Source organism: Chryseobacterium sp. CS2K3 (assembly GCF_059515185.1).
This window is the reverse complement of record NZ_JCAKRW010000006.1, coordinates 173,015-230,685: the sequence shown is the minus strand read 5'-3', so window position 1 is coordinate 230,685 and position 57,671 is coordinate 173,015. Positions and strand designations below refer to the sequence as shown.

Here is a 57,671-nt window from a genome sequence, read left to right as displayed (position 1 = left end):
AATTCAGCATTCAAAATTTAAAATTATTCCTCAAGTCTTACGTCAAGTCCAAGTCCTTGTAACTCGTGAAGTAATACGTTGAATGATTCTGGAATACCTGGTTCAGGCATAGACTCACCTTTTGCAATTGCTTCATAAGTTTTTGCTCTACCAATCACGTCATCCGACTTCACAGTCAAGATCTCTCTAAGGATGTTAGATGCACCGAATGCTTCAAGTGCCCAAACCTCCATCTCTCCGAATCTCTGACCACCGAACTGAGCTTTACCTCCTAACGGCTGCTGAGTAATCAATGAGTAAGGACCAATAGAACGTGCGTGCATCTTATCATCTACCATGTGCCCCAGTTTCAGCATGTAAATTACACCCACTGTAGCTGCCTGTGTAAATCTTTCTCCGGTACCACCATCATAAAGGTAAGTGTGACCGAATTTAGGAAGACCTGCTTTCTCAGTATACTCAGTGATCTGATCAAGGCTAGCTCCATCAAAGATTGGCGTAGCGAACTTCATTCCTAGTTTCTGACCAGCCCATCCAAGAACTGTTTCATAGATCTGTCCGATGTTCATACGAGAAGGTACCCCTAGTGGATTCAATACGATATCTACTGGTGTTCCGTCTTCAAGGAATGGCATATCTTCTTCACGAACGATTCTTGATACGATACCTTTGTTACCGTGACGTCCTGCCATTTTATCCCCTACGTTCAGTTTACGTTTCTTAGCGATGTAAACTTTAGCCAACTTCATGATACCTGCTGGAAGCTCATCTCCGATTGAAATTGCGAATTTCTCACGGTTTTTAACTCCCTGAATGTCATTATATTTGATTTTGTAATTGTGAATCAATTGTTTGATCAATTCATTCTTGTCAGCGTCTACTGTCCAGTCTGAACCGCTAACGTTTACATAATCTTCAACTGAAGTTAATAACTTGTGCGTAAACTTCACACCTTTACCGATGATCTCTTCGTCAAGGTCATTTTGTACCCCTTGAGAAGTTTTACCGCTTACCAGTGTATTTAACTTTTCAATTAAAGTGTTTCTCAAGTCATCAAACTTAGCCTTGTAAGTGTTTTCAATCTCTTCAAGTTTAAGTTTTTCTTCAGTTCTTTTCTTTTTGTCTTTAATGTTTCTAGAGAACAATTTCTTGTTGATAACAACTCCTCTTAGTGAAGAGTCAGCTTTTAATGATGCATCTTTTACATCACCAGCTTTATCACCGAAGATTGCTCTAAGAAGTTTTTCTTCAGGAGTCGGGTCAGATTCACCTTTTGGAGTAATTTTACCAATCATGATATCTCCAGGCTTCACTTCAGCACCGATTCTGATCATACCGTTCTCGTCAAGATCTTTAGTAGCTTCTTCAGATACGTTTGGAATATCAGCAGTAAGTTCTTCCATACCTAATTTAGTATCACGAACTTCTAATGAATATTCATCTACGTGGATTGAAGTAAACCAGTCTTCACGTACAACTTTTTCGTTGATTACGATAGCATCCTCGAAGTTGTACCCTTTCCAAGGCATGAACGCTACTACTAAGTTTCTACCAAGAGCTAATTCTCCTTTTTCAGTAGCATAACCGTCGCAAAGTACCTGTCCTTTCTCCACTACATCACCTACTCTTACATTTGGTCTTAGGGTAATTGTTGTACTCTGGTTAGTTTTTCTGAACTTAGTAAGCTTATATGTTTTAGTAGCAGACTCGAATTGTACTAAATCTTCGTCTTCGCTTCTTTCATATTTAATAACGATTCTGTCAGCATCTACGTACTCTACAGTACCTGTACCTTCAGCGTTAATTAAGATTCTAGAGTCTCTTGCAACCTGCTGCTCAAGCCCTGTACCTACAACCGGAGCCTGTGGCTTCAATAGAGGAACTGCCTGACGCATCATGTTAGATCCCATCAATGCACGGTTCGCATCATCATGCTCCAAGAATGGAATTAATGAAGCGGAAATACCAGAGATCTGGTTTGGTGCAACGTCGATTAAGTTAACCTGAGCTGGTTCAACTACCGGGTAGTCACCATCTAGTCTTGCAATAATTCTGTCTGTTAAGAAATCACCATTATCACTCAATTCAACGTTTGCCTGAGCAATTACTTTGTCTTCTTCGTCTTCTGCATTCAGATAAATAGGATCAGCGTTAAGATTAATCTTACCATCTTCTACTTTTCTATATGGAGTTTCAATGAAACCTAAGTTGTTGATTTTTGCATAAATACCTAAAGATGAAATCAAACCGATGTTTGGTCCTTCCGGAGTTTCAATCGGACAAATTCTTCCATAGTGAGTGTGGTGAACGTCACGAACCTCGAAACCTGCTCTTTCTCTTGATAAACCACCAGGTCCTAGTGCAGATAATCTTCTCTTGTGAGTGATCTCTGATAGAGGGTTGGTTTGGTCCATGAACTGAGATAGCTGGTTGGTACCGAAGAACGAGTTAATTACAGATGTTAAAGTCTTAGCATTAACAAGGTCAAGTGGAGTAAAGATTTCGTTATCTCTAACGTTCATTCTCTCTTTGATTGTTCTTGCAATTCTTGAAAGACCTACTCCGAACTGTCCTGCTAATTGCTCACCAACAGTTTTAATTCTTCTGTTTGATAAGTGGTCGATGTCATCCACCTCCGCTTTAGAGTTTACAAGCTCGATTAAGTGTCTTACGATAGCGATAATATCTTCTTTTGTAAGAACTTCAGTGGTAGTTGGGATGTTAAGACCTAACTTTTTGTTTAATCTGTAACGTCCTACTTCACCTAATGAATATCTCTGCTCAGAGAAGAATAATTTTTCAATGATTCCTCTTGCAGTTTCCTCATCTGGCGGATCTGCGTTTCTTAACTGACGATAGATGTACTCTACTGCTTCTTTCTCAGAGTTTGTAGGGTCTTTTTGTAATGTATTCTGGATGATAGAGAATTCATTGCTGTTTTCTTTGTGAATCAGGATAGATTTCACACCAGCATCCAGGATAAGATCTAAATGTTCTTTTTCAAGGATAGTCTCTCTGTCTAAGATGATTTCGTTTCTTTCGATAGAAACTACTTCACCTGTATCTTCGTCTACGAAGTCTTCGAACCAAGTGTTCAATACTCTCGCAGCCAATGTTCTCCCTTCCACTTTTTTAAGTGCCGCTTTAGAAACTTTTACTTCTTCAGCAAGGTCGAAGATCTGAAGGATATCCTTATCAGATTCATAACCGATAGCTCTTAATAAAGTTGTTAATGGTAACTTTTTCTTACGGTCGATATACGCGTACATTACGCTGTTGATATCGGTTGTAAATTCCATCCAAGATCCTTTGAAAGGGATAATTCTTGAATAGTAAAGTTTGGTTCCGTTAGCGTGGTAAGTCTGTCCGAAGAATACACCCGGAGATCTGTGTAACTGAGTTACGATTACACGCTCTGCTCCATTGATAATGAATGAACCAGAAGGAGTCATGTAAGGAACCGGACCTAAATATACATCCTGAACCACTGTTTGGAAATCTTCGTGTTCCGGGTCAGTATAGTACAATTTAAGTCTTGCTTTTAGAGGAACTGAATAAGTAAGTCCTCTTTCCACACACTCATCGATTGAATAACGTGGAGAATCTACCAGATAATCAAGGAATTCTAATACGAATTGGTTTCTTGAATCCGTAATTGGGAAATTCTCTTGGAAAGTCTTGTAAAGAGCTTCTGTCTTTCTGGCTTCAGGAAGTGTATCAAGCTGGAAAAATTCTCTGAAAGACTCAATTTGGATATCCAAAAAGTCTGGAGTGATGATTTTTCCTTTCGCTGATGAGAAATTAATTCTCGGATTTCCTTGAGTTGTTGATTTTGTTTTACTCATAAAACTTTTAAGAAAGGGTTAAAAAATATTTTGATTCATTTAAAAATATCAGAAAAGAACAAGAAACAAGGTAAAAGTAAAAAGGTAAAAGTGTTTTTGGCGCTCACGAAGGACCTTAGAGTCTTTTAACTTTGCACTTGGCTCTTTCTAACTGCAACACTGGTATATCTTTTCACAGCGTAATGCAAAATATTTTTCTTACTTTTGAGACGGTATTATCCATAATATCTATAAACACGAAATCCCTTCCATGCTTTTACACATGAAAGAGTTGATTTTCAGTATTTTATAAATTTATAAACAATTTTTCGCGCCAAAAGAGGTGCAAAGATACAAAAAGTTATCCACAAATACAAATAAATCATCCTCATTTTGAGGGTTTTAAAAAATATAAGGGCTGTTCATTTCTGAGCAGCCCTTATTCATATTAGGTTTTGTTATGGTTTTATTGAACGATAACCTTATAAGATTTCACTGTTGATTTTGTTTCAACCTTAATGATATAGATTCCCGTTGGCAATGAAGAGGTATCAATACCTGTACGTGCTGTAAATTTATCAGTTTTAACCACCTTTCCTTCTGATGAAAATAAAGTATAAACACCTTCTTCTGCTGATGAAACCATAAGGTTTTCACCGGCTTTCACCGGATTCGGATATACCTTAACATCATTAGCCGCTCCGGTAACATCTACAGAACCAGTAATTCTAGCGGAAGCTGTAGCAGTTTTTAGTGAACTTGCGTACGGAGAAAGCGGAGAGTTTGGAGCCCCTCTTTTTACAAGATCAGTATCTACAACAGCCTGAATACCATCTTTATCTTTATCATCAATGGTAGAAATAAAGCCGCCGCCTAATGTATCCAAATTACCTTTTCCTATCAAGTAAAGATCAAGGTCTACACCATTAGACATTACATCCAGGAAGTCAGGCTTATCATCCCCATTTGTGTTTCTGATCGTATATTTCAACACTCCGGAATCAGGATAAGTTTCAAGAATATCAGCAATACCATTTTTCCCTACCGGAATATTGCTGTCAATAATACCATTACGATCTGTATCAATCTGGTTAATTACTGAGGCAGGAATTCCTGATTCGAATAGGTCAAGAATACCGTCATTATCGGAATCCAGATCAAGGTAATTCGGAACAGAGTCACCAAGAACTGAAGTTATTACAATATTTCCTTCAGCATCATCATCCTGGAACTTTCCATTATGATCAAAATCTTCAACACTGTCAGGAATACCATCATTATCCGAATCCATATCACATGCATCCACAATACCGTCTCCATCTGTATCTAATGCCGGAGATTTGTCATTCACCGCTGTACATCCTTCTGCACAATCAGGAATACCATTACCATTATTATCTATACTGTCATCTCCTCCCGGACAACGATCAAAACAGTTCGGAACACCATCATTATCATCATCTTTGCTTGCAAAAGCATTATAGATATAATAATTCTGAGGTATACGAACCGCTGTCCCGCTATTGAATGTAATTTTCATACGGTTAAAAGGTCTTGTTGCTTTACCACCTACGTAAAATTTATTAGAATTCGTTGTAAAGAAGTTCCCGCTAATTAAACTTCCGGAGCTTGTAAAGGTATCTGTTGCCGTATTTCCATTGTATAGTGTAACTGTAATATTTTCCAGAACACTTACACCGAGAAGATTCCCTGCTTTTTCTACGGTAAATCCAGCCATTGTATTTGCAGGCAATATTGAGTTACTGCTTACGGTTGCATACGCTGAAAAAATACTGAAAACAGATGCTGCCGGCACCGTTGCTGTTGCATAATTTGAAGGGTTGTTATCTACAATTGCTTCAGGGTTGATCATTTTAGCCAAAATAAGTCCGAAAATTCCAGGTCCGGATGTCCAGCTTCCACCTGATACTAAATTTCCGGGTACTGAAGACCCACTTGTCTGAATTTTATCATCACATTCACAAGAAACCGGCTCTTCAAATGCATAGAACACTTTCATTGCACCAAAATTAAATCCTATAGTCTGAGTAATCTTAAGCCTTACTTCATTAAATGGTTTAGTGGTTGTAAGTGTTAATTTTTGTTTTCCTGAACCGTAGCCAAGAACTTTAATATTTATCAAGCCTCCTCCGTCAGACAGTTGTCTGGATTCCTGACGTTCACCAAATAAATAAGTCTCAATTGTGATATTTTTCAGGAACTCGGCACTAAATAGTTTTCCCTGATCATCCGGCTCTATTACAAATCCTGTTCTGTTTCCTGCAGGGTATATCTGGTTTTTATCCAAAACTCCTACGGAATAAGATCCTATAATCCCGATAGGAAGAACAATTTTCCCAAAAGAATTTTTATTTCCATCACCTATATTTTCTTTATTTTCAACATAAGAAAGAGGAGCAAGGAAACTACTGTCTCCAGAAATATTACCATCTACCCCGCTTCCCGCAATAATATCATCACAGATACCATTGTTCTCTGTAGGAACTTTAGCCGGATCAAATGCGAATGCATAATACACATTCATTGAACTGAATACAGAAAGAACATTGGTTTGATACAATCTCACTTCATCAAATTCTCTTGTAGTTTTAAAGTGCAGAAAGATTCTATTTTTAGTTCCTCCAAATGCAGGTACTGAAGCCAACGTAGTACTGGTTGTACTTTCCTGGAGAACTCCATTTTTATATGTACTGATTTTTAACGAATTTAAAAGAGCTACTGTGATAAAACTTGTGCCCAAATCAACATTAAATCCAGTGATATAACCTGCAGGATATGATGTATTGTTATTTTTAACAGATATCCCATTTCCACTCACAAGAGAAGCAAAATTTCCCATACTCACCTTATTATCCAGATTGGCATCTACCACTGGATTCATACTTCCGTTGTAACATGCCAAACAAATCCCTGAATTATTTACAGGTTTCGCTTCTACACCCATTCCTCTGATGGGTTCATATCCTTGCTGTGCAAAAACTACTGCTGACAATACCAATGTCATAAGCATTGCAGCTAATTTTTCGAATAATTTTCTGGTCATTTCTTTTTATTTTTAGTTTTGTGTTTATTTTTGATTAGTACATAGGGCTCCATACTTTTCCGTTACACCCTTCATGTACCCGTGTTGAAGAATTGTAGCGAATCGCTCCTTCATCTGCAGACGTACAAGAAGATGAAGGCGGATTAGTGATTCCTTTGATCTGAATGGCTGCCCCTGAAGCCGTATCTGCGGTAGGAATCATATTCACTCCGAGAATAGAATTAGCAGCATTTCCTTTATTAAAGAAGACATGGGCTTTATTAGCATAAACCGTTTGTCCTGCAAGTGCCGTTCCTGTAAACCCTATCGTCATAGCTTCTATTCCTGAAGCATTGCCTGCGGTACCAATCGCAATATTATTAGTGGATGCATTATTTCCTGTTCCAATAACAATTCCGCCACCGTTTATGTTATTATTCCCTACCGTTAAACCGGTAATTCCTGTCACAGTGTTCGAATTCCCTAGTACTAGATTATTGGCACCTGTTGCCGTATTGGAATTCCCGATTACTTTTGCTCCATTACTGGCTTTATTTGATAATCCGATAGCTACCGCCGGGTAATTTCCCTGCGCAGAAACGGTATTATCTTTTCCTAATGCAACATTGGAGGAAGTACTGTTTGCTAAAACGTTATTGGATCCCCATGTAAAAGAAGCAAAAGATCCTGTCGCAGTGTTTGCATTTCCTCCTTGTAATGTGCCGTTGATATCCAATATCGCTTTTACATTTTTTTGAGTAGCCAGAATTAAATTTTGCCCATCACTCGTTCCAAGATAATTTCCTGTAGAAATATCAGAACCTAAAGCAGCTGTAGCAGCAGTTGTTCCAGAGTTTCCTACTGTCCGCCAATTCTCATTTAAATTTCCCCATTTTGTACCATTGAAAAAATAGTATCCTGGTGTTATTACATCTACAGTTTGACCTGTTGGTCCAGATTCAGCTACAGTGACATATACAATGGCTCCTGTCTGGGCTGCTGTATAATTTTTAGCTTTAAGCTGAACTCCCGTAAGTCTTGGCGCAATAACACCATCAAGTTTGTTTGTGTCCAATGGAGAGCCTACCACATCAAGAGTAGCTTTAGGATCACTTGTTCCAATCCCTACCTGAGCATATACAGAAAGCCCAAGAGACAAAAATGCTAATGTGAATAATTTGTTTTTCATTGCTAATTGATATTTGTTGTTTTTTTGTGTGTTTTTTATTTAGGATAATTCTCTTCCTTTTTCATTTGCTTTATAAATGAAAAAGTTCATATTCCAACTTGATAATAATAAAATATAGAGAAGATTTTTATATGAAAATCGGCTGTTAGTAGCTGATTTAATGAGAATCAAGAACTATTCTTTTAATATTTTACAAATTGATCTTATCTGTTCCCAGTTATGGGTAACAGAATTAATTATCTGTTGAGCGTAGGTTTCATCAGTCTTAATAAACCAAGCACGATTACATTTTGGGTTTAATGAAAGATCATTAGCGAAAGATGAATGTATATCAGTGATTTTTGTAAATGAGTATTGCAGTCCTGGAATATAAATGGTAACAGGCACTAATTGAGTACTTAACTTTCCTATAGTCGGTAAGAGTTGTAGTAATACCAGAAAGCTATAGGAAAAAAAATAAATTCTTTCCATTTTTGTTGTGTTTTTTCTTATCACAAATATAGTATTTTTTCAATCAAAACAATATTTTAATAAGAAAAATATGTTAATTTTTATTATTATTAACAACAATTACAAAAATATTATGTTAATTAGTAAATAATAATCATCCATAAATATTTATTTAATGAAAAAATGTAATAATATATCAATACCATTAACTAAAATATCCCATAATAGAGAATTCTAAAAACAATAAAAAGCCTAAAATTTATTTAGACTTCTTATATTTAGATAGTTATAGGATTGTTTACCTTTATTTGTTAATAACTTGACAGGATTTAACTGTTGATTTTTTTACAATTTTAAACATATAAGTCTGTACATACAGGAAATTTATTTTTTCAACTAAGAATAAACTATAACGAGCTTCTTTTACTGATGAAACGATAAGATTTCCAATCCATTCAAATGGTTCGAATATCTTTCAAATAAACCTAAAAGCATCTTATCTGAATCTAAATCGGGGTAATTAGCAACAAAAAAAGCCTGAGTAATTTGCTCAGGCTTCTTATATTTATAATAAAATTGAAATTATTTCAATTCTACTTCAGCACCAGCTTCTTCTAATTGCTTCTTAAGAGCTTCAGCTTCGTCTTTAGATACACCTTGCTTTAATGGAGCAGGAGCACCGTCTACGATATCTTTAGCTTCTTTAAGACCAGCACCAGTTAAATCTTTAACTAATTTAACGATAGCTAATTTAGAAGCACCTGCAGACTTAAGAATTACATCGAATTCAGTCTTTTCTTCAGCAGCTTCACCTGCAGCTCCACCTGCAACTACTACAGCAGCAGCAGCTGGCTCAATTCCGTACTCATCCTTAAGGATAGCAGCTAATTCGTTTACGTCTTTTACAGTTAGGTTTACTAGCGTTTCAGCTAAATTTTTTAAATCTGACATTGTTGTAATGTTTTTGTTGATTATTGATTATTTTTTGAGTGTAAATTATTCAGCACTTGTTTCTTCAGTGCTTTCTGCAGCAGCTTCTGGAGCTTCAGCAGGAGTTTCTTCTACCGCAGGAGCAGCTTCTTCAGCTTTAGCTTCTACAGTTTCAGGTTTGTTTTGAAGAGCAGAAACAACTCTCTGGATTGGAGACTGAAGTAATCCGATGATTTCACCGATCATTTCTTCTCTAGACTTGATGTTAGCCAACATGTCTAGGTTGTTGTCACCAACGTAGAAAGTTTCTTGAACAAAAGCAGACTTTAAAGCTGGCTTTTCTTCTTTCTTTCTGAATCCTTGGATAAGTTTCGCAGGAGCGTTAGCTGTTTCAGCAATCATTAATGCTGAGTTTCCTTTGAAAGATGGGAACATTTCAGAGTAATCTACTCCTTCAATTTGTTCCATTGCTTTTTGTAAAAGTGTATTTTTTACAACTTTAACTTTAATATTTTGCTTGAAAGCCTGTCTTCTGAAATCTGAAGATTTACCAGCGTTCAAACCTTCTAGATCTGCTACGTATACTACTTTTGCATCCTGAAGCAAGTCTTTGATCTCTTGTATCGCTACAACTTTTTGGTCTTTTGTCATTGTCTTAAGGAATTAATATTAGTTAACAGATTTAGTATCAATTGCAATACCTGGGCTCATTGTAGAAGACAAATAGATGCTTTTTACATAAGTACCTTTAGCAGCAGTTGGCTTCATTTTGATCAATGTCTGGATAAGTTCCTGAGCATTTTCTTTGATCTTAGCAGCATCGAAAGATACTTTACCAATACCTGCATGGATGATACCATACTTGTCTACTTTGAAATCGATTTTACCAGCTTTTACTTCAGCAACAGCTTTACCGATTTCCATTGTTACAGTTCCAGATTTAGGGTTTGGCATTAGACCTCTTGGACCTAAAACTCTACCTAATGGACCTAATTTACCCATTACAGCTGGCATAGTAACGATAACGTCAACGTCTGTCCAACCTTCTTTGATTTTTTGTAAATATTCGTCAAGACCTACATAATCAGCACCAGCAGCTTTAGCTTCTGCTTCTTTATCTGGAGTTACTAAAGCCAAAACTTTAACATCTTTACCAGTACCGTGAGGAAGAGATACAACACCTCTTACCATTTGGTTTGCTTTTCTAGGGTCTACTCCTAATCTTACAGCGATATCTACTGAAGCATCAAACTTTGTAGTGTTCACTTCTTTTACAAGAGCTGAACCTTCTTCAAGGTTATAGATTCTTCCTTTTTCTACTTTGCTTAAAGCTTCCTTTTGCTTTTTAGTCAATTTTGCCATTTCTAAATAGTTTTAAGCGTTAAAAGTTGGTTTAGCTCCTGTTACTCTTAATCCCATAGATCTAGCAGTACCTGCAACCATAGAAACTGCAGAGTCCATTGTGAAACAGTTAAGATCCGCCATTTTATCTTCAGCGATTTTCTTTACTTGTTCCCAAGTTACAGAACCTACTTTGTTTCTGTTTGGTTCACCAGAACCTCCCTTGACTTTAGCTGCATCCATTAATTGGATTGCTGCAGGTGGAGTTTTAATAACGAATTCAAAAGATTTGTCTTCGTATACTGTAATTACTACAGGTAAAACTTGCCCTGGCTTATCTTGGGTTCTTCCGTTAAATTGCTTACAAAACTCCATGATGTTCACACCTGCAGAACCTAATGCCGGACCTACTGGTGGAGAAGGGTTAGCTGCGCCACCTTTCACCTGAAGCTTTACCATTTTAAAGACTTTCTTAGCCATTGTTTGTTTTTTAAATTTGAATAATTAATGAGTTTGGAAGCATTTATTATTCAGCAGGTTATCTTACTCACCTATGATAAGCCTACTTTTTGGACTGCAAAAGTATAAAATATTTTTGAAACTACAAACGGATAACGCTGATTTTTAAAAAGTTTTATGTTTTTTTTCTAAAAATCATTTTTTAAATTATTGAATTATAAGCTTCAATATTAAGAAAATCAAATTGAAGACAATCTTATACTTATAATAAAGAAAAAGAAGAACCTCTATCCGTTCTTCTTTCTCAATTGATACAAACTTATTACTATTGATGAATTATTTTTTAATAAATTTTATTCCTTCCTGAATTTCTTTTATTTTTAAAATATAAGCTCCCTTTATAAGATCGGTTACTTCTATTTCTCCACGTACCATAGATCCTGATTTCACCAATTGTCCTGTAACATTATAAATAGTAAAAGTCTGATCTTTCACTCCCTCTATATGAATAGAATTTACAGCTGGATTTGGATATAATCTAATCACAGGCTTTTCAGTTGAAATATCATGAGTTCCCATAGTTCCTTCCGGGAATACTAAATTTTGTGCATATACCGATAAAGTATTGTCTGTAGCTTTTTTTTCCTGAAACACCACCACACTTTGTCCGTTTACAGGTTTTAAAACAGTGGTATATGCCTTAGATGCCTGAAAAGTAGCTACAGGAAGATATTGCTGCGTCCACGCAAAATTTCCATTATCATTCAGTAATACAGCATTAAGAGAAACATTAAGTGCAGTTCCTTCTTTTTTCTGTACCATAAAATATGGGTTTCCATCTACCAGTTGAAGATCACTGTAATGATACATAGAAGTAGCATTCACCGGAAAAACCTGTTTAGCTTGATCTGTTAAAAGCCTTGCTCCTGTAATCTTATCAAATTTTTGTACAAATTCTCCATTTTCACCTTGTGAGGAAGAGCTATAGTTTGCAATAGACCATATATATTTTGATCCGGGCTTAAAAGCAATTTTCATATCCTTTTCGAAATAGGTCTGATTGGTATCAAAGTCCACTCCGGCAAGTCCCCATGGAAGACTACCGTCTGTATTTACTCTCTGAAGATATCCGTCAAATCTCAAATTTTCTCCGGTACTGTATCCGTAATACACCACATTTCCATCTACAGCTCCGGTATACTTTGCGTTGTATGCTGTAGTTTTAGGAGCAATCTGTTTTGCACTGTCCCACATTTTCACTCCATCTTTTAAACCTATTTTCTGAGCAAACAGATAGCTTGTAGTCCCAAAAGATATTTGTTTATGAAAGATAATTTCACATTCTTCATTGGGAAGTTCAAATAAATCTGCCGGAAGAGTATTTTTATTATTATCATCGGAAATAATCTGAGCAGGACTTGCCCATATAGGCTGTCCGGAAGGGTTATACCTTTGTATTCTGGTATATTTTTGGCTAGGCGGGAAATATGCTACAGCTATATCACCCCCTGATAACGGTAAAATAGTTGGTAAATAAGCTTCTCCCAAACTAATCCCATTCGGCCATGCTGAAGTACCTTGTGGTGTAATTTTGAAAACATATCCCGGTGTTCCGGTACCTGTGCCCGTGACACCTATATAGAGATTCTTGGAAGCATCTACTGCTGTCTTTTCAACCACCGTATAAGATCCCATCGGAATCTGATCACTTACTTTGATTCCTGCAGGACCAAATTGTTTATTTCCATTTCTATCCAAAAGCTGGACCCACAACTCAAAGTTTACCGGAGCCGGTACACTTTTCCAATATCCAATATAAGTTTCCCCGTCATTTGTATTAGCTGCAAAGGAAGAACCATTGGGAGAGGCTACCAAGAGATTCTGATCAAGAGCAGAGTTCCATTGTGCTTTTACCATAAAGCCTATTGAAAGACCCATCAAAAGAGTAAGTAATTTTTTCATAGCGGTATTGTTTTAAATTGGGAACAAAGGAATACAATGTCATTTAATCATATTCAAAATCCCACACACAATTACCACTTATCAGTAGAAACATACCACATCATTACCACCTACCAAATTATAACAATCTATAAATAAAACAATTACAATTCATTCAAATATTGAGCAAGATCTTCTTTGGTATTCGTAAGGTTCATTTTTTTTCTAAGGCGTGTCCTTGAGTTCTCGATGGTTTTGGGAGTAACATTTAAAAGATTAGAAATCTCTTTTGTGGATAATTTAAGTTTCAGCATCGCTGCCAGACGTTTATCATAATTGGTAAGCCCCGGATGTTTCCTATCCAAATTTTCATAAAAAGATTCATGGATATTCAGGAAATGATATTCAAAATCTCCCCAGGAATCATGTTTCGTGTTCAGCTTAATTTCATTGATAATTTTTGACACTTCATCAATCTCACTATCTTTGAGCTTAGATTTCAATATATTTATCTGCTCCAAAAGAGATTTAAATATTTCTTCGATCTTGGATTGCTCCATAGATTTATAGACAAGCATTTTCTCTTTCATCTGATTATCTATTTCCAGCTGTTTTTCTCTGTTTTCAATCAGCTTTTTCTCCAGACGAAGCTTTTCTGCTTTATTTCTGAAGTTGATCAACAAAAGAATGCTGATAATTACAATTAACAGAAGGATTATAACCATCACTACATACAGCATATTTCTTCTGTCCTGTTCTATCTTGTCTAATCTTTTCTGGAGTTCGTAATCGTGCTGCACTTTTAATCGTTCTACATTCACTGCTTTTTCTTCTACATTCAACAGCTCGCGAATAGAATCATATTTTGTAAAGGTTTCAGTAGAAAGTTTATAGTCTTTATTTAATTGGTATGCTTTATATAAAGTTCTCAGATAATTTGTATTATCAAAGCTCACAGTGCTTGCAACAACATATTTCCCAATATTTTGGGCATAAGACAAAGCTTTAATTGGGTTTTGGGTTTCGATATAAAAATTGGCAAGGTTATAATTAACCTGATAGTTCGATTTATTGTCATCAATATGATTATCTTTAAGAATATTCGCAGCTTCAACTAAATAGTTTTCAGCTTTTATATTATTTCCTTCGAGAAAATTAAGCTTACCAAAGTTCGAAAACACAAATGCTTTTAAAACGGGATCATTATAGGTTTCAAAAGAAGACAGCCCTTTTTCAAAATAATATCTTGAAGAGTCAAGTTTTGATAATACCAGATAAGCATTTCCTAAATTATTGAATGCTTTGATAGTTTCTTTTTGTTTTTTTTGTTTCTGATAAAAGGTAAGAAGCTTTTTATAATAAGTCACTGCCCGTTTGGTATCATTAAGCTGGGAATAAGTATAAGCGAAAATGGCGTCTATTTTTGCAGTTTTTTCCTCATCCTTATCCAAAAACAGATGATGAGCTTTAGCAGAATAATCCAATGCAAGATCAAAGTAATTGATATCGCTGTAAATTTTAGCGACTTCTATATAAAAATCTCCTAAATCTTTTTCTGATACCTTCTTACCTGCCTGCTGTATATTGAATTCCGCCTTCTTCCAATCTTTGAATTTCAGTTCATTGGCAGTATTTATATATTGTTCATATTCTTTCTTATCCTGTCCGAAGCAGAATACCACAGAAAATAAAAACAGTAATGCAGAAGGTATATGTTTTCCCATTTCAATAAAATTCCATATAAAAGTATAAAATCATTTGACAAAACAGCAAGTAATATTGATATATACCTTACAAATTAATAAAATAGTTCACATAAAAAAACCAGACTATTTTTCAATAGCCCGGCTTTTTCTTTATACTTGTTTTGTGTTTTCTGTTTAAAAACCAGATGGTTTATTAATGGTCTGTGTAGAACCATCATTACCTCCAAGATCCGCATTAATATCGTTAATATTATGCTTTGTGATCAGCCTTTTATATGCCATCAGGTAAAGATCAACCGTAAAGTTGTTAAAAGTTCGTGATGGACCTGTTGAAGTATTGGCGATAATCCTGCTATCTGTAAATTTAGCTTTGATATGCCACGTCCCATTACTTTTGAATGCTACGACATCCGGAGATCCCTGCATATTATCATTGATTCCGTTATCTCCATAATCAAGCATTACATTGGTATTACCATTATTCAGTTTGAAAGAATAGTTATGTAATACAACAAGGAAGTTATTAGCATCAATTTTTGTATCGTAATCAGTAATTCCTTCTCCCGATACTCCAGTTAATGTTAATTTCAAATAATTAAACAATCCACTGCTTTCAAGATTCGGATCATATAATTGTAAGCCATTTTCTGATGTTGCCAAGAAGCTACCTCCCGTCATCGTTGGTTCACCCGGATTTCTAAGGTATAAAGAGTTCGTATATGTTTTACCGTTTACATCAAGTGTCTCTGCAGGTTTATCTGTCTTGATACCTACTTTTCCGACCTGGGCATTTAAAAATAAACCAAGCCCCATTATCAGTGTAATATAAATTTTTCTTCTCATATTTTTATTGAAGCCCTAGCGGCGTATTAGTTGATACTCCCGAAAATGAAGGTGCAGAAACTGAACCATTAAATGTACCCCAATCTTTAACCAATGATTTTTCAAAAACATTTAGAGTAATTGTCCAGGTTCCGTTTTGTGAAGACACAGTACCAGATCCCTTAAAACTTAAATTGATAGCCTGGTAATTTTTTCCATTTTTCACTACTTTGGTTACTTCTGTAGAGTAAGCTCCGTATAATCTTGAAGTAGCAGTAGTAGTTGCAGAAACTGCATTTGAAAAAACAGCACCAGTAATTGATACAACATATTTATCAGCATCCAGCCCTGTATTCAGATTGATCACTTCATCCTGTTTTACATTATTCAAAACAACGGTATACACATTTACCGGAGCTACATTACGAAGCGTAATATCTAATAATTTAACTTTTCCTACCGGTGAGCTATCTTTTGAACGGGTAAGTAATAAATAATTTCCCTTTGCAGTTGTATTTTCAGTATCCACTAAATAAGATTCAACCAAAGTTTCTCCTTCAACATCTAAAGTTCCTTTGGGATTAGGGGTATTAATTCCAACCTGAGCTTTTAATCCTAAAGAAGCTGCAGCCACAAAGAATAATGCGATAATTTTTTTCATTATATATTATGTTTTTTATTGAATTAAAGGAGCTGCAGCAGCACCTGTCGTAGAAGCTTTCATATCTTGAGTAGAATTAACTTCTTTGGCATATGATCTATCGTAGACCAATAAATTAAGAGTCCATTCTCCGGTAGGCAATGTTGATGTTGGAGAGAAGCCTTCATAATCGGCTTTCAGTTTCCATGTTCCTCCTGAAGCATACGCAAATATCTGAGGTACCGGAGTCAACCAGTTAGCTGTATTAGTTCTTACAGGCTGTGTAAATCCAAATGAAGAAATTACAACAAGGAACTTTTGGGAATTGATCTTAGTATCAAATTGATTTACCCAATCTTTATCTGCAGGATCACAAGCAATTTTAAACTGAATAATGTTAATAGGAGCTGGTGAATTAGGCACGAATGAATCATTATACGCTGTAATTTTATTCTCAGGTGCCGGAGATTTGATAATGAAAGTATAGTTTTCACTAGCACCGAGTTTTTCCATTGGCTTTTTGAAAACCATTCCTGAAGTTTTCATTGTACCATTAACCGTAAGCTCTTTTTCTGGTTTTGCGGTATTTATGCCAACTTGAGCACTCATGAATACTGCGGTACTCATTAAAAGAATAGTCGAAATAATTTTTGTCATTGTGTAGTGTGTTTAATTTTAACGTTTCTATTAAAACATCATGTTTAAATTTAAAAACGCAAGAGTCTTCAATACATATGCTGAGCAATGTACCAAGTTAGAAATAGAAAGTTTTATGGGTTAATTACCGAGTAAGTTGCAATAAGCATGCCATATAGTGGAAAGGAATGTCCAAAAAAGCCCATAAACAAAGGAAAATCTTGCTTTATCTCTGTCCCGTGATTAATAAATTTCTGCTATCCCTTTGTGGAAGCGCTACACTTTAGCTTAGTTTTTAAACTTTCAACAAAAAAATAATCGAAAATTTATTAAAAATTAAAAAAAGAAATAAAAACTCACCTGCTTTTTTTATAATAAATAATTATTGCACAAAAAACAGACTTCTTAATCTATTAAACCAAATGTATATGAATGTAAGTAACATCTGCAACGATCTCAAAAGCTGAGGATAATATTGTATAGCGCAAAAGTTGTGGGGCTTAGAATATTAGATCAGTTTAATTTTAAAATTTAACGCAAAGGATTTCTATTATCTGGTGTTGTATTTTAGGAAGCAAAGCTTGAATCAATTTCATTGATTCTTTCTAAGCGTACGCATATCTACATCGCTTCATCAGCGACTTTTGTCACTTTCTTAGCTCCCTTATCAATAATCAATTCCATCATGTCTTTGCGTTTATAGAAAATTTAAGTATAAAGCTTAGAGGAGTAAAAAGATAATTTGTTTTTTCTTCAGATTAACTAAACTTTTACTTAGTCCACAACTTTTGCACCTGATCCCTTAGTTTCCTAAAGTAAAATATTTGAATCATCTTCCTTTACGATTGGAGACATGCTGTTTCCAACAAAAAGTATAGATAAATTGAGAGGAGTTTAATTAAAAGAAATCATAATAAACTTAGGTGATGAAATGACATAGATTGCAATGAAATGGGCGTGTAAAGAGTATAGATATATAGATCAGAATTTATTTCCATCTTATTCTATAAAAACAAAAAAGACCGCTTAGATAGCAGTCTTTTATATTTTATAAGTATTGATTATACTTTTTCTACTTGCATATAGCTTAGTTCCATTGGAGTCTTTCTACCGAAGATTAATACAGAAACTTCAATTTTCTTTTTATCTTCAAGAATTTTCTCAACTGTACCATTGAATCCGTTGAAAGGACCATCGATCACTTTTACGTTTTCACCTACTACATATGGAATCTCAACATCGCTTGCAAATTCTGAAAGTTCATCCATTCTTCCAAGCATTCTGTTAACCTCTGATTTTCTCATTGGAACAGGATCTCCACCTTTTGTTAAACTTAAGAAAGAAATAACACCAGGGATGTTTTTGATAACGTGAGGAATCTCTCCCATCAGTTCAGCTTCAATCATTAAGTATCCAGGATAGTAAGGTCTTTCTTTAGGAACTTTTTTACCGTTTCTAATTTGGATAACCTTTTCCATAGGAATAACCACTTGAGTAACGTACTGTTCAAACCCTAGACGTTTGATTTCTGTCTCAATATAGTTTTTCACTTTATTTTCCTGTCCGCTGATAGCTTTCAGCACATACCATTTCAATTCGCTCATTTTGGGAAAATACTTTAATTAATTGAACAAGTTGATTAGCATACCGATGATGTTGCTGATTGATTTAGAAAACAATTCATCAACTCCAAATGTAAACAATGCCAGAATCACTGTCGCAATAGTCACTACAATAGTAGACGACTGAAGGTCAGCCCATTTCGGCCATTCAACTTTATGTCTGAATTCGTTATAAGAACCTTTTAAAAAATCGACAAATGAACTCATAATTTATATTTGCACGGGCACAAGGATTCGAACCCTGATCAACGGTTTTGGAGACCGGTATCCTACCATTGGACGATGCCCGTAGTTAAGAAAGCTTCCGATTGTTTCCTTTCGGAAGCTTAATTTATTTTAAGATGATTAGTCTAAGATTTCAGTAACCTGACCTGAACCAACTGTTCTACCACCTTCTCTGATCGCGAATCTAAGACCCTCGTTAAGAGCGATTGGTTGTAACAATTCTACAGTGATCTCTAAGTTATCACCAGGCATTACCATTTCTACACCTTCTGGTAAGAAGATCTCACCTGTAACGTCAGTAGTTCTTACGTAGAACTGAGGACGGTACTTGTTGTGGAATGGAGTGTGACGTCCACCTTCTTCTTTAGAAAGGATATAAACAGATGCTTTGAATTTTTTGTGTGGCTTTACAGAATCTTTCTTAGCGATTACCATACCTCTCTTGATGTCAGTTTTTTCAATACCTCTCAACAATAGACCTACGTTATCACCAGCTTCACCTCTGTCTAGGATTTTTCTGAACATCTCAACTCCTGTAATAGTAGAAGTTAATTTTTCTTCACCCATACCAACGATATCAACTGGATCTCCAGTGTTGATTACACCAGCCTCGATTCTACCAGTTGCTACAGTACCTCTACCTGTAATAGAGAATACGTCTTCGATTGGCATCAAGAATGGCTTATCAGTATCTCTTACTGGCTCGTCGATCCACTCATCAACAGCATCCATAAGAGCTTCAACAGTTTTGAACCACTTATCTTCTGAGTCACCGTTAGTAGCTGCAGTAAGTGCTCCAAGAGCTGAACCTTGGATTACTGGAGAGTTATCTCCATCAAAGTCATAAGTAGCTAATAGATCTCTAAGTTCCATTTCAACAAGCTCTAACAATTCTGGATCATCCACCATGTCAACTTTGTTCATGAAAACAACGATCTTAGGTACGTTTACCTGACGGCAAAGTAGGATATGTTCTCTAGTTTGAGGCATTGGACCATCAGTTGCAGCACATACTACGATAGCTCCATCCATCTGAGCAGCACCAGTTACCATGTTCTTAACATAGTCGGCGTGACCTGGACAGTCAACGTGAGCATAGTGTCTTTTTACAGTTTCATACTCGATGTGAGCAGTATTGATAGTGATCCCTCTTTCTTTTTCTTCTGGAGCAGAGTCAATTGAAGAGAAGTCTTTTTTCTCAGCAAGACCTTTGCTAGCTAATACAGCAGAAATAGCAGCTGTAAGAGTAGTTTTACCATGGTCAACGTGACCAATAGTACCAATGTTCAAGTGTGGTTTGTTACGATTAAACGTTTCCTTTGCCATGATTTAAAATTATTTATTTATTGTTTTTCAAATTTTCGGTGTGCAAATATAATGAATTTTTAAATACCAAAAACTTTTTATTCAAAAAACTTTCAATATTCTCATCCGATGAAGGACAAACCTTATATTTCGATGCATTGAGACTGCAAATTTACACATTTTTCCGGATTGAAAAAATCTTTCTGGAACCTTTTACAGCCTGTTTTACAGAAAAGCCTGAAATACAGAATATTCCAGGCTCAATTATTATATAAATGAAAGATAAATCAGCTATGACGGAGCTTTCTGGTTCTATTAAAGATCCAGAAAATAATTGGAAAAATAAGCAGAGTAAGCACTGTTGCCGTGATCAGTCCTCCAATAATTACAATTGCCAATGGCTTTTGAGATTCGGAACCGATTCCTGTAGACAAAGCTGCCGGCATTAATCCGATAGATGCCATCAGAGCGGTCATGATCACTGGTCTCGTTCTTGATTTTACCCCATTGAGAATTGCCGTATCAATATCCATCCCATCTTTTACATTCTGATGGAATTCTGTAATAAGGATTACCCCATTCTGTATACAAATTCCTAAAAGGGCGATCATTCCTACTCCTGCAGAGATTCCGAAATTCATTCCTGTGACATGAAGCGCAATAATTCCTCCGATCAATGCGAAAGGAACGTTTGCTAATACAAGAAGTGAGTCTTTCATATTCCCAAAAAGGATAAATAACAGGAAAAATATCATCAGAATACTCACCGGAACTACTTGCGCCAATCTGTGTGAAGCACGCTGCTGGTTTTCAAACTGCCCTGTCCATCCTACGGAATAGCCGTCCGGAAGCTCAATAGTTTCCACTTTTTTTTGTGCATCGGCAATAGTACTTCCCAAATCTCTGTCACGGATAGAGAATTTTACTCCGATATATCTTTTGATATTATCCCTGTAAATAAATGCCGCACCGTTATCTTTAACGATATTACTGATCTCTTTTAATGGAATTTTTGCTCCATCCTGAGTAGGAACCATCAGCGAGGCAATATCATTTTCATCTTTCCTGTATTCTTCGGAATAACGAAGACGGATCGGGAATTTTCTTTCACCATCAAACATTTCTGAAGCGGTTTTCCCTCCAAATGCCATTTCCAGAACGGCTTGTGCATCGGCAGGCATTACTCCGTAAGCAGCCATCTTATCTCTGTCTAATACTACACTTACCTCTGGCTGACCAATATTTTTAATGATGCCCGGATCTTTTACCCCGTCTACATCTTTAATTTTTGCCAACATCTCGTGAGCCAGTTTATCAAGGGTTTCCAGATTATCACCATATATTTTGATTCCGTTTTCTGCTTTAAATCCTGCTACAGCTTCTGCCACGTTATCAGAAATAGGCTGAGAATAGTTGAAAGTGATTCCCTGATAATTTCTAAGCTTATGATCTATCTCATTAATTAATTCTTCATAAGTTATTTTTCGTTTCCAATCTTCTCTTGGTTTAAGATTCACGGCAAACTGTACAAAACCGAATCCATTCGGGTCTGTTCCGTCATTACTTCTTCCCGTTTGTGCTAATACATCGGTTACTTCTGAGAAACTCATAATATCTTTCTTAAGAAGATTGGCTGTCTTCAATGATTCTTTTAATGATGAGCTCATCGGCATTTCAGCTGTGATCCAAAGGGAACCTTCGTTAAGCTGTGGTAAAAATTCTGTTCCAAGAAACTTTCCTGAGAATAAGGTAACGGCTAAAAATGAAATGGCAACAATCATACTCATTTTTTTGTGTTTGAATGTAATATTGAAACCTTTCAGTACAATTCTATCCCAAAAATTAACAAACGGATTGCTCTTTTCTTTCACATTTTTATTTAAAAGGAGATGAGAAAGTACAGGAACAAGTGTTAAAGTGAATATTAAAGCTCCTATCAATGCAAATCCTAATGTAAATGCCAGAGGCGAAAACATTTTACCTTCCACTTTCTGAAATGAGAAGATTGGAATCAAAGAGGTAATGATAATTAACTTTGAAAAGAAGATGGCTTTTCCAAGTCCGGTTCCGGTTTGCTTGATCCAGCCTCCTTTTGCCAGCTTATTGAATTTCTCCATTCCATATTTATGTGCTTTATTGTCTAGCATTACAAAGAGTCCTTCCACCATGACGACGGCTCCGTCAATGATAATCCCGAAGTCTACAGCTCCCAGGGAAAGGAGATTGGCGCTCATGCCGGCAAGTTTTAAACATAGAAAGGCAAATAATAAGGATAGAGGAATGATGATGGAAACAATTAAAGTTGTTCTCCAATCTGCCATAAAGATCAAAACGATTACCGTTACTAATATAATTCCTTCAATAAGATTATGCATCACCGTGTGAGTGGTAAAGTCCATCAGGTTATCCCTGTCATAGAAAGTCACCATTTTTACATCTTTCGGAAGGACTTTCTCGTTAAGCTCTTTGATTTTTGCTTTTACGCCAACCAAAACTTCCCTTGGATTCTCTCCTTTTCTCATTACAACAATTCCTTCTACGGTATCGTCATGATTATTCAGGGCTGCCTGCCCCACTCTGGGCATGGAACTTTCGTGAACTTCAGCTACATTTTTAACTAAAACAGGATTTCCGCTATCATTCTGAATGGTAATATTTCCAATATCTGTAACGGATTTTACCAAACCTATTCCTCTTACCACGTACGCCTGTCCGTTCTTTTCAATAACATCTCCACCTACATTAAGGTTGCTCTTCGTAACGGCATCATATACCTGTAGCGGTGTAAGATTGTATTTATCCAATGCTCTTGGATCAATACTTAACTCAAATACTTTATCCTGCCCACCGAAAACGTTAATATCAGCGACTCCCGGAACACCTCTTAACGCCCGGTCTATCACCCAATTTTGTAAGGTAAGCAGCTTACGGGAATCTTTTGTTTTACTTTCCAGCGTATATCTGAAAATTTCTCCGGTTGGCCCGTAGGGTGGCTGTACTTCAGGATCTACCTCATCAGGAAGGCTAATGGTTCTTAATTGGTTATTGACCTGATTTCTGGCAAAAGTATCATCCACCCCGTCGTCAAACAGAATTTTCACAATGGAAAGCCCAAACATAGTGGTACTCCTCACGCTGGTTTTCTTCTGAACCGGGCTCATCGCCAATTCTATGGGGGTAGTAACAAAACGTTCTACTTCTTCTGCACTACGCCCATTCCATTGGGTAATGATTACAATCTGGGTGTTCGTTACATCCGGAAAAGCTTCAATGGGCATGTTCTTGAAACTTATAAAACCGGCAATGGCTAAAATTGCCACCCAGATAAAGGTAAATGCTTTATTCTTTAATGAAAAAGCGATTATATTTTTAATGAATTTATTCATGATAGATACATTGTTGACCTAAAAAAGCCGTTGAAAGAATTTATTTTAAATCATACAATTTTTAGCTGTTCAGGGAACGATATATCAACAATTGATTATTGGTGATCACTTCTTCTCCTTCTTTTAGCCCGTCAGCAATATAAGTAATATCACCTACCTGTTTCTGAACCTTAATTTCTCTCACTTTCACATCTGTCCTTGACTTAAAAATGACAACGAAACTTTTATTATCATCAAAAATGACAGCTTTGGAAGGAACAGTAAGCATTGTATTGCTTTCTAAACTGGAAACTTTTATCGTAGCCTTGCTATCAGGAATCAGTAATCCATTGGCATTATCCAGCACCACTCTAGCCTGCATGGCATTGGTTTGTGGATCGATAATTTTAAAAATCTTATCAATTTTACCATCGAAGACTTTATCAGGATATGAAAGTGTAGAAACCTGTGCCTTCATTCCAAGGCTGATCTTATCTATATCTGATTCGTTTACGTTCATAATTGCCCATACATTGGTAGTATTTGCTACATCAAAGATATTTTCACTTCTGTCGCTTCTCAGCTGCATATCTTTATTGATACTTTTCTGAACAATATATCCACTGATTGGAGCTACAACGCTATAAATATTTCCTTTATTAACATTATAGACCGTACTTACTGCCGTGGCACGCTGCAATTGATCTTCTGCTTTCTGCAACTGACTTTTAGCTTCCAGAACATCTCTTTCGGTATTCAGTTTTCCTTCATAAAGTTCTTTAGCGACACGAAGATTATTTTTCGCAACCACCATATCTGTTTTAGCATCGCTTACATCTTTTTGGATTTCTGCCAGCTCTGTACTTCTTATTGTTGCTAATACCTGCCCTTTTTTAACATAATCGCCAAGTTCAACATTCACACTCATCACATTTCCTCCTACCAATGGGTAAACATCGATATAACTGTTTTTATCGGCAGAAATTTTCCCATAAAAGCTATATTCGTCTTCTATATTCTTTCTTTCAACCTTTGCCAGAGAAATAGAACTCAGCATGGTATTACTCAATTCAAACCCTTTTTTAGCCTGATTGTCTTTCTCTTCCTCTTTTTTTGAACAGGCAATTAATGATAATGCCATCAAGACTGGGATAATATAATTTTTCATTGTTAATAGAAGATTTTCGTTTGTACTAGTTGATTAAGTTGTTCTGCTGACTGCATGATCTCGTTTTTCATATCATAGATCTGTAATGCTGTTTCCCGGTAGCTGTCCATGAAATCTGTAAATTCTATAAGATTTACATTTCCCTTTCTGAAATTGGTCATCATTCCGTTATACACCAGATCCATATTTTGAAGATCTGTTGTTTTGATATCAAGAAGCTGATCGTATTGTGCTTTCCAGGTTTTATAAGCAGAAAGGACTTTAGTTTCAAGAGTCATTTTTTGAAATTCTACTTTTTTCTGGTTCTGCTGAATCGCAAAATTGGCTTTTTCTACATTCCCCTGGTTGGCTCTCCATAGCGGTAAAGGAATTCCCAATGTTAAATTGGCTTCGTTATTAAAAGTTCCCCCAGCCTGATCCCAAGCAGCGCCTACATTTAAATCCGGAACATTAAGAGATTTCTGCCATTGAGCATATAGTTTACTGTTTTCAACTAATTTTAAATTGTATCGATAATCCGCATTATTTTCCAGTGCTTTGGCTTTAAGGGCTTCTTCATCTCCAAAAGGTTGTGCAGCAAGCGCCTCTTTAGCTTCGGATTTTGACATTATAGGTTCAATATCTTCAGATATCCCCGTCAAGATTTTTAAGTTCTGTTCAAACTCCAGAATATTTTTATTAATCTCCAGTTTATCATGATTTAATTGAATCACCAGGCTTTGAAGTCTTACAGCATCTTTAAGAGATACATTTCCTTTTGCGGACTGCACTTTGTAAGCACTTAAAAGGTCATTCATATACCCTAGCTGCTTATCTGTATTTTCCAGTTTTAGCTTTTCGTAATAAAGATTGAAGTATGTCGTGCGAAGCTGTGCTCTCAGATCAACTAAGAGTTGTGAAAATTGAAGTTGTGCCAGTTCTTTGTTTGATTTGGCAAAGGCAATTTCATTTTTCTTTTTGCCTCCCATGTAGATTAGTTGGGTAATTCCGGCACCTTTTGAATGCCCTACATCAAAGAATTTCTTATCCTGAGGATTGTAAGCATTGAACTGTCCGCTCAGCTGAGGAAGTTCCCATATTTTAGCCTGCATCACATCTGCCTCTGCCATATTGATATTATATTGTTCGGCAAGCAGCTGGAGATTGTTCTTCTGGAAAGCTTCTTCACAATCCAAAAGAGACATTTGCTGTTGCGCTGCCATGAATGAGGAAACGGCGAGGCACAGCACTGCAATTCTGTTCATTATTTTTTTCTTTTATTTACAAAATTGACCTGATGTAATTAAAAAAAACTTAAAGGATCCTTAAAAAAATATTAAAAATACCCTAAAATAAACCATTTGCAACATAAACAATATAATGTGAAACATATTGTTTATCTCTAAGTATTGAATTTCACTTCTAAAAATCAATCACTGGTTTAACGAAATAACGATATCATTTCATCTAGATCAATAATTTTTAAAAATTATTTTTTGAAAATAACGGTGAATTTATTCATTAATGCTTTAGGAGAAGAATACATGATTTCTGCATCGTGATATTCCAAAATTCGTTTAACAATTCTAAGTCCTAAACCTGAACCTGAAATATTCTGAGCATTATTTCCTCTTGTAAAAGCTTCAAATAGTTTTGGCTGTTCTTCTTCAGAAATAGTATCACCATTGGAAACTACTTCCACTGAAAGCCGATCACTTGTTTCTGTAATTAAAACACGAACCTGGCTATTATCTGAATAAACTGCAGCATTTTTAAATAGATTGATAAAAACAATGATCAACAATGCCTGTATCCCGGGGATCGTAAGAAAAGCATTCTCTGAAGTCTCTTCGGTAATCAGGAAATCCAGTTTAAGGTCCGGATAACTTTTCTCCACAGCTTCAAAGGCTTCAAAAATAACTTCATCAATTCTCACCTCTTCATAAATACTCTGAATATTCTCCTTATCAAACTTTGTAAGAAGCAATAATGAATTGGTAAGATCAGATAACTGATAAACATCTCTTTGAATCTGTTGTAGGGAAGACAGTGTTTTTGGTGAGTGCTCTTCAAATTTAATCAGATTCTCCAACTGAAAAGCCATTCTCGTGATCGGAGTTCTGATTTCGTGTGAAGCACTGGCTGTAAAGTCCTTTTGAGACTGAAATACATCATCTAGCCTTGAGATCATGGTATTAAATGATTTAGCAAGAACACTGATCTCATCACTGGAATTCTGAACCGGAATCTGCGTTGTCAGTTTATGAGCAGTAACCTCTGAAATTTCCTTGTTAAGATCTTCGAGTGGACGAAGGAATTTTTCAACAAAATAATAGCTGAAAAAACCAATAAGAAGCGTACTCATTGCATAAGACGCTATCAAAAGATATTTAAGATAATCCAGCTTTGATTTACCATTGGTATCAAAGGCACTTGTAAGGATATAATAATTTTCTCCGTTAATAGTTCTAAGAGCCGCATAGATTTCAGGAACCGTTTTTTCCGTATAGATAATTTTCTTTTTATCGAGCTCTTTCAGCATGGTATTATCCCAGGTAACGTTACGGTCTTTAATCGTACTATAGATAAGCTCTTTCTGATCGTTAAAAATTAAAATCTTTTCATTCAAAAGAATATTATCAGAATTTTCATTGAAAAAAATTGGAGCTTCTTCTTCAAAATCCTTTGACTTTGAGATAAAGTGAGTCGTGAATTCCAGTCGTTGCCTGAACCTTTCTTTAAATTCATCTCTCCTAAAATCATTAAAAGATAAATAAATAACAGCCATCACCATTCCAAAAAGTAATGAAAAGGCGATACTAATCGTTAAAGCAATCTTTCTTTTTAAAGACATTTATCTATAATGGACTTAGGTAATATCCGAACCCTGAACGCGTGTGGATTAATTTTATTTTAAAATCTTTATCTATTTTTTTCCTTAGAAAATTGATATATACTTCTACCGTATTGGTATTGGTATTAAAATTATGTTCCCAGACATGTTCTGTAATCTGTTGCTTGGAAACGGTTCTTCCCTGTGATTCTGCCAGATAAACCAATAACTGGAATTCCTTTAAAGTAAGGGTAATTTCATTTCCTCCACGATACACTTTTTGCTCCGTTTTATTAATGATCAGATCGTCAACTCTAATAATATCCTGATCGGAATTATCTGAAGGCATTTTTCTTCTTAATAAAGAATTAATTCTTAACAATAGCTCTTCAAATTGGAATGGCTTTACCAAGTAATCATCCGCGAGTCTTGTAAAGGCATCTTTTTTATCTGAAATATCTCCATAAGCTGAAATGATGATGATAGGAGTATTCTTATCAAAAGAACGAATGGTCTGGCACACATCTAATCCGTTTATTTTAGGAACATTAATGTCCAGTAAATACAGATCATAAGTACTGTTTTTAATCTGGCGAAGAAAAGTTTCTCCGTCATAGATTTTATCACAGGTAAAATTATTTGATTCTAAAAATCGGCAAAGCTCTGCAGAAAGAATGAGGTCGTCTTCTAATAAAAGAATATTCATCAAAAATTATTTTAAACGAATTTAGCGAAAATTTTCATGATTACTCCTTTTCTTACAATTCTCCTTTATTTTTATCGTTAAAATTTGAGCAAAAAAAATTCCCGAAGGAATTCGGGAACTTCGAGAGCCAACTACGGGACTTGAACCCGTGACCTCTTCCTTACCAAGGAAGCACTCTACCGCTGAGCTAAGTCGGCACTAATTAAAAAAATCACACTGAAAAGCGTGATTTTTATTGAGCGGAAGACGGGGGTCGAACCCGCGACATTCAGCTTGGAAGGCTGACGCTCTACCAACTGAGCTACTTCCGCAATTTTGTTTCCAAAACTATTGGTAAACGCTGTGCAAAACTAAGAAATATTTTTTAATCTTGCAAGTCTTTTTTTTCTAATATAAAATGTGGGGAGAGCAGGATTCGAACCTACGAAGCCGAAGCAACTGAGTTACAGTCAGTCCCATTTAGCCACTCTGGAATCTCCCCAAAAAGTTTATATTTTATGAGCCTCCAGAGGGATTCGAACCCACGACCCCGAGATTACAAATCACGTGCTCTGGCCAACTGAGCTATGGAGGCATTTAATAATTTGACTGAAACTGATCGAGAAACTCTACTCTACACATTTCAGTGTTAAAAAACATCACCTTTTAAAGTGATTATTATTGAGCGGAAGACGGGGGTCGAACCCGCGACATTCAGCTTGGAAGGCTGACGCTCTACCAACTGAGCTACTTCCGCGATTTTGTTTACAAAACCATTGGTAAACGCTGTGCAAAACTAAGAAATGTTTTTTAATCTTGCAAGTTTTTTTTATAAAAATATAAAGTGGGGAGAGCAGGATTCGAACCTACGAAGCCGAAGCAACTGAGTTACAGTCAGTCCCATTTAGCCACTCTGGAATCTCCCCAAAAAGTTTATATTTTATGAGCCTCCAGAGGGATTCGAACCCACGACCCCGAGATTACAAATCACGTGCTCTGGCCAACTGAGCTATGGAGGCAAATATAAAAAAGAATTCAAAAGATCGCTGTTCCTTTTTTGCGAGTGCAAATATAGAACGGATTTTTTGAATTCTCAAATTTTTTATGAACTTTTTTTAACTTTTTTTTCTAAGCCATTTCTTTCTTCTTGATTAATAGTTTTTTAGCAGTATCAACGCAAAGGTCCAGACTTTCTTCAAAACTTGCTGTTGTCTTCTTTACTACAATATCATCTCCCGGAACCGCTAAAATAAGCTCGGCTGTTTTGTTTGCTTTATCTGAGTTATTTTCTACTTTCAAGAATATCTTACACTCCTGAATCTTGTCATAGAAGGTATCCAATTTGCTTACTTTTTTGTCAATGTGTGATTCTAGTGGTTCGTGTGGAGTTAAACCAATTGATTGTACTGTGATCTTCATAATTCTTCTTTTTTTGATGCTCGAGGGTGAGCCTGATTAAACACTTTTTTCAATTGTTCAATATTAGCATTCGTATAGACTTGAGTACTTGCAAGACTGGAATGCCCTAATATTTTTTTTACTTTGGAGATCTCCGCCCCATTATCCAATACATGAGTAGCAAAGCTATGCCGAAGGATATGAGGACTTTTTTTTTCTTTTGTTGTAACAAGACTAAGGTACTTATTAACTACCACATAAACAAATTTTTCGTTGAGTTTTTTCCCTTTCTTGTTGACAAAAAAATATGATTTAAATTCTGTCTGTGGATTTCTTATTTCCAGATAACTTCTAAGAAGTCCAGACAAATATTCGGAAATAGGAACTACCCTTTCTTTATTCCCTTTTCCGATAATTCTTAATTCATTTTCATTTAAATCTACATGTTCAAATACCAGACCACAAAGTTCAGCTTTACGCATTCCGGTTTGATAAAGCACTTCTATTATAGATTTTTCCAATAGATCATCGATTTGATCAAAAACATTTTCACTAAGGTCTGTCATTTCTTCCTTAGACATAGGAATCTGTTTTTCAGCATAAAACTTCAGGGAAGTTATTCCTTCTGTGGGAGAAACTTTGATCTCCCCAATTTTTAGAAGAAATAGATAAAAACTTCTAAGAGACGAAAGTTTTCTGTTTATACTTCTCTTTGAAATATTGTTTTCGCTTAATTCAACGATAAAGTTTCTGATTATTTTTTTAGTAGCCTTGGTTAAGTCTTCGGAAGCTTCGGTCCGCAGATAAAAATGAAAAAAGTCGTCAAGGTCTTTTTTGTAGCTTGTAATAGTATGAGGAGAGTACCTCTTTTCAAACTGTAAGTATTCTAAAAATTTATTGAGCATCATTAGGTATAAAAACAAAAATTCACTTCTCAAATATAAGAATTTAAGAAGTGAATTAATATGTGGTTAAGAAAAATCTTAAGCCTGCTCTTCCTTGCTAAGTGCTCTTTGCTTGTAAGCCGCTTTTAATCTAGCTTGTCTTAACGTTACTGAAGGCTTAATGAACTGTTGTCTAGCTCTTAATTGACGAACTGTACCAGTTTTGTCAAATTTTCTTTTATATTTTTTTAATGCTCTGTCGATGGATTCACCATCTTTTACTGGAATTATTAACATATTTTACATCTCATTTTGGATTGCAAAACTAGGCATTATTTCTTAAAGTACAAAATATATTACAATAAACAATCTACAACTGTATTTAAACTTACCTGAAAACCCAGTAATAAAGGTGGTTAAGATCACTTATTTTTTTATCCACAATTTGCAAACATTTAAAAGAATAGCGACTCTATGTCTTTATATAATCATAATTTTCCATGAAAATAAGTAACATTAATGAAATATAAACAAAAAGCACTATCTTTGCATTCACTTTATTCATGGGGTTGACTGGTTTCGACAGCAAGACCAATGGGTAAGTAAGCATGCAGAGAACCGTGGCGCGATCTCTATAATCCCTTGCTACAAAATTTTAACTGGCAACGAAGAGTTCGCTCTTGCAGCTTAATATCGAAGTATAGTAGATTCAAGCGTTTTCCTGAAGATTTTAGTAAGGAAGCAAGATATTCCACAAACGCTCTGTTCTGCGGCGTTTGATTCTGGGATATAGGAATGCGGAAATAAGGTTTTAGAAGCTTCGGCTAAAACACGAAAACTTTAGAAGATAAGCTGGAAGTTGGGTGTCTGCTCTCTGCTTTCAGTCGAAAACCAATAGTAGAATAAGCATGTAGAAAGCTTATGTATTGCTTGTTTGGACGAGGGTTCGAATCCCTCCAACTCCACTTTTAAAACTAAAGAGAATTTGTAAATTATTGAATTATAAATAATTACATTTTCTCTTTTTTATTTTGTGTCCGAAATTGTATCCGAAAATTAAATTTAGTAATTATACATCTAATTAAACCTCATTTAATTCATTTCAATGAAAACTCTATTATAAGCTTTTATTAATTGTAAAGATACGAAATATAAAAATGCTTTCAAATAATCAGTACCACTTTAAACATATAGAATAATATAAGCAATCTCTATTTCTAAACCTAAAAAACACGCTCTTTTAACACACTATCTTAAATATTAGCATTAGTTATATTCTCTTGAGTAAGTGGGTAATCCTTATCTAATCTTACTTTTAAGTAAAAACAATACTTTAAGAAAAATGTTGAGTTTTTTAGACCGTCCGAAAACTATCGCCCGACTTTCAACAGGTGGGGGTATGGCAAAAATCCGTCCTATCGTGGGGCGTTTTTGTTTAGATACCTACTGCTACTTTATATTTTAAAGAAAAAAAATAAAAAACAAGAAAACCCGTAAAAGAAAGTAAACTATTTTAAGTATTTTTGGTAAAATCATAAATAATTGAAGAAAATTGATGAGCGGATTATTTTTAAACTTCTTTCAAGTAAACATTCCTACAAAAAATGTTCTTATAGACTCTTTTGAATTTTCAGAGTATCCTACAAGAGAATCTTTCCAAATATTAAAACAAACATTTCCAAAAATCTCATTTTACAGAAATGATGATAAAATTATATTCTGGAAAAATGATAAAAACATTTCATCACCTACCAATAGCTCTACTATAAATATAAGCCTTAATGAAAGTCCAAAAATACTCTCAAAAATTTTTGAAAATGCTTTTATCGATTTTCTTAGAATAAAGCTTACAAATTATAAAATATTAAAGAATAAGCATTCAAATACCTGGGAAATTATTTCAAATAAAGACATTTTAAACGGCTCAATTCAAGGTCTACAGGTCAACCGTGTAGTTCATTTTTCATCTTACTTTTTTTATAAAGATGATAATCTACTATTAGGATTTACGCTATCTTCAAATTTAAAAAATTCCTTTACTTGGAATAACAAAGAGTTTCAGATTAATGGAATTGATACAAAGGGACTTAATAGCGATGGAGAAAAAATATTTGCTGACAGAAAATCTATTAAAAGGTTTTTGGAAACTAAAGGAGTTACCCTTAATTATGATACCATTATCAACAATGAAAACTCAAATCCAAAGCTATTTACTGTAATAAATGATTTTTATCAATGGATTAATAAACATAAAAGTGAGATTACAGTACCTTTTGATTTAAAGGTTGAAAATATTACAAGAAGATATTTGCCTTTTGAAAACGGTCTTATAAAAGCTGAAATAATAAACAAACCACAACGATACTTTTACAGTAATCGAAAAAACATTCAAAATTTAAGATATTACGATGAAATGGTTAAAGCATATCAACCATTTTCTTTAGAGTTATACCAAAATAAACAAATTAATATTGGTGTTATTTGCCCTTCTGAATATCAAGGAGAAACCGAAGGTTTTATAAAAAAAATCGAAAGTAAGTTAAAAGAAACATTTCACTTTAATTCATTAAATTTTGAATTTAAAATCATCGAAGGAACAGATTTAGAGAACTACAAAGATGTTTTGTATGACAATTTATTATTGCAGTGTGACTTAATATACATTATTGTGAGTGAATCTCAAGAAAAACTACCTCCAGCAGAATCACCTTACTATTTTTGTAAAGCAAAATTCATTGGAAATGGTATACCTACTCAAGATGTTCAGATAGAAACAATTAGACGAAATCTAACTCAATTTACTATGACTAATATTGCTCTAAACTCTTACGCTAAGCTGGGAGGAACAGCATGGACTATTGAAAAGGAAGATAAATTACGAGATGAATTGGTAATAGGAATTGGTTCAACAATTTCAGGAAATGGACAATATGTATTAGGAATTGCTCAAATTTTTCATAATGATGGACGATATATGACAGGTGATTGCTCTCCTCTTTCTTCTTTTTCAAATTATGCTGAAAATTTAGAGAACCACCTATACAAAACTCTTAAACCTTTAGTCGATAATATGAGTAAATCGGGAACATTTCGTTTAATATTCCATTTATTCAAATCAGCAAGTGAACAATATGAGATAAAAGCGATAAATTCAGTTAGAGATAGATTCAAAGAACATAATTTTGAATTTGCACTTGTTCATTTAGGATATGGTCACAATTTTAGACTATACAATAATGACGGAAAAAATCCGACTACACAAGGTACATATTTACAATTAAGTAAACATTCTGCTCTTCTTCATTTTGTAAATAAAAGCGACCTACCTTTAAAAATCGATTTAGATAAACGGTCTACTTTCAATAGCCTATTTTACATTGCTAAACAGGTTTATTGGTTTTCTCATCTTTCACATAGGAGTTATATGCCATCTAAAAGAACTGTCACAATTATGTATCCTTCATTAATGGCAAGAATGACAGAAGAGCTAAAAAACGTAAGCGGCTGGGATTATGATAGATTAAAAAACATAAGTGATAAATTATGGTTTATTTAAAGGAAATATTAAAAGACAATAAAAATAAGTTTAATCAATACAAAAACATTGAACTTGTAGCTTATACATTTGTGCATAATCCTGTTAAATTGAGTGAATTAGCTCCTGAATTAAGTACAGAAGAAGAGCTAGCGTTTTGCGGATATAAAAATGAATATGTTGACACTAATGAAATCCTTAAAATTATTAGAAAAACACCTATAAAAGGTATTAGCGCAACTTCTAACATTTTTAAATTTGCTGGACTTTATTTGAGTGCGAAGGAAGAACTGAAAAATCTACTAACTGAAAAATTTGCAACAAGTGACTTAAAACAGAAGTATTTTCTTTGCAAAATAGAAAGCAGTTTTCTTTCGAATTTACTTAATGATATTAATAACAGTGACGATAATATTGCGATAATAATCAGAGCTATATATGATTTTGAACGCCTGTCTGATGAACAAATTAACAATGCTTTACAATCAATATTGAGTAGCGATATTGATGTTCCAACTCAGATTTTATTAGAAGATTTTGAAAGCTCTTTATTAAAGGTTAAATTTTCTAATAAAAATGCAGATGATACAATTCGAGATATTTTGAATAATTTCCCGAACGCTGTACAGAAAATTATAAAGAATAGAAGAAAAGGAAAAGATAATTTTCAGATTAAAGATGAATATGATGTTCAAGATATATTATATGTTATTTTAAAATCAGTTTTTCCAACTTTAAGAGATGAAGATGCAGTACCTAAAGCTGGAGCAAAATCTACTAAAATTGATTTTATCATTAGAGAAGAAAAAATACTTATTGAGGTAAAGATGATGAAAGAAAAGGACACAAATGAAACAAACTTTATTGAAGAATTAAAAGTTGACTTTGAATCCTACCATCAATGCGCATGGCTAGAAAAGCTTTACTGCTTTGTCTATGACCCCTTTAAAAAGACTCGCGATATTTCTAATTTTCAAGATTTAAATGGTAGAAGAGCTAAAGGGCAACATGAATTTGAAGTAGAAGTGATAGTTGTTAATTAAAACAGGCACAAAATTTGTATTTTTGTGCCAATATTTAAACGAAAAAAGAAAAGTGTAATAACGTTTGTCTTTTGTTCTGTGAATCGGCAAAATTTATAAGAACCACAAAATACAAACAGTTTAACACACTTGTCATACCTATGGCAAGTGGTTATCCTGTTTTTATGTGGTACAGGCTTTGCCGAGCCTTCAGAACAGAAAGCATGTGAGAATCCACTTGCTTTTTTTGTTGCTAAAAATCAAATAAAATTTATAAGATATGAGCAACACAAATGAGGGCGGATGCTTACCCGTATTAGCATTTATTCTTTATGCAGTCGTAATTATTGGTTCGGGAATTTTTTCTTGGAATTGGATTGAACCGAAATCTTTTGTCGGAGCAATCGGATTTATGATTCTTTGGGGGATCCTCTCCTACATCGGGCATTTTATTCTCATTGGAATCATCGCATTATTATCTGAAAAATAAGTCATTATGAAAAATATTTACCTATTAATGGCTTTTTGTACAGTAATTAGCTGTAAAAAACGAGATTCTTGGGATGATGTTTATACTAACTCCGATTCCATTAGCATTGATACTACTTATCAAGTTTCTACACCTGTTTTTAACGATTCTACAGGCACTATTCAAGACACTGTATCAATTGCATCACCAAAGCCTAAATACGCAATTATATGGGCTATAATAGCTCCCAATAGTGATTCTGTGCTTACTAAAGAGAATATGTCTCGCTATCAAAGTATCGGTAGTGATGTTATTGAAATGACAGATGTAAGCGAAGATGCGAAGTACAAAAAAATGGACGAGTTCGAGAAAACGCTCTACAAAGACGGTGCTGTTCCCGCAGGAATGAATATAAGGAAAAGAAAAATCCTTGTTTTCGATAGTTACGCCGAAGCATCAAAACAAAGAGAAGAATTTATCAAATAGACATTATTAACAATTCAAAAATAATTACAATGAAAAAATTAATTTTTACATTAATGTTCGCATTACCAACATTTTATTTCGCACAAGAAGAAAAACCGAAAGAATCACAAACTGATAAAGAGTGTGATTTACCAAAGGATTTCAAAGAACCAATCAAAAATAACAGATTAAAGAAATTTATTGCCATTGACAACAGAGTTGATGAAAAAGAAGTAACTATAATCAGAGCGCAAAATGGATTCGGAAGTGGGATTTATACAGCCTGTGTGAAGGGACAACCAATCCAATATCAAAAAATGGGTACTGTGTTTATGCGCGAAGGGAAAAACCCTTTTAATAACTCAAAATGATGTTCCAATTTCAGAGTGAGTGTACTCCACCATTTGAATTTAAGCAATACAGCATTTGGGACTACATATCACTTATTTTGATGCTCACTGCATATCTCGTTTTGTACATTGGAAGTACTTACTTCCTCATGCGAGGTTTGAAACTCTCAATCAATGTATTGAAAAAGTATTTCAAGAAAGAAAAATGCTAAATATGTCAAAACCTGTTTATAACAGGTTTTTTCAGTTTTATGCGAATACCGTAAAAATACCTAGTAAAAAAAAGAATTTTTATTTAAATTAGAAAACTTTATCCAAAAAAACAACCCTGGATGACAAAAAATTTTTAAGATGGAAATACAAAAAACAATTTATAATGTAAGTTATAATTTCCACATATCATTTGACGTAAAAGACAATCAATATGTTATTGGAAATATTGAGGTTAATAAAAATGTAGAAAACTTTAGGAGACTAGAAAATAGTTCTGAAATTTTAAAAAGTATTTTACATAAAGCATTGCACGAAAATTTTCAAGCGCGATTCTATATCAAAACATCTAATGTAGATACAGGAGAACAATTCATTGGTATATTTCAAAAAATTATTTCCAGCGGAGAAAATTCCATTGAAATACCTGTAAGATTAGAAACGTCAGACACAGTAATTAATGTTAAATTACAATTATTAGAAGACTTTATAGAGTGTACAATACTAGAAAAGTCAACTCTCAATCATGTACAAAACTTCTATACTAACTCTCCCGAATCTTTAGTTTTTTTTGAGAAGATAGTTATTAAAGCGGATATTACTGAAGATCAAAGATTACCAATAGTAACACATTACCTTGAAGATTCTTATAAAACTATTGAAAAAGCGATTAATACGTTCCTTGAAAATTATGATAGTAATTATTCATATCAAATAATAGAAACTCTAACATGCAATAAATTCGAGCAACAAGTGAAATTTATTGTTATGCCAAGAGAGGCAGAATAAGATTATAAAAGAGATGAACAATAACAATTTAAATAGTAAATTAATAGAAGATGAAGTCCATGTTTTAAAAATCTTATTCTTCCGAAAAACCCGTATGTTATTTCACGGAATTTTTCATTATTAAATTTTCGAAACCTACAATTCAGTAAGAAAGGAAATTATATTTTTTACAACAATTAATTATATATTCATATATACTAAAAATCATTATGTCGGATAAAGAGAAAGCACTCAAGAAATTAGAAACAGAAATAAGTAGAGACATTGAAAATGCCGTAAAATTTGCAAAACAATGCGGAATTATGGAATTACTCTATTTTATTTACCTATTACATAACGTTAGATTAATTTCAAAATTTCCAAATGCTGAAAATGAAAATCCTGAGAAAATACAAACGTATGGTAATTTTATTGAGGAATCTTTGAAATATATAATTTCCTTAATCGTAAAATTTGGTACTGGAAATATAGAAGAAATTAGTAATGGAAATTTTTTCAAGACTGATATATGCCAAGTTTTTTTAAAACATGCTAATTATATTAATTCAAAATATGAATCAACCGCTTTATTTCAATTGTTTGATTTAACAGTGTATGGAGAAAGAGACCAAACCGTTAAAATAGACATGTCTGGTATTAATGAAAATTTAGAAGTAAAGAATTTGTTTAATTATTTTCTAAGAATTGATGAGGATAATCATATTAAAAAAAGTGAAAAGCAAAATATTGAATCATTGTTACAGAACTTTGCCGAGGAAAATAAATGTATTTCTCATCTATTTGTAGAGGAGTTTAATATTACAATTGAAGAATTTTGTTGGTTAATAAAAAATTTACTTAATCAGGTAACTGACAAAATTAAATTAAATGAAGACAAATTTGTAAAACTTCCTAATGGAAATATCGATGTTTTACATCAAATTACTTATCTAAATTTCACAGTTTGTTACACATTTGATAAATCAGAGCTAATTAGTCAATATGACCCAAGGTTTGAGAAGGTTATATCAAAACTAATCTTTAAACCTGTAAGTTTTGATGAAAAGCAGTTAAGATTTCACCAGTTAAGCCGACAACCTTTAATTGATATTTCAGAACTTTTAATTATATCTCCTGAGTTATTACTAGATAGCATTTTTATTAACACTCATTATTCATTAATTGAATCAGCAGATACAAAAAACGAATATATTGCTTTGAAAGCGAACAATTTTCTAGATAAAATCGTCAATATTGCAAATAATTTTGGTTATTACGAAGTTGATAGAGAGCTTGATTTGTATGAAGGGAAGCGACAAATTGGTGACATAGATATTATTTTAAAAGATGACAATGACCATTATTTGCTTATTGAAGCTAAAAATCACGCGTTACCTTTAGATGTTTACTTCAAAGATGTAAATAAATCAAAAAAACATTTAGAATATTTACAAAACTCGTGGGAAAAGAAAGTAAAAAAGAGAGTTGAGCATCTGCAAATCTCTAGTGAAGAATATTCAATTCCAAAAGACCATAAATACATAGTAGTTTCATTATTCCCAGAAATAATTTCTCATTATTCTGATATATTGGTTTTTAGTTTACACGAATTTGAAGAATGGTTAAAAAATCCATATCAAATTGATTCATTTAATGACTTTTATAAAGAATATTACGAATCAAAAGGGGCAAAGTTTAGTGATGAAGAATTTGAACAGATGCAAAAAGATAATATTATTTTCGGCAGATTTGGTCAAGAATAAACACTTACTATTTCAGCTAATTCATCAAATGAAGAAATTCCATTAATTTCTGATGTATTAATCCAATCAATTCCACCTGCGGGCATATAGTTTATAATGCCAGTTTTAAAATTATATTGTTCATTGATTTTTTTCATATCAATAAACCAATCCATAGGCAATTTTTTTAACCTGATTATTTCCTGAAAATCATTTGAAAGTTTATTATTAGAATTGCCTTTTTGAATTAGCAATAACAAACCTAAATCAACGGTTTTAGCTACTTGTAAATAGCCAACTAATTGCGAATAATCTTTTAAACTTAACTGATTCAAATACTTCGCTTCAATGAGTAGTAATCTCACTTTTTCATTTGGGCAACATATTGCAAAAACAATATCTACTTTAAGTTTGGGTATATATACACCTTCTTCTTTAATCACACCCCCTGAAAGCCTTTCTAAATCAGAAACAATGTAGTCTAAAGTTTTATTGCAAGAATAATACACACTATAATCTGATCCAAGATATGTTTGTAGGTATTGTTTGAATTTTATTGAAAATTCTTCATAATAACTTATTTCGTTAACGGTCATGCTTTAGATTTATTTCTAAGTTATCTACTTCTACTTCTTTATTAATTAAATATTGGTTTAAACTGTTATCTATTGATGAGCAAATAAAAGCTCTATCATTTATTGTGTTAGATATCAACAACGGACTATCATAATTATTACCTATAGCCTGTACAATTATCTCATTATTTAAACTATTTTTAATTATTTCTTCCATAGAACCAATATGTCGTTTTCCATTCAGTTGCTCTGAAAATAAATACGCGAGCCCTACTAAAATACTCTTAAAATCTTTAAATTCTTCATTTGTAATTATTGCTGATACTTTAGTAGTATTTATTGAAATTTCAAGCTCTGGGAAATATTCATTTCTAATATCTAAAAATTTATTAAATAGTTCATCATTCAGACCTTTTGACAGACGTGGAAAGAAACTTATATATCTATTTTTATTTTTAACAATCTTCTTAATTTCTTCTACAGGCGCATGAGGACATCCTAATACAGCACAAAAATGTAGATAATGAAAAAAAAGTTTATTTCTTACTTCTTCTGGTAAATCTTTCGAATTTTGATCCTCATGAACAGCTACAGGACTTGGTGATTTAATTTTTCTTAAAATACAAGGAATTTGCTCTTCCCTTTTCTGACTTCGCTCTATTTGCGTTACATCAATAGACTTCGCCTGTAAGGCAAATGAATATTGAGCTAGAAACGAACGAACTAAAAATCGAATCTTAAACCCCTTTTTCCATCCTTTATAATCGGGATCTGAAGCAGCATGTTGGTTAGGATGATTATATAATACCTGATCTGTTGTTGAGCCCAAATCTGTTAACCAAGAACATAATTGTACAACAAATTTAAAATTTTTAGTGCTTCCAGGAATTTCAACAGAAACAACTGGAGCATCATCTGTAAATCTTCTATGTGATAATGTTAAACTAGCTCTCGTATCAAAAATGCCAGATAAAAAACTGGAAACATTTATTCCTGTAAGCTTTGACTTTGCAATTGATAGATCAGTAGACGCAAGTAAAAATCCACCAATTGGTAATCCTAAGTATTTTAAATCATTTTTAAGAGTTAAAATATCAGTATTTTCAATAGGCATGATTAGCCATTTACCATTTCCAATTTCATAGGTAACATTAAAATTATATGAATTATTAAAGTACTGGCATATTTTCGTTAGTATATCAGTTGCGATTACATTCATACGCTGAGGATCCATACCCCATTTTTTAAATGGTAAATCTATTACAAATGTATTTTCATCTACTTTACCTCCACCAACTAATAATCCTAAAATATATGCCTTAATGTGGTTAATTTCTTCCATTATCAATATGCTTTTCTAAAGCCTTAGCTATTACCCAAGCAAAAACAGGTGGAACTGCATTGCCAATTACCTTATATGCATTTGCTATTGTTTTATATGGAAATTCAAAATTATCAGGAAAAGACTGTATTCGAGCAACTTCCCTAATCGTAAACCTTCTGTTTTCAAAAGGATGTGTTATTCCACAATTTTCAGGCTGTGCTGAAGCTGTTATTGTTCCATTTATTTCACCTAACGCAAACCTTCGATAGAAATTTGGCGCACGATACTTTTGAGGATTATCCCAGATTTTTCTAAAACGTTCTGACATATCTTCAGGATCCATACTTTTCCAAGATTTTCCATTAGAAATTGTATCACTTATTTTATCTATTGGGACTTTTCTCTTAAACTTAGCCAATGCTCCTTTTCCATCTTTACATGGTCCAATTTTATCTACCATATATTGTCCACCTGGTGAGTATTTCCAAAAATCATTTACTTGAGGAGCATTTTTAGGAATATCACATAGAGCCGATCCAAGATATAGTTCATAAGGATTATTTTTTTCATTTGGTAAGTCATATTCTTCAACTATTTTCTCTAGCAAATCAAAATCAAAATAACCTAGATCTTTTCTAAGACCAATAATTATTAATCTTTGCCTATTAGATGGTACACCATAATTACTTGTTTTTAATAGCTTATAACAAGTTTTAAAGCCCAACTTTTCAGTTCTTTTTACAATCTCATCTGGAATACTTAATCCATTAGGCATTTTCGAAGACATAATCCCTTTCACGTTCTCAAATACAAAACCTATTGGTTTATTTTCTCTTTTTAACCCTACTTTCAATAACCTCTCACATTCTTCAAAAAGATTTCCCCTATCATCATTTATTCCTTTTCTTAATCCAGCATTTGAAAACGGCTGGCAAGGAAAGCCTGCTAATAAAAAATCAAAATCAGGAATAGAATTAAAATCTACATTCTTTATATCTTCTTTATGTAATTTATGATTATTAAAAAATTGAGAGTTTGCATTGTAAACATATTCTGCTGCTGGTTCAATGTCATTTGAATATTGAATTTTAAATTCTGTTTCTCCAAAATATCTATCTCTAAATTTAAAATTACCTGAAAACCCCAGATCCAGCCCCCCACAGCCACTAAATAAGGATACTATTTTAAATGGCTTGCTAAGATTTTTGATTGTTTTATGTTTACGATCTTTAAAGTCAATAAACATTTCTGTTTCTTTTACAGTTGTAACTGTTTCTAATTCTTGATTATACATAATGTTAAACTTCAAAGTTGTTTTTTTCTAATATATTTAATTTTTTCTTCCGCTAATGCCAATACATTATCACTACATTCATATTGATAAATTGTATTTGCAATTTTTTCACTTATCAATTCGGACTTTAATACCTCCACATCAAGCCCAAAAGCTTCTGCTAGATTAGGCAGATTAGCCTCATCAAACTCTTTTTTTCCTGTCTCAATTTTACTCAAAGCCCCAGAATCTATTCCAATTCTTGCCCCCAATTGAGTTAAAGTCCATCCGTTATTATTTCTTAACTGACGAATATACTCTCCAAAATTTATTTCCATTGTCTTGACGTTTTTATCTTGACGATATCGACAAAACTACTGATATTTTATCTAACAAAAATATTGTGAATATTATTTTAATGTTGTAAATTATTTAATCTAGTAACTCAAAATCCTCGAACTATTTTCATTATAATTCTTCAAATCTATAACATCAGATTAATAATAAAAAAGTAGAATAAACTTACTCTACTTTTATTTTTGATTCATTTTTCATTATATACATTGTTGAATAATCAATCATATACATTATTCTATATATCTATATCATCATCCACCACACCATAAAATAGCTGTTCATATTTCCTACCCAAGAGGTCTTTAAAATAAGCTTTCGTTCGCAACATATCATTATCTACCAATAATTTTTGAAACGCTTGTTTAACCCTATTAATGTTAGGCTTACCTTTTAAATCACGCCAAAATGAGGGTTCTAAATAATTTCCAATTGCTAGTTTAACATTGTCAGCAAGTCCTTCCTTTTGATTTCTGTTATCTGTCAAAATAAAATTATCCATTTTTTCACAAAAGTATTTGTACAAATTCTCTATACTCTCATTAGCAAATAAATCATCAAACCGAGTTATACCCAGTTCCCTTAAATGGTTAGACTTTAACACAATCTCCACCCTCATAATATTAGTATGCAAATGCTTTTGTTTCTTCTTACTGTACACCTTAAAGCCGAATTTGCTATGTAAGAATTTCACAAAACAAGTATTGGCATCATTATAATTACTCGTTGGGGCTTTATAATCATACAGCAGAAAATTATAGTTAATATAATCATCTGGATCACGTTCCACTTTTAAATTGAAACCGAACTCTAGTTCTGTAATGGTCGCATCATTTAAATCCAGACCTTCAAAAAAATCCTGCAATGTTTCCAATGACTGTAAAATCTCCGTATAGTAGAAATCATTATAGTTATTATCCAGTAAATGACTGTAATCATTATCGTCTCCCCTGCTACTTAAATCATTATGCATTAAATGATTAAAATACTTATGTATAGAACCTTCTAAAACCGCCATTTTTTCACTTATTCTCAATTTAAGATTCTCTATATCAGCAATTATAGGATAAGTCGTAAATGAGGCTTTATTTTCCGTTAATTGCTTTTTCTGTAAAGCAGTAATTTTATTTCTAAATATATCTAACCATTTTTCTACGAAAGTTTTTTCTTTGGATTCTGCAACATTTGTAGTGATGTGTTTTCTCTGTACAGTTGGAAATTTATCCCCATTAGCATTTAACCACTTTTCTACAACGGTTTTATCTTTGAATTGTAGTTTTATATTATCTAACATTTTAAGTGGTTTTATGGTTATACAAAAAATTAACATCATTATTTTTAACGAAAACAGGAGCATAAGCTCCCGTTTCTTTTAATTTACTTAAATATATCTGTCTGAACATAATTATCCAATTTTTAGGCAATAGAAACCCTATACAAAGGGATTTTCCATTGTAGATTATAGACTAACTTTAAAATTTTAGTTTTAAAGCCTGAAAGTGTCTAGAATGTTCAGACTTTTATTCATTGTAACTCTAAAACCTCATATTATATCAGGCTTAGAATAGTTTGTTATAATTTTATTCATAAGTTATTGTTTGATTTAATACTCTTATTTTTTAACTGCTAAAACTTCTTTTCTATCGTAATATACCCTGTGCCCAATTTTTCTTGGTACTAAAATCTTTTTGTTATTCCAGTTAAAAAGCGTTGAATAGGTGACGTCCAGAAGTTCCATTACTTCTTTTCTAGTATAAAGCTCTTTTTCTTGTTCGTTTTGTTGTCCGATTTTAAGGGCTTCCAATACTTTAATAACTACTTTTTCAATTTCAGTAATTAATTCGTCTTTTGGTACTTGTACCAGTTGCAATGTGTTCATATTTTTATTTTTAAATTGTTAATACTATTTTATACATAACAAATTTTAGGGTATAAAAAAAAGACCTCCTTTTTAAAAGGTCTTTGATCTATCTTCAATTTTATATGTCTATTATTTTTTTCTACTATTTAATTTATTTTTAATTAAAGGACATAATCATCCTGTTAAACAGCAAAATTTCACTTACTGCCTTTAAAGCAAAAAACCTATGAATGCTAATGTAACATTTATAGGTTTTTTACAATATTTTGACTTTCCCTTTGTCAAAATAATTAATGAAAGTTAATTTATATTATTTTATATATAAAAAGTATTGTTTAACTTTCTGGTTAAATAACTACAAAAATCGTGCCAAATATTTTAATTTTTAAAAAAAGTCATTAATATCCTAAATTACTGAAAAATTTAGCAGTTGATTTCGCTTTTTCTACATCTGTTTTATTAATATAAGCCAACAATTGTTTTTCGGTGGTATGACCAGTAAAATTGAGAAGATAAGCAGTAGGTATCTTTTCATAAAAATTTGAAGCAAAACTTTTACGACCTATATGTGAAGTAACTAACTCATGTTTGGGAAACTCACCAAAAACTTTTCTTGTAATATTCTTTTTACCCTCTCTTTCTATAACCTCTGTCTTTCCATTATATATAATTTCATTAATCTTGGCAATCTCACAAACTTGCTTTATATAGAGGTTAAGATTTACCTCTGATATTTTACGAGGAAACTCTCCGCCTCTTTTAGCTAAAATCTCCAAAACCTTTTTCAATAAAGGAATTTTCATTTTAGCATTAGTTTTTTTCTGTGTAAATTCAATATACTTTTGACTTTCTGTATCTTCCACAATCATTGATGAAGTGAACCTTAAATAATCACTAACACGTTGTGCCGTATAACAAGCTATTAAAAGCCAATCTCTGGCATTATTCAGATAGTCATGTGGCATTTTTGCACTCTCAATCTTTTCAAGCTCTTCAAACGTTAAATAAATCGATTTAGGGATATGCTTTGTCGCCTTTTCAACTTCAAACCTCCAACCTATAACATGCTTATGAACATCAATATCAAATGATTCAGCTACTTTACAGACGGTCTTTAAAAATTTCAAATCTCTATAAGTAGTAGAAATACTATATAATTCTTTCTTACAATAACTCTCAAAATCAGTTCTGAAATGATTATCTAAGTCTTTAAACTTTAAATTCTCATACGTCTTTTTCTTCGTTTGTTTATACACAATATACCTACTTAACAAATTCTTTACAACATTAGCTTTCTTAATTGTGGAAAGAGAAGCATTTTCATTTTTCTTTAAATTAACATACACATCAAAGAAAGAAAGTACTTCATCAGAATATTTAGTTTCCTCATCAATTTTCATCTTTTGTGGCTCAATAACCCATTCCAACCATTCTTTAATATCAACCTCTGGGTTATCTATCTTGTATTTTGAAATAATATCTGCTTCCAGTTTTGATAAACGCACATTAATTGTATCAACATCATTTTCAGTAACCTTTTTAGAGGCAATCTTACATTTTCCATCTTTCCAATCTTTGGGTTTACATAATAAATATGGTATGGGAACTTTTAAATCAATATCCTTATCTCTAAACCGTAGCCAAATTGTACATTCTTTGTCTAAAACTTTACTTCTTAAATAATAACTAACTGATGCCATAATGTACTGCCTATTTTAAAAGTTGTATCCGAAATTGTATCCGAAATTATTAAATATCATTTAATCAAATTAAATCCAATTTTGATTAAACTACCTATAATACAGGTTTTATACAGAATACAAAAGTAAAGCCAAAGCAAATTATATTCAAAAAAGTAGTCCCTCCAACTCCACATTAAAAAGAGAATTTGTATTGCGCACTTTCTCTTTTTTATTTTAAGCCGGATAAACAACCTAAGAAATCAATATACAAAATAATAATTCCAGCTATTTCATGAAAATTCATGGTAATAACTGGAATTAAAAATTATTATATAAAATACTTTACTCTACCAATCCTGGAATTGTCTGTAATTCGTTAATTTCTGCATCATAATCTACAGCATCATATCCAAAACCAAATAGTTTAAAGAAATCGCTTCTGTATCCTTCCAGATCTGTTATTTCGCTGATATTCTCAGTAGTTACTTGATCCCATAATTGCGATACTTTATTCTGTATATCAGGTCTCATTTCCCAGTCATCAATTCTGATTCTTCCTTTTTCATCCGTTGGAATTTCTCTCGAAAACAGTTTAGTCTCAAACAATCTATAAATCTGCTCGATACATCCTTCATGAATTCCTTCTTCTTTCATTGCCTTATATAAAAGGGAAATATAAAGAGGAATTACAGGAATTGCTGAGCTTGCCTGGGTAACTAAAGCTTTATTAACAGACACATAAGCTTTTCCGTCAATATCTTTAAGTTTTTCAGAAATTTTAAATGCGGATTGCTCCAAATGATCCTTTGCTCTACCAATACTTCCGTTTCTATATATTGGAGTGGTAACTTCAGGTCCTACATAGGAATAAGCAATCGTTAAGCATTCAGGAGATAGCACATCTTCTTTTTTAAGAACATCCATCCATCTTTCCCAATCGTCGCCACCCATTACTTCCACAGTATTATTCACTTCTTCTTCAGTACATGGCTCTATTACAACATTGGAAACGACTCCTGAATGAAAATCTACTGTTTTATTTTCAAAAGTTTTACCTATTGGCTTGATAACAGAATTATAAACCTGTTGTGTATCAGGATGTATTTTTCTTGGAGAAGCAAGACTATATATTACCAGGTCTATTTTCTTCAAATCGGCTTTAATAAGCTCTATCGTTTTTTGTTTTATTTCATTTGAAAATGCATCACCATTGATACTTTTGGCATACAATCCTTTTTCATGAGCTTGCTTCTCAAAGGATACAGTATTATACCAACCCGGCGTGGCAGGCTTTCCTTCCATTGGAGGTTTTTCGAAGAACACCCCTATCGTAGAGGAATCCGAACCGAAAGCACTCACAATTCTGGATGCTAATCCAAAACCTGTTGACGCTCCTATAACAAGAACATTTTTAGGACCGTCAGCAATTTTTCCTTTTGATGTTGTAAAATCAATCTGATCAGTAACATTTTTTTCGCATCCTTCAGGATGAGCTGTAAGGCAAATAAACCCCCTTACTCTTGGTTTAATAATCATAAATTTTAATTTATTTCCTATCTATATTTCAAACAGATGATACTATGGTTATAATTTGCTTAAAATCCAGCTTATTATACCGTAATTCCTCATCAGCTTTGAAGATACTTCATTATATATTAAACCGACAATATAGGAAAATTTTAGATTGTATTTTAAAGAATCATGTATTAAATACTTCAATAATACTATTCCAGAGTGAAAAAACCAGATATTTAAATGATTACAAAACAAAAAGGCTCTTTTACAGAGCCTTACTATTTTATTTCATCCTTTTATAGAATTCATACAGCAGTTCAATATCTGCGGAGCAAATAATTGGTATTGCATCTTTCAGAATACTTTCATCCCAATCCCACCATTTCATTTCAAGCAGTAATTCGATATGCTGATCACTGAATCTTTTTTTAATGGGTTTTGCAGGATTGCCGCCTACAATCGTGAAAGGCTCAACATCTTTAGTAATCAACGCGCGACTCCCAATCACTGCTCCATCACCAATTTTAATGCCTGGCATAATCATGGCTTCCGTCCCAATCCAGACATCATTTCCTACTACAGTATCTCCCGCTAGTTGAAAAGCATCTTTACTATTTTTGAAGTATTCAACTTCTGACATATAAAAGAAAGGAAAACTTGAGATCCAGTCATAACGATGCCCCTGATTCCCGCACATAATAAAACTTGCTCCCGTTCCAATAGAGCAGTAAGAACCAATAATTAATTTGTCCACATCACTTCTGTCGGGAAGTAAATAACGGGCACATTCATCAAAAGAATGCCCATGATAATATCCGGAATAATAAGAATACTTACCGGCAATAATATTAGGATTTTGAATATGTTCTTGTATAATTTTGCCTTTAAAAGGACTTTCAAAGAAATTTTGCATTTTGTAGTTTTTGAATATAACAATAGAAATATTGGAATAGTAGAAAACTATTCCGGTAATACTTTTGGGTTTATGTATTCAAAAAAGCTAACGTGTTAATTGCATGACACACAAATATAGTAAAAAACCTCAAACCTTTCTCTCAATCTCACCCTTTATTCTACAAAAACGAGCCTTATTTAACTATTTTATCTACAAAATAAGTCCACTAATCGGAAAATAAGTTTTAATCCACTCTAATCCAATAAAATATAAATAACTGAAAACTAAAACACTAAAGCTTATTAATCTAAAATGATAGCCACTGCACCACAAAAAAGACTAAAAAAATGTTTTATCGTAAAGAATTTTATATATTTGCACCATCTAACAATTAAAAAAATAATTTACTATGTCAGACATTGCATCAAGAGTAAAAGCTATCATCGCTGATAAGCTTGACGTTGAAGAAACAGAAGTAACTCCTGAAGCTAGCTTCACTAACGATTTAGGAGCAGATTCACTAGATACAGTTGAATTAATCATGGAATTTGAAAAAGAATTTAACATTCAAATCCCTGATGATCAAGCTGAAAAAATTACTACTGTAGGACACGCTATCGCTTACATCGAAGAAGTAGTAAATAAATAATATTCTTCAACCAAAAAGAAAATTTTAAAAGTTTATGGAATTAAAAAGAGTAGTTGTAACCGGATTTGGAGCAATAACGCCAATAGGAAATAATGCAAAAGAATACTGGGAAAATCTTGTGAAAGGTGAGAGCGGAGCCGCTCCGATTACTCTTTTTGATGCCACAAACTTTAAAACGAAGTTCGCTTGTGAAGTGAAAGATTTCGATCCGTTGCAGCATTTCGATAAGAAAGAAGCTAAAAAAATGGACCGAAATACCCAATTGGGACTTGTTGCTGCTAAAGAAGCAGTAGCACATTCCAAAATTATAGAAGACAATGTAGATAAAAACAGAGTCGGTGTAGTTTGGGGTTCAGGAATCGGAGGTTTAGAAACATTCGAAACAGAAGTTTTAGGATGGGCAAATACCGAAATTCCTAGATTCAACCCTTTCTTTATTCCAAAAATGATTGCGGATATTACTCCGGGACACATTTCTATTGAATATGGATTCCACGGACCAAATTATACTACTGTATCTGCATGTGCATCTTCTGCAAATGCTATAATCGATTCCAAAATGCTGATCCAACTTGGAAAAGCAGATGTAATTGTGTGCGGAGGCTCTGAAGCAGCCGTTACAGCAAGTGGTGTCGGTGGATTTAATGCAATGATGGCACTCTCTACAAGAAACGATGATCCAAAAACAGCTTCAAGACCTTTTGACAAAGACAGAGATGGATTTGTTTTGGGAGAAGGTGCAGGATGTATCATTCTTGAAGAATATGAACACGCTGTAAAACGTGGTGCAACAATCTATGCAGAATTAAAAGGAGGCGGTTTGAGTGCTGATGCTTATCACATGACAGCTCCTCACCCTGAAGGTCTTGGCGCTTATCTGGTAATGAAAAGTTGTCTGGAAGATGCTGGTTTAACTGCTGATGAAGTAGATCATATCAATATGCATGGTACTTCTACTCCATTAGGAGATATCGCAGAATCCAACGCAATCTCTAAGTTATTAGGCGAGCATGCTTATGACATTCAGATTAATTCTACAAAATCAATGACTGGTCACCTTTTAGGTGCAGCAGGTGTTATTGAAGCTATCGCTGCGTTAGGAACTATTATTCATGGTATTGTTCCTCCTACCATCAACCATTTTACTGATGATGAAAATATTGACAGCAGATTAAACTTTACGTTTAATACGGCTGTGAAGAAAGATGTAAAAGTAGCCATGAGCAATACTTTTGGATTTGGTGGGCACAACGCTTGCGTTCTATTTAAGAAAATCTAAATTCAATGAATGGAGTTACAGAAATACTTTTCTAAATTCCTTCTCAAAAAAAGAAAAAGACAATTAACGGAGAGAGATTATTTTCTCAGTACTGAACTTAAAAAAGTTTTAGGTACCGAAGTACAAAATATTGCTCTTTACCGCGAAGCTTTTTCTTTAAAAAATTCTTCTAAAAATCAAGACAGCAATTATGAAAGGCTTGAGTTTTTGGGAGATTCTGTTTTGGGTACAATTATTTCTTGTCATTTGTTCCAGACTTATCCTCAAGCTAATGAAGGATATCTGACACAGATGAAATCTAAGATTGTTAATAGGAAAAATCTTAATAAACTAGGAGAAGACCTTAGGCTTACGAATCTTCTGCAAAAGCAGAATAACTCTTCGGCTTTAGGGGAGAATATCTCCGGAAATTTATTTGAAGCCTTAATCGGTGCTGTATATTTAGACTTTCATTATGATGCTTGCAAAAGAATCATTCTGGAAAAACTTTTGACCCCTTCCGAGATTAACAAGCTTGAGAACAAAATTGTAAGCTACAAAGGGCTTCTTCTTGAATGGAGCCAGAAAAAGAAGGTAAATATAAAGTACGAGACCTGCGAAGAAATACAGGCTAATAAAGCTGTGGTCTTTAGGTGTCATGTATGGCTGGGAGAAGAGAAGATTGCCAATGCAACGGAAACCTCCAAGAAAAAAGCTGAAGAAAAGGCTGCACAAAGGGCATTTTATATTTTAAATAAAAAAGAAAATATACTTGGAAATTCAAAAACTTTATGATCTTGATGATATAGAATTTGAGGATATTGCCATAGGATTGGTAAGATTAGCAAAAAATATACCTGCTCATGAGTTTTTCTACAAAATAAACCAGACCAATAATCTCAACTTTTCAAGAAAGAAAGATGTAGTCTTTCACGGAGATTATTATGAATATTTTTTTCCAAGATTTGAAGCTTATCACAAGTTTTCTAAGACCTGTTTCACCTTTATTTCAAATAAATCTTCTGAAAGTAAACAAAAAAAAGTTCAAACCGAGCTCTTTACAGAAGAAGAAAACATTAAATTTTTATTAAATAATCAGGTAGATGTAGAATATATTCTGCATAGTTCGGAACAGTTTCCTGATTTTTCCGTAATTTTGCTCCCTGAAAATCTTGTGTTTCCAATTCAAGATTACACACTGAGTTCTGATGAGGAACTTTATCAAATTATCCAGTATTATGAATAAGTATTTAAAGAAGACAAAAATTATCGCAACACTAGGTCCTGCTTCTTCATCGAAGGAGGTAATGTTAGATTTAATGAAAGCGGGTGTTGATATTTTCAGAATAAATTTTTCACATGCAGATTACGACTTAGTTCGAAAAAATATTGAAATAATTAGAGAGCTAAACAGCGAGTATGGTTATTCAGTGGGTATTTTAGGGGACCTTCAGGGACCTAAGCTAAGAGTAGGTGTCGTAAAAGAAGGATCTTATCTGAATCCCGGAGACATTCTTACCTTCACGAATGAAAAGATAGAGGGAGATTCTACAAAAGTATTCATGACTTATCAGCAATTCCCTCAGGATGTAAAGGTAGGTGAAAGAATCCTTATTGATGATGGTAAGCTTGTACTAGAGGTTACTGAAACCAATGAAGTAGATACGGTAAAGGCTAAAACGATTCAAGGGGGACCTCTAAGTTCCAAGAAAGGAGTAAACCTTCCTAATACACAGGTTTCTCTTCCTGCATTAACAGAAAAAGATATTCAAGACGCTAATTTCATGCTTGACATGGAAGTAGACTGGATTGCTCTTTCTTTCGTACGTCATGCTCAGGATATTATTGATCTTAAAGATTTAATTGCAAAACATCCAAACGGGAAATTCAAAACTCCGATTATCGCGAAAATTGAAAAACCTGAAGGAGTTAAAAATATCGAAGAAATTTTATTGGAATGTGACGGGCTGATGGTTGCACGTGGTGACCTAGGTGTAGAAGTTCCGATGGAGGAAGTTCCTGCTATTCAGAAAAATCTGGTAGAAAAAGCAAGATTCTACTCTAAGCCTGTAATTATCGCTACTCAGATGATGGAAACGATGATCAACAGCTTAACACCAACGAGAGCAGAAGTAAATGACGTTGCTAACTCTGTATTGGACGGTGCTGATGCAGTAATGCTTTCAGGAGAAACTTCTGTGGGTAGATATCCGGTTCAGGTTGTGGAAAACATGGCTAAAATTGTGAAAAACATTGAAACCACTCACTTCTACCAACATAAAAACGAGCCGATTGAAAAAGACTATAACTGCATCGATGAGAGATTCATTACAAACAGGGTATGCCTTGCAGCCGTAAGAATTGCAAAAACTACGAATGTTTCTGCAATCGTAACGCTTACTCATTCCGGATATACAGCTTTCCAGCTTGCAGCTCACAGACCGAACTCTCATATCATCGTGTATAGTGGAAACAGAAGAGTAATTACTATGCTGAACCTTCTTTGGGGTGTTCACGCTTACTATTACGATATGAAAAAGTCTACAGACGAAACGATCATCCAGGTAAACATGTTAACGCATAACTACGGTTATATTGAAACTGGAGACTTTGTAATTAACATCAATGCAACTCCATCGTATGAAGGTGGTAAAACAAATACATTGAGATTAACGACAGTATAAGCAATAAGCAATAAGCAATAAGCAATAAGCAAATTTACTTTTTGTCAAAGCATAAAAAACTCCCGAAATTGATTTTCGGGAGTTTTTATTTATACTATCATTGCAGCTCTTAATTACCTACAATCGTCTTTGCTGTTACAAACTCTTTTAAAGCCAGTAAAGACAGCTCTGTTCCATATCCTGAAGCCTTGGAGCCTCCAAAAGGAAAACGAGGGTCAGAACTTGTCATTCTGTTGATATTTACCGTTCCAGATTCAAGGTTCTCGATAAAGAATAACTGACGGTCTTTATTTTGAGTCCAAACTGAATTGGAAAGTCCAAAAGGAATATCATTGGCAATTTGTAGTGCTTCTTCGGCATCTTTTGCAATCATTACCATTCCTAAAGGACCAAAAAGTTCTTCTTTTAAAATTGGATTTCCTTCTTGAACTCTGATCAAACCTGGTTTAAATTCATTTTCTGAAACCCTTTCTAAAGGAAGAATGATTTCTGCACCATTTTCTAATGCTCTGTTGAATTGAGCTTCCAACTCATCAGCTAAGTCTGGTCTTGCCATTCCTGCTAATTTTGTTTCTTTATCGAAAGGATCACCAATTTCATATTTTTTATATTCTTCAATGAAAATAGGTAAAAACTGATCTTCAACTTTTTCATCAATAATAAATCTTTTTGCTGCAGTACAGGTTTGTCCACAGTTTTGAAGTCTTGATTTTGCTCCAGCTTTTGCAGCTGCCTCAAAATCCCCATCCTCAAAAATAATGAATGCATCACTTCCTCCAAGCTCAAGCAAAGATTTTTTGATATTTAATCCGGCAATTGAAGCCACTTCTCCACCTGCTTTTCCACTACCTGTAAGGCTTACTCCTTTTACAACCTCATGTTCAAGGATTTCTTTTACGGCTTTATGCCCTACTTCAAGGTTCTGGAAAATACCTTCAGGGAATCCTGCTTCCAAAAGAACTTCTTCAATGGCATTTCCGCTTCCGAAACAAATTGAAGCGTGTTTTAAAACAACTGTATTTCCTGCTAAAATGGCAGGAATAGCAAACCTCAGCACCTGCCAGAAAGGAAAGTTCCATGGCATTACTCCTAAAATTACACCTTTCGGAACATAATGAACTTCAGAATAAGCAAATTCGGATTCTACTTTTTCGGGTTTTAAAATATTTTCTGCATCGGCATAATAGTTCATCATTAAAGCACACTTTTCTACCTCAGCAATAGATTCGGAAATGGGTTTATTCATTTCAGTGGTAATGATCCTGCCAAATTTCTCTGAATTATTTTTAAGTATTTCTGCTGCTTTTGCAATTAACTTCTGCCTTTCCTCAAACGGCAATTTTCTCCACACCGAAAACGCTTTATCTGCTTTAACAAGCTTGTTTTCAATTAATTGTTCCATAATATAATTTCTGTTTTAAATTCAGCTAATGAATTTATGAGCGCTTTCAATCTAAAAGCACGATAAGGGCAGCAAATTCTATTCCTTAAGGGTAAATAAAAGAATGATTTTCTCTATCGGAAGAATATAGCTTTATCTTAAATCATTAGCCATTCATTCACCAGACAAGCGGCAAGCCTAGCCGTTCTATCTTGGATATCGAACGATGGATTCACTTCTGCTACGTCCAGTGCAACCAGTTTTTTGTTTTTCAGAATATGTCTGTAAAAATGCATAAAGGTTGCATCTGCAAAGATACCATTATATGCCGAAGCTGAAACCCCCGGAGCGATAGATGCATTAAAAACATCCATACAAATCGTAAGATAAGCGAAATCTACATTTTCTAACAGGTCATCAATACGCTGATAAACGGAAGGTAGATTTTCAAAGAATAATTCGTCGGAAAGAATGTATTTCATTCCATATTGATGTGCTGTATCAAATAGCTTTAAGGTATTGGAGTTTCTCTGAATACCGATATGCAGGGAATTGATAGGTCCTTCCTGTGCGATTTGCCAGAATCCTGTTCCTGAACTTGGTCCTACTCCTTTTTCCGGCTGTCTGTTGTCAAAGTGAGCATCAATATTGATGATTCCTATTTTTTGTTCAGGAAATGCTGTTTTAATTCCTAAATAATGAGCATAGGTGACTTCGTGTCCTCCACCCAGAACAAGAGATTTTCCGCCTTTTAAAAGTACTTTAGAAACATTTTTGGCAAGATTATTCTGAGTATTTTCCAGATTACCATCTTCACAGGTAATGTTTCCAAAATCCAGCATGGAAAAGTTAGGAAGAATAACCGGAAAATTAGACATATTTTTCCTAATCACATCCGGTGCATCTTTTGCTCCCTGACGTCCTTTATTTCTCCTGACTCCTTCGTCCACGGCAAAGCCATGCAACGCGAAATCATTCGTGGAAATATTATCGTAATTCTGTTCTTCTTTTACTCTCTGAAATAGTCTGTGGAAGAGAAGCTCTTCTCCGTCCAATCTACCCTGCCAAATATTTTGAAACATATTCCTTTAAAATTCAATTTTAGTCACATCATTCTATTCAGTAAAGCTAATTAATATTGTTTAGATATAAAAACTCCTTTTATATAATTATACAAAGAATTCAAGGGTATAAAGAATTAAAACCACTGTTCATAAAAAATGCAGAAGAGAAAAGGTCTTCTGCATCAATTTATCTTTATCAAATTATTTTAATTATTCTCTAAATCTCCCTCTGACTGCCGGAATAAATGTTCTGAAAAATAATACAACAAATACTAATAAAGCAGCTCCCAGCTTATATTGCATACTTCTATTTTCATGATTAAAAGAAAGGAGAAGTCCTGACAAGGCAACAATAGCAATCAGATAAAATACAGAATATAGGTACCCTGCTCTATTTTCATGTTTAAATTCACCTCCGTTCGCTGAAAACATTTCATCAAGCATGTTATTTGCTATATTTGAATCAACCTTTCTGATATCAGAAGTCAGATTCTTTACAATAAAGTCTTTTTTGGTGCCTGATTTGACCGCATTCAATGCATATTCAAAGTTTTTTTCAGATACTCCAAGTGAGAGATATTTTTCTTTAATATCTTCAAATTTAATTTTCATTTATTAGGTATTAGTTAATTTTTATAATGTTTAATCAACAAGGTTTCCATCAATATAAACATGTTCAGCTTTAAGGCTTCCCTGATTATATAATACATTCTGGAAATTATTGGTTTTAAAGGTGATGAAATCTGCCTTTTTCCCGGTTTCCAAAACTCCTCTGTCTTCCAGATTAAGTGCGTATGCTGCACGGAAAGTCATTCCTGCTAAAACCTCAGCTGTCGTTAGTTTCTGGAATGTAGCAAGAATTGAAGCTTGAGTAATTAAATTCCCCATCGGTGCAGACCCAGGATTCCAGTCACTGGCAATGGCTACAATAGCTCCGGCATCTAATAATTTTCTGGCTGGAGTAAATTTTTCTCCAAGTCCTAAGCTTGCTCCCGGAAGTGCGGTGGCTACGGTATCAGATTGTGCAAGGAAGTCTATATCTTCATCAATGGTTGCTTCCAAATGGTCTGCTGATTTTGCGCCTACTTCTACTGCAATTCTTGAGCTTCCAGGCGTAAACTGGTCAGCATGAACGGTTATTTCAAAACCTAAATCTTTAGTTTTAAGTAAAAACTCTTTACTTTCTTCTGGTTGAAACGCTGATTTTTCAATAAAGATATCTACTCGCTTAGCCAGATCCTCTTCTTTTACTTTGGGAAGTATTTCGGTAAGAATATATTCAAGATATTCAGGATTGCTTCCTTCGAAATCTCTTGGTTTTAAATGAGCAGAAAGACAAGTAGGAACTAAAGTTGCTTTCGTAGAGTCTTGTGCTTTTTTAATAATTCTAAGCATCTTTAACTCGTTTTCCACATCGAGTCCATAACCGCTCTTCACTTCAATGGTTGTAATTCCAAGATCAACAAGGAATTTAATTCTTTCTAATAGTGTTTTCAGCAGTTCTTCTTCAGAAGCATTTCTTGTATGCTGCACAGAGCTCCAGATTCCTCCTCCACTTTCAGCAATTTCCAAATAAGTTTTCCCTGCATTACGCATTGCAAAATCATTGGCACGGTTTCCACCGAAACAAATGTGAGTATGTGAATCTACAAAAGCAGGCAGAACCACCTGTTCTCCTTCAATGGGTTCGATGTGAATACCGGGATTTTCATTTTTTAAAGTTTCAAAATTCCCAATTCTCTGAATGGTATCATTTTCTACGATAAGTCCTCCATCAACAATGATTTCCAATTGCTCATCGGAAAGTTTTCCTCTTAATGGTAAATTGGCAAGGGTTACAACTTGCTTAAATGGTCCTATTAATTTCATTATCTAAGGTTAAGGTTATAAAATGAATTATATTATTATTCCATGGAGTTCCAGTAAGGAAATGATATATCTAAAATAAAATAATTCAAGTATTAATTTTCCTTTCAAAAATACTTAAAATATCTCAATTCATCTCTTAAACCTCAGCCTTGGGATGAATCATTACTTCAATTTCACCTTTTCTCAATCTTCATTTCAATCTTAGCCTAAATTTGCTATCTTTGAGGTAAATGAAATGAATTAATGCCAGATTTTTTACATCCAGATAAGGAAAACTACTC

Annotated in this window: 49 protein-coding genes, 8 tRNA genes and 1 other RNA gene (1 of these 58 cut by a window edge); 14 read left to right on the top strand and 44 right to left on the bottom strand. The window is 33.8% G+C overall.

The window, feature by feature from the left end; all coding sequences use genetic code 11:
• Window positions 1-23 precede the first annotated feature (23 nt).
• The 31 genes from rpoB to rpsU form a co-directional block, all read right to left on the bottom strand.
• The gene (gene rpoB / locus AC5YGG_RS12580; protein WP_496144815.1) at window positions 24-3,845 is read right to left on the bottom strand and encodes a DNA-directed RNA polymerase subunit beta; all 3,822 of its coding nucleotides are present in this window, start codon (window positions 3,843-3,845) and stop codon (window positions 24-26) included.
• A 445-nt stretch (window positions 3,846-4,290) separates the two neighbouring features.
• Window positions 4,291-6,888 carry a T9SS type A sorting domain-containing protein gene (locus AC5YGG_RS12575; protein WP_496144814.1) on the bottom strand — a complete coding sequence of 866 codons (2,598 nt, stop codon included), beginning with the start codon at window positions 6,886-6,888 and terminating at the stop codon, window positions 4,291-4,293.
• Window positions 6,889-6,922: 34 nt separating this feature from the next.
• Complete coding sequence (locus tag AC5YGG_RS12570) at window positions 6,923-8,056, bottom strand: phage tail-like protein (protein WP_496144813.1); 1,134 nt, start codon at window positions 8,054-8,056, stop codon at window positions 6,923-6,925.
• 1,032 nt (window positions 8,057-9,088) lie between these two features.
• Window positions 9,089-9,457 carry a 50S ribosomal protein L7/L12 gene (gene rplL, locus AC5YGG_RS12565; RefSeq protein ID WP_066693827.1) on the bottom strand — a complete coding sequence of 123 codons (369 nt, stop codon included), beginning with the start codon at window positions 9,455-9,457 and terminating at the stop codon, window positions 9,089-9,091.
• 45 nt (window positions 9,458-9,502) lie between these two features.
• Window positions 9,503-10,087, bottom strand: a complete 585-nt coding sequence (rplJ, locus tag AC5YGG_RS12560; protein WP_496144812.1) for a 50S ribosomal protein L10 — start codon at window positions 10,085-10,087, stop codon at window positions 9,503-9,505.
• Window positions 10,088-10,105: 18 nt separating this feature from the next.
• Window positions 10,106-10,798 carry a 50S ribosomal protein L1 gene (rplA, locus tag AC5YGG_RS12555; RefSeq protein WP_027375532.1) on the bottom strand — a complete coding sequence of 231 codons (693 nt, stop codon included), beginning with the start codon at window positions 10,796-10,798 and terminating at the stop codon, window positions 10,106-10,108.
• A 12-nt stretch (window positions 10,799-10,810) separates the two neighbouring features.
• Window positions 10,811-11,257, bottom strand: a complete 447-nt coding sequence (rplK, locus tag AC5YGG_RS12550) for a 50S ribosomal protein L11 (RefSeq protein ID WP_496144811.1) — start codon at window positions 11,255-11,257, stop codon at window positions 10,811-10,813.
• Window positions 11,258-11,572: 315 nt separating this feature from the next.
• Window positions 11,573-13,198, bottom strand: coding sequence for a T9SS type A sorting domain-containing protein (locus AC5YGG_RS12545; protein WP_496144810.1), 1,626 nt, complete (start codon window positions 13,196-13,198; stop codon window positions 11,573-11,575).
• A gap of 143 nt (window positions 13,199-13,341) precedes the next feature.
• Window positions 13,342-14,901: a LuxR C-terminal-related transcriptional regulator gene (locus AC5YGG_RS12540; RefSeq protein ID WP_496144809.1), complete on the bottom strand. Its 1,560-nt coding sequence runs from the start codon at window positions 14,899-14,901 to the stop codon at window positions 13,342-13,344.
• A gap of 156 nt (window positions 14,902-15,057) precedes the next feature.
• Window positions 15,058-15,726: a hypothetical protein gene (locus AC5YGG_RS12535; protein ID WP_496144808.1), complete on the bottom strand. Its 669-nt coding sequence runs from the start codon at window positions 15,724-15,726 to the stop codon at window positions 15,058-15,060.
• Between the two features lie 4 nt (window positions 15,727-15,730).
• Window positions 15,731-16,366: a hypothetical protein gene (locus tag AC5YGG_RS12530; protein WP_496144807.1), complete on the bottom strand. Its 636-nt coding sequence runs from the start codon at window positions 16,364-16,366 to the stop codon at window positions 15,731-15,733.
• A gap of 15 nt (window positions 16,367-16,381) precedes the next feature.
• Window positions 16,382-17,002, bottom strand: a complete 621-nt coding sequence (locus AC5YGG_RS12525; RefSeq protein WP_496144806.1) for a hypothetical protein — start codon at window positions 17,000-17,002, stop codon at window positions 16,382-16,384.
• Window positions 17,003-18,042: 1,040 nt separating this feature from the next.
• Window positions 18,043-18,585 (bottom strand): transcription termination/antitermination protein NusG, encoded by a 543-nt coding sequence (nusG, locus tag AC5YGG_RS12520; protein ID WP_065395256.1) that lies wholly within the window; start codon window positions 18,583-18,585, stop codon window positions 18,043-18,045.
• An 18-nt stretch (window positions 18,586-18,603) separates the two neighbouring features.
• Window positions 18,604-18,810, bottom strand: a complete 207-nt coding sequence (gene secE / locus AC5YGG_RS12515; RefSeq protein WP_045501119.1) for a preprotein translocase subunit SecE — start codon at window positions 18,808-18,810, stop codon at window positions 18,604-18,606.
• A 12-nt stretch (window positions 18,811-18,822) separates the two neighbouring features.
• Window positions 18,823-18,893: transfer RNA gene (locus AC5YGG_RS12510), tRNA-Trp, on the bottom strand.
• Window positions 18,894-18,948: 55 nt separating this feature from the next.
• Window positions 18,949-20,154 carry an elongation factor Tu gene (gene tuf, locus AC5YGG_RS12505; protein WP_045501120.1) on the bottom strand — a complete coding sequence of 402 codons (1,206 nt, stop codon included), beginning with the start codon at window positions 20,152-20,154 and terminating at the stop codon, window positions 18,949-18,951.
• A gap of 266 nt (window positions 20,155-20,420) precedes the next feature.
• A complete protein-coding gene (locus AC5YGG_RS12500; RefSeq protein ID WP_496144805.1) occupies window positions 20,421-23,519 on the bottom strand; it encodes an efflux RND transporter permease subunit in 3,099 nt (1,032 codons plus the stop codon).
• Window positions 23,520-23,580: 61 nt separating this feature from the next.
• Window positions 23,581-24,666 carry an efflux RND transporter periplasmic adaptor subunit gene (locus AC5YGG_RS12495; RefSeq protein WP_496144804.1) on the bottom strand — a complete coding sequence of 362 codons (1,086 nt, stop codon included), beginning with the start codon at window positions 24,664-24,666 and terminating at the stop codon, window positions 23,581-23,583.
• 2 nt (window positions 24,667-24,668) lie between these two features.
• Window positions 24,669-25,910, bottom strand: coding sequence for a TolC family protein (locus tag AC5YGG_RS12490; RefSeq protein WP_496144803.1), 1,242 nt, complete (start codon window positions 25,908-25,910; stop codon window positions 24,669-24,671).
• Window positions 25,911-26,134: 224 nt separating this feature from the next.
• Complete coding sequence (locus AC5YGG_RS12485) at window positions 26,135-27,499, bottom strand: ATP-binding protein (RefSeq protein ID WP_496144802.1); 1,365 nt, start codon at window positions 27,497-27,499, stop codon at window positions 26,135-26,137.
• 4 nt (window positions 27,500-27,503) lie between these two features.
• Window positions 27,504-28,184, bottom strand: a complete 681-nt coding sequence (locus AC5YGG_RS12480; RefSeq protein ID WP_496144801.1) for a response regulator transcription factor — start codon at window positions 28,182-28,184, stop codon at window positions 27,504-27,506.
• 125 nt (window positions 28,185-28,309) lie between these two features.
• Window positions 28,310-28,381 (bottom strand) — tRNA-Thr (locus tag AC5YGG_RS12475).
• Between the two features lie 41 nt (window positions 28,382-28,422).
• Window positions 28,423-28,495: transfer RNA gene (locus AC5YGG_RS12470), tRNA-Gly, on the bottom strand.
• 89 nt (window positions 28,496-28,584) lie between these two features.
• Window positions 28,585-28,665: transfer RNA gene (locus tag AC5YGG_RS12465), tRNA-Tyr, on the bottom strand.
• A 19-nt stretch (window positions 28,666-28,684) separates the two neighbouring features.
• Window positions 28,685-28,758 (bottom strand) — tRNA-Thr (locus AC5YGG_RS12460).
• 89 nt (window positions 28,759-28,847) lie between these two features.
• Window positions 28,848-28,920, bottom strand: a tRNA-Gly gene (locus AC5YGG_RS12455).
• 88 nt (window positions 28,921-29,008) lie between these two features.
• Window positions 29,009-29,089: transfer RNA gene (locus AC5YGG_RS12450), tRNA-Tyr, on the bottom strand.
• Window positions 29,090-29,108: 19 nt separating this feature from the next.
• Window positions 29,109-29,182: transfer RNA gene (locus tag AC5YGG_RS12445), tRNA-Thr, on the bottom strand.
• Window positions 29,183-29,291: 109 nt separating this feature from the next.
• Window positions 29,292-29,582, bottom strand: coding sequence for an HPF/RaiA family ribosome-associated protein (locus AC5YGG_RS12440; RefSeq protein ID WP_496144800.1), 291 nt, complete (start codon window positions 29,580-29,582; stop codon window positions 29,292-29,294).
• A complete protein-coding gene (locus tag AC5YGG_RS12435; RefSeq protein ID WP_496144924.1) occupies window positions 29,579-30,466 on the bottom strand; it encodes a tyrosine-type recombinase/integrase in 888 nt (295 codons plus the stop codon). Before AC5YGG_RS12435 ends, AC5YGG_RS12440 begins: the two co-directional genes overlap by 4 nt.
• 78 nt (window positions 30,467-30,544) lie before the next feature.
• Entirely contained in the window at window positions 30,545-30,742 is a 198-nt protein-coding gene (gene rpsU / locus AC5YGG_RS12430; RefSeq protein ID WP_034687383.1) for a 30S ribosomal protein S21, read from the bottom strand.
• Between the two features lie 268 nt (window positions 30,743-31,010).
• Here rpsU and ssrA point away from each other — a divergent pair.
• The 8 genes from ssrA to AC5YGG_RS12390 all read left to right on the top strand — a co-directional run bounded on the left by ssrA (window position 31,011) and on the right by AC5YGG_RS12390 (window position 39,027).
• Window positions 31,011-31,413: a transfer-messenger RNA gene (gene ssrA, locus AC5YGG_RS12425) on the top strand.
• Between the two features lie 587 nt (window positions 31,414-32,000).
• Entirely contained in the window at window positions 32,001-34,001 is a 2,001-nt protein-coding gene (locus tag AC5YGG_RS12420) for a Piwi domain-containing protein (RefSeq protein ID WP_496144799.1), read from the top strand.
• Window positions 33,989-35,023, top strand: coding sequence for a PD-(D/E)XK nuclease domain-containing protein (locus AC5YGG_RS12415; RefSeq protein WP_496144798.1), 1,035 nt, complete (start codon window positions 33,989-33,991; stop codon window positions 35,021-35,023). The genes AC5YGG_RS12420 and AC5YGG_RS12415 overlap by 13 nt, the downstream gene beginning before the upstream one ends.
• A gap of 259 nt (window positions 35,024-35,282) precedes the next feature.
• A complete protein-coding gene (locus tag AC5YGG_RS12410) occupies window positions 35,283-35,492 on the top strand; it encodes a hypothetical protein (protein WP_496144797.1) in 210 nt (69 codons plus the stop codon).
• A 6-nt stretch (window positions 35,493-35,498) separates the two neighbouring features.
• Window positions 35,499-35,957 (top strand): hypothetical protein, encoded by a 459-nt coding sequence (locus tag AC5YGG_RS12405; protein WP_496144796.1) that lies wholly within the window; start codon window positions 35,499-35,501, stop codon window positions 35,955-35,957.
• A 29-nt stretch (window positions 35,958-35,986) separates the two neighbouring features.
• On the top strand, window positions 35,987-36,307 hold the full coding sequence (locus AC5YGG_RS12400; protein WP_496144795.1) for a hypothetical protein: 321 nt from the start codon (window positions 35,987-35,989) through the stop codon (window positions 36,305-36,307).
• A 330-nt stretch (window positions 36,308-36,637) separates the two neighbouring features.
• Entirely contained in the window at window positions 36,638-37,285 is a 648-nt protein-coding gene (locus AC5YGG_RS12395; RefSeq protein ID WP_496144794.1) for a hypothetical protein, read from the top strand.
• A gap of 209 nt (window positions 37,286-37,494) precedes the next feature.
• Window positions 37,495-39,027, top strand: coding sequence for a hypothetical protein (locus AC5YGG_RS12390; protein WP_496144793.1), 1,533 nt, complete (start codon window positions 37,495-37,497; stop codon window positions 39,025-39,027).
• Here the strand turns inward: AC5YGG_RS12390 and AC5YGG_RS12385 are convergent.
• The 9 genes from AC5YGG_RS12385 to catB all read right to left on the bottom strand — a co-directional run bounded on the left by AC5YGG_RS12385 (window position 39,018) and on the right by catB (window position 48,503).
• Complete coding sequence (locus AC5YGG_RS12385) at window positions 39,018-39,602, bottom strand: hypothetical protein (protein WP_496144792.1); 585 nt, start codon at window positions 39,600-39,602, stop codon at window positions 39,018-39,020. The two genes, AC5YGG_RS12390 and AC5YGG_RS12385, sit on opposite strands and share 10 nt — an antisense overlap.
• On the bottom strand, window positions 39,592-40,923 hold the full coding sequence (locus AC5YGG_RS12380; RefSeq protein ID WP_496144791.1) for a hypothetical protein: 1,332 nt from the start codon (window positions 40,921-40,923) through the stop codon (window positions 39,592-39,594). The genes AC5YGG_RS12385 and AC5YGG_RS12380 overlap by 11 nt, the downstream gene beginning before the upstream one ends.
• Entirely contained in the window at window positions 40,910-42,199 is a 1,290-nt protein-coding gene (locus AC5YGG_RS12375) for a DNA cytosine methyltransferase (RefSeq protein ID WP_496144790.1), read from the bottom strand. The genes AC5YGG_RS12380 and AC5YGG_RS12375 overlap by 14 nt, the downstream gene beginning before the upstream one ends.
• Before the next feature lie 11 nt (window positions 42,200-42,210).
• Window positions 42,211-42,516 (bottom strand): helix-turn-helix domain-containing protein, encoded by a 306-nt coding sequence (locus AC5YGG_RS12370; RefSeq protein WP_496144789.1) that lies wholly within the window; start codon window positions 42,514-42,516, stop codon window positions 42,211-42,213.
• 254 nt (window positions 42,517-42,770) lie between these two features.
• Complete coding sequence (locus tag AC5YGG_RS12365; protein WP_496144788.1) at window positions 42,771-43,826, bottom strand: hypothetical protein; 1,056 nt, start codon at window positions 43,824-43,826, stop codon at window positions 42,771-42,773.
• A gap of 318 nt (window positions 43,827-44,144) precedes the next feature.
• Window positions 44,145-44,411, bottom strand: a complete 267-nt coding sequence (locus tag AC5YGG_RS12360) for a helix-turn-helix transcriptional regulator (RefSeq protein WP_496144787.1) — start codon at window positions 44,409-44,411, stop codon at window positions 44,145-44,147.
• Between the two features lie 380 nt (window positions 44,412-44,791).
• Complete coding sequence (locus AC5YGG_RS12355) at window positions 44,792-46,093, bottom strand: phage integrase SAM-like domain-containing protein (RefSeq protein WP_496144786.1); 1,302 nt, start codon at window positions 46,091-46,093, stop codon at window positions 44,792-44,794.
• 324 nt (window positions 46,094-46,417) lie between these two features.
• Entirely contained in the window at window positions 46,418-47,611 is a 1,194-nt protein-coding gene (gene fabV / locus AC5YGG_RS12350; protein WP_496144785.1) for an enoyl-ACP reductase FabV, read from the bottom strand.
• A gap of 262 nt (window positions 47,612-47,873) precedes the next feature.
• A complete protein-coding gene (catB, locus tag AC5YGG_RS12345) occupies window positions 47,874-48,503 on the bottom strand; it encodes a type B chloramphenicol O-acetyltransferase (RefSeq protein WP_496144784.1) in 630 nt (209 codons plus the stop codon).
• 391 nt (window positions 48,504-48,894) lie between these two features.
• On the opposite strand from catB, the gene AC5YGG_RS12340 reads away from it, so the two are divergent.
• From AC5YGG_RS12340 to pyk, 5 genes are read left to right on the top strand one after another with little or no spacing between them, the layout of a single operon-like run.
• The gene (locus AC5YGG_RS12340; protein WP_002976354.1) at window positions 48,895-49,134 is read left to right on the top strand and encodes an acyl carrier protein; all 240 of its coding nucleotides are present in this window, start codon (window positions 48,895-48,897) and stop codon (window positions 49,132-49,134) included.
• Window positions 49,135-49,168: 34 nt separating this feature from the next.
• A complete protein-coding gene (gene fabF, locus AC5YGG_RS12335; RefSeq protein WP_496144783.1) occupies window positions 49,169-50,413 on the top strand; it encodes a beta-ketoacyl-ACP synthase II in 1,245 nt (414 codons plus the stop codon).
• 9 nt (window positions 50,414-50,422) lie between these two features.
• Window positions 50,423-51,187, top strand: coding sequence for a ribonuclease III (rnc, locus tag AC5YGG_RS12330; RefSeq protein WP_496144782.1), 765 nt, complete (start codon window positions 50,423-50,425; stop codon window positions 51,185-51,187).
• The gene (locus AC5YGG_RS12325) at window positions 51,165-51,638 is read left to right on the top strand and encodes an IPExxxVDY family protein (RefSeq protein WP_496144781.1); all 474 of its coding nucleotides are present in this window, start codon (window positions 51,165-51,167) and stop codon (window positions 51,636-51,638) included. The genes rnc and AC5YGG_RS12325 overlap by 23 nt, the downstream gene beginning before the upstream one ends.
• Complete coding sequence (gene pyk / locus AC5YGG_RS12320) at window positions 51,631-53,076, top strand: pyruvate kinase (protein WP_496144780.1); 1,446 nt, start codon at window positions 51,631-51,633, stop codon at window positions 53,074-53,076. Before AC5YGG_RS12325 ends, pyk begins: the two co-directional genes overlap by 8 nt.
• Before the next feature lie 109 nt (window positions 53,077-53,185).
• Here the strand turns inward: pyk and AC5YGG_RS12315 are convergent, their stop codons facing one another.
• The 4 genes from AC5YGG_RS12315 to hutI form a co-directional block, all read right to left on the bottom strand.
• On the bottom strand, window positions 53,186-54,478 hold the full coding sequence (locus AC5YGG_RS12315) for an aldehyde dehydrogenase family protein (protein WP_496144779.1): 1,293 nt from the start codon (window positions 54,476-54,478) through the stop codon (window positions 53,186-53,188).
• A gap of 137 nt (window positions 54,479-54,615) precedes the next feature.
• On the bottom strand, window positions 54,616-55,539 hold the full coding sequence (hutG, locus tag AC5YGG_RS12310) for a formimidoylglutamase (protein ID WP_496144778.1): 924 nt from the start codon (window positions 55,537-55,539) through the stop codon (window positions 54,616-54,618).
• A gap of 192 nt (window positions 55,540-55,731) precedes the next feature.
• Window positions 55,732-56,133 carry a hypothetical protein gene (locus AC5YGG_RS12305; RefSeq protein WP_496144777.1) on the bottom strand — a complete coding sequence of 134 codons (402 nt, stop codon included), beginning with the start codon at window positions 56,131-56,133 and terminating at the stop codon, window positions 55,732-55,734.
• Between the two features lie 30 nt (window positions 56,134-56,163).
• The gene (hutI, locus tag AC5YGG_RS12300) at window positions 56,164-57,390 is read right to left on the bottom strand and encodes an imidazolonepropionase (RefSeq protein WP_496144776.1); all 1,227 of its coding nucleotides are present in this window, start codon (window positions 57,388-57,390) and stop codon (window positions 56,164-56,166) included.
• A 243-nt stretch (window positions 57,391-57,633) separates the two neighbouring features.
• On the opposite strand from hutI, the gene ruvB reads away from it, so the two are divergent.
• A protein-coding gene (ruvB, locus tag AC5YGG_RS12295; RefSeq protein WP_496144775.1) for a Holliday junction branch migration DNA helicase RuvB crosses the window boundary here: on the top strand, window positions 57,634-57,671 show its start. It continues 985 nt past the right edge of the window; the window shows 38 of its 1,023 coding nt (coding positions 1-38); the start codon lies at window positions 57,634-57,636; its stop codon lies off the right edge, out of view.

Bases quoted from the DNA above. Each gene is read 5' to 3' on its own strand.
- AC5YGG_RS12390 (WP_496144793.1), top strand. From the start codon at position 37,495: ATGTCGGATAAAGAGAAAGCACTCAAGAAATTAGAAACAGAAATAAGT.
- AC5YGG_RS12440 (WP_496144800.1), bottom strand. From the start codon at position 29,582: ATGAAGATCACAGTACAATCAATTGGTTTAACTCCACACGAACCACTA.
- AC5YGG_RS12360 (WP_496144787.1), bottom strand. From the start codon at position 44,411: ATGAACACATTGCAACTGGTACAAGTACCAAAAGACGAATTAATTACT.
- AC5YGG_RS12570 (WP_496144813.1), bottom strand. From the start codon at position 8,056: ATGAAAAACAAATTATTCACATTAGCATTTTTGTCTCTTGGGCTTTCT.
- AC5YGG_RS12535 (WP_496144808.1), bottom strand. From the start codon at position 15,726: ATGAGAAGAAAAATTTATATTACACTGATAATGGGGCTTGGTTTATTT.
- rplJ (WP_496144812.1), bottom strand. From the start codon at position 10,087: ATGACAAAAGACCAAAAAGTTGTAGCGATACAAGAGATCAAAGACTTG.
- AC5YGG_RS12380 (WP_496144791.1), bottom strand. From the start codon at position 40,923: ATGGAAGAAATTAACCACATTAAGGCATATATTTTAGGATTATTAGTT.
- AC5YGG_RS12365 (WP_496144788.1), bottom strand. From the start codon at position 43,826: ATGTTAGATAATATAAAACTACAATTCAAAGATAAAACCGTTGTAGAA.
- AC5YGG_RS12545 (WP_496144810.1), bottom strand. From the start codon at position 13,198: ATGAAAAAATTACTTACTCTTTTGATGGGTCTTTCAATAGGCTTTATG.
- nusG (WP_065395256.1), bottom strand. From the start codon at position 18,585: ATGAGCGAATTGAAATGGTATGTGCTGAAAGCTATCAGCGGACAGGAA.
- AC5YGG_RS12400 (WP_496144795.1), top strand. From the start codon at position 35,987: ATGAAAAAATTAATTTTTACATTAATGTTCGCATTACCAACATTTTAT.
- AC5YGG_RS12435 (WP_496144924.1), bottom strand. From the start codon at position 30,466: ATGCTCAATAAATTTTTAGAATACTTACAGTTTGAAAAGAGGTACTCT.
- AC5YGG_RS12385 (WP_496144792.1), bottom strand. From the start codon at position 39,602: ATGACCGTTAACGAAATAAGTTATTATGAAGAATTTTCAATAAAATTC.
- AC5YGG_RS12575 (WP_496144814.1), bottom strand. From the start codon at position 6,888: ATGACCAGAAAATTATTCGAAAAATTAGCTGCAATGCTTATGACATTG.
- AC5YGG_RS12490 (WP_496144803.1), bottom strand. From the start codon at position 25,910: ATGAACAGAATTGCAGTGCTGTGCCTCGCCGTTTCCTCATTCATGGCA.
- rpsU (WP_034687383.1), bottom strand. From the start codon at position 30,742: ATGTTAATAATTCCAGTAAAAGATGGTGAATCCATCGACAGAGCATTA.
- AC5YGG_RS12410 (WP_496144797.1), top strand. From the start codon at position 35,283: ATGAGCAACACAAATGAGGGCGGATGCTTACCCGTATTAGCATTTATT.
- rplA (WP_027375532.1), bottom strand. From the start codon at position 10,798: ATGGCAAAATTGACTAAAAAGCAAAAGGAAGCTTTAAGCAAAGTAGAA.
- AC5YGG_RS12540 (WP_496144809.1), bottom strand. From the start codon at position 14,901: ATGGGAAAACATATACCTTCTGCATTACTGTTTTTATTTTCTGTGGTA.
- tuf (WP_045501120.1), bottom strand. From the start codon at position 20,154: ATGGCAAAGGAAACGTTTAATCGTAACAAACCACACTTGAACATTGGT.
- AC5YGG_RS12355 (WP_496144786.1), bottom strand. From the start codon at position 46,093: ATGGCATCAGTTAGTTATTATTTAAGAAGTAAAGTTTTAGACAAAGAA.
- AC5YGG_RS12420 (WP_496144799.1), top strand. From the start codon at position 32,001: ATGAGCGGATTATTTTTAAACTTCTTTCAAGTAAACATTCCTACAAAA.
- fabF (WP_496144783.1), top strand. From the start codon at position 49,169: ATGGAATTAAAAAGAGTAGTTGTAACCGGATTTGGAGCAATAACGCCA.
- rnc (WP_496144782.1), top strand. From the start codon at position 50,423: ATGGAGTTACAGAAATACTTTTCTAAATTCCTTCTCAAAAAAAGAAAA.
- rplK (WP_496144811.1), bottom strand. From the start codon at position 11,257: ATGGCTAAGAAAGTCTTTAAAATGGTAAAGCTTCAGGTGAAAGGTGGC.
- AC5YGG_RS12485 (WP_496144802.1), bottom strand. From the start codon at position 27,499: ATGTCTTTAAAAAGAAAGATTGCTTTAACGATTAGTATCGCCTTTTCA.
- AC5YGG_RS12495 (WP_496144804.1), bottom strand. From the start codon at position 24,666: ATGAAAAATTATATTATCCCAGTCTTGATGGCATTATCATTAATTGCC.
- rplL (WP_066693827.1), bottom strand. From the start codon at position 9,457: ATGTCAGATTTAAAAAATTTAGCTGAAACGCTAGTAAACCTAACTGTA.
- hutG (WP_496144778.1), bottom strand. From the start codon at position 55,539: ATGTTTCAAAATATTTGGCAGGGTAGATTGGACGGAGAAGAGCTTCTC.
- AC5YGG_RS12375 (WP_496144790.1), bottom strand. From the start codon at position 42,199: ATGTATAATCAAGAATTAGAAACAGTTACAACTGTAAAAGAAACAGAA.
- AC5YGG_RS12305 (WP_496144777.1), bottom strand. From the start codon at position 56,133: ATGAAAATTAAATTTGAAGATATTAAAGAAAAATATCTCTCACTTGGA.
- AC5YGG_RS12415 (WP_496144798.1), top strand. From the start codon at position 33,989: ATGGTTTATTTAAAGGAAATATTAAAAGACAATAAAAATAAGTTTAAT.
- catB (WP_496144784.1), bottom strand. From the start codon at position 48,503: ATGCAAAATTTCTTTGAAAGTCCTTTTAAAGGCAAAATTATACAAGAA.
- AC5YGG_RS12405 (WP_496144796.1), top strand. From the start codon at position 35,499: ATGAAAAATATTTACCTATTAATGGCTTTTTGTACAGTAATTAGCTGT.
- AC5YGG_RS12315 (WP_496144779.1), bottom strand. From the start codon at position 54,478: ATGGAACAATTAATTGAAAACAAGCTTGTTAAAGCAGATAAAGCGTTT.
- AC5YGG_RS12340 (WP_002976354.1), top strand. From the start codon at position 48,895: ATGTCAGACATTGCATCAAGAGTAAAAGCTATCATCGCTGATAAGCTT.
- pyk (WP_496144780.1), top strand. From the start codon at position 51,631: ATGAATAAGTATTTAAAGAAGACAAAAATTATCGCAACACTAGGTCCT.
- AC5YGG_RS12480 (WP_496144801.1), bottom strand. From the start codon at position 28,184: ATGAATATTCTTTTATTAGAAGACGACCTCATTCTTTCTGCAGAGCTT.
- AC5YGG_RS12395 (WP_496144794.1), top strand. From the start codon at position 36,638: ATGGAAATACAAAAAACAATTTATAATGTAAGTTATAATTTCCACATA.
- fabV (WP_496144785.1), bottom strand. From the start codon at position 47,611: ATGATTATTAAACCAAGAGTAAGGGGGTTTATTTGCCTTACAGCTCAT.
- hutI (WP_496144776.1), bottom strand. From the start codon at position 57,390: ATGAAATTAATAGGACCATTTAAGCAAGTTGTAACCCTTGCCAATTTA.
- AC5YGG_RS12530 (WP_496144807.1), bottom strand. From the start codon at position 16,366: ATGAAAAAAATTATCGCATTATTCTTTGTGGCTGCAGCTTCTTTAGGA.
- rpoB (WP_496144815.1), bottom strand. From the start codon at position 3,845: ATGAGTAAAACAAAATCAACAACTCAAGGAAATCCGAGAATTAATTTC.
- AC5YGG_RS12500 (WP_496144805.1), bottom strand. From the start codon at position 23,519: ATGAATAAATTCATTAAAAATATAATCGCTTTTTCATTAAAGAATAAA.
- AC5YGG_RS12525 (WP_496144806.1), bottom strand. From the start codon at position 17,002: ATGACAAAAATTATTTCGACTATTCTTTTAATGAGTACCGCAGTATTC.
- AC5YGG_RS12370 (WP_496144789.1), bottom strand. From the start codon at position 42,516: ATGGAAATAAATTTTGGAGAGTATATTCGTCAGTTAAGAAATAATAAC.
- secE (WP_045501119.1), bottom strand. From the start codon at position 18,810: ATGAGTTCATTTGTCGATTTTTTAAAAGGTTCTTATAACGAATTCAGA.